The sequence below is a fragment of the Bremerella cremea genome (assembly GCF_003335505.1).
GTDB classification, from domain to species: Bacteria; Planctomycetota; Planctomycetia; order Pirellulales; family Pirellulaceae; genus Bremerella; species Bremerella cremea_A.
The window spans coordinates 1-48,785 of sequence record NZ_QPEX01000042.1; the positions used below are offsets into that span (position 1 = coordinate 1).

At 52.2% G+C, this 48,785-nt stretch carries 49 protein-coding genes and 1 pseudogene; 33 read left to right on the plus strand and 17 right to left on the minus strand.

Annotated elements, in window-relative coordinates; genetic code table 11:
* The coding region (locus DTL42_RS26415) for a hypothetical protein (protein WP_199590183.1) at positions 1 to 215 on the plus strand (215 nt) is incomplete at its 5' end.
* Positions 216 to 351: 136 nt separating this feature from the next.
* On the opposite strand, the gene DTL42_RS19255 is transcribed toward DTL42_RS26415, so the two are convergent.
* A complete protein-coding gene (locus tag DTL42_RS19255; protein ID WP_114371046.1) occupies positions 352 to 759 on the minus strand; it encodes a hypothetical protein in 408 nt (135 codons plus the stop codon).
* A gap of 400 nt (positions 760 to 1,159) precedes the next feature.
* Here DTL42_RS19255 and DTL42_RS19260 point away from each other — a divergent pair, with 400 nt between their 5' ends.
* The gene (locus tag DTL42_RS19260) at positions 1,160 to 1,837 is read left to right on the plus strand and encodes a ParA family protein (RefSeq protein ID WP_114371048.1); all 678 of its coding nucleotides are present in this window, start codon (positions 1,160 to 1,162) and stop codon (positions 1,835 to 1,837) included.
* On the plus strand, positions 1,834 to 2,175 hold the full coding sequence (locus DTL42_RS19265; protein ID WP_114371049.1) for a hypothetical protein: 342 nt from the start codon (positions 1,834 to 1,836) through the stop codon (positions 2,173 to 2,175). The genes DTL42_RS19260 and DTL42_RS19265 overlap by 4 nt, the downstream gene beginning before the upstream one ends.
* Before the next feature lie 141 nt (positions 2,176 to 2,316).
* Here DTL42_RS19265 and DTL42_RS19270 read toward each other — a convergent pair whose 3' ends face one another.
* Positions 2,317 to 3,495: a glycosyltransferase family 25 protein gene (locus tag DTL42_RS19270; RefSeq protein WP_158545471.1), complete on the minus strand. Its 1,179-nt coding sequence runs from the start codon at positions 3,493 to 3,495 to the stop codon at positions 2,317 to 2,319.
* A 591-nt stretch (positions 3,496 to 4,086) separates the two neighbouring features.
* On the opposite strand from DTL42_RS19270, the gene DTL42_RS19275 reads away from it, so the two are divergent.
* Genes DTL42_RS19275 through DTL42_RS19285 form a run of 3 tightly spaced genes read left to right on the plus strand, consistent with a single transcriptional unit; the run spans position 4,087 to position 12,265 of the window.
* Positions 4,087 to 11,328 (plus strand): RHS repeat-associated core domain-containing protein, encoded by a 7,242-nt coding sequence (locus tag DTL42_RS19275; RefSeq protein WP_114371054.1) that lies wholly within the window; start codon positions 4,087 to 4,089, stop codon positions 11,326 to 11,328.
* On the plus strand, positions 11,329 to 11,718 hold the full coding sequence (locus DTL42_RS19280; RefSeq protein WP_199590184.1) for an SMI1/KNR4 family protein: 390 nt from the start codon (positions 11,329 to 11,331) through the stop codon (positions 11,716 to 11,718). It abuts the gene before it with no gap.
* Positions 11,711 to 12,265, plus strand: coding sequence for an RNA 2'-phosphotransferase (locus tag DTL42_RS19285; protein ID WP_114371056.1), 555 nt, complete (start codon positions 11,711 to 11,713; stop codon positions 12,263 to 12,265). Before DTL42_RS19280 ends, DTL42_RS19285 begins: the two co-directional genes overlap by 8 nt.
* On the opposite strand, the gene DTL42_RS19290 is transcribed toward DTL42_RS19285, so the two are convergent.
* The gene (locus DTL42_RS19290; protein WP_114371058.1) at positions 12,262 to 12,531 is read right to left on the minus strand and encodes a hypothetical protein; all 270 of its coding nucleotides are present in this window, start codon (positions 12,529 to 12,531) and stop codon (positions 12,262 to 12,264) included. The two genes, DTL42_RS19285 and DTL42_RS19290, sit on opposite strands and share 4 nt — an antisense overlap.
* Positions 12,532 to 13,251: 720 nt before the next feature.
* On the opposite strand from DTL42_RS19290, the gene DTL42_RS19295 reads away from it, so the two are divergent.
* From DTL42_RS19295 to DTL42_RS19310, 4 genes are all read left to right on the plus strand, one after another.
* Positions 13,252 to 14,655: a restriction endonuclease fold toxin gene (locus DTL42_RS19295; RefSeq protein ID WP_114371143.1), complete on the plus strand. Its 1,404-nt coding sequence runs from the start codon at positions 13,252 to 13,254 to the stop codon at positions 14,653 to 14,655.
* A 13-nt stretch (positions 14,656 to 14,668) separates the two neighbouring features.
* Positions 14,669 to 15,064, plus strand: coding sequence for an Imm7 family immunity protein (locus DTL42_RS27220; protein WP_158545472.1), 396 nt, complete (start codon positions 14,669 to 14,671; stop codon positions 15,062 to 15,064).
* Positions 15,065 to 15,531: 467 nt separating this feature from the next.
* The gene (locus DTL42_RS19305; protein WP_114371062.1) at positions 15,532 to 16,218 is read left to right on the plus strand and encodes a hypothetical protein; all 687 of its coding nucleotides are present in this window, start codon (positions 15,532 to 15,534) and stop codon (positions 16,216 to 16,218) included.
* A 24-nt stretch (positions 16,219 to 16,242) separates the two neighbouring features.
* On the plus strand, positions 16,243 to 16,629 hold the full coding sequence (locus DTL42_RS19310) for a hypothetical protein (RefSeq protein ID WP_147274353.1): 387 nt from the start codon (positions 16,243 to 16,245) through the stop codon (positions 16,627 to 16,629).
* Between the two features lie 283 nt (positions 16,630 to 16,912).
* Here DTL42_RS19310 and DTL42_RS19315 read toward each other — a convergent pair whose 3' ends face one another.
* Both DTL42_RS19315 and trfA read right to left on the minus strand, forming a co-directional pair.
* Positions 16,913 to 18,097: a glycosyltransferase gene (locus DTL42_RS19315; protein ID WP_158545473.1), complete on the minus strand. Its 1,185-nt coding sequence runs from the start codon at positions 18,095 to 18,097 to the stop codon at positions 16,913 to 16,915.
* Between the two features lie 145 nt (positions 18,098 to 18,242).
* Positions 18,243 to 19,283, minus strand: coding sequence for a plasmid replication initiator TrfA (trfA, locus tag DTL42_RS19320; RefSeq protein ID WP_234824275.1), 1,041 nt, complete (start codon positions 19,281 to 19,283; stop codon positions 18,243 to 18,245).
* 597 nt (positions 19,284 to 19,880) lie between these two features.
* Between trfA and DTL42_RS19325 the strand changes: the two genes are divergently transcribed.
* Positions 19,881 to 20,093, plus strand: a complete 213-nt coding sequence (locus DTL42_RS19325; RefSeq protein ID WP_114371068.1) for a helix-turn-helix domain-containing protein — start codon at positions 19,881 to 19,883, stop codon at positions 20,091 to 20,093.
* On the opposite strand, the gene DTL42_RS19330 is transcribed toward DTL42_RS19325, so the two are convergent.
* Positions 20,090 to 21,100, minus strand: a complete 1,011-nt coding sequence (locus DTL42_RS19330; protein WP_114371070.1) for a tyrosine-type recombinase/integrase — start codon at positions 21,098 to 21,100, stop codon at positions 20,090 to 20,092. The two genes, DTL42_RS19325 and DTL42_RS19330, sit on opposite strands and share 4 nt — an antisense overlap.
* Before the next feature lie 304 nt (positions 21,101 to 21,404).
* On the opposite strand from DTL42_RS19330, the gene DTL42_RS19335 reads away from it, so the two are divergent.
* The gene (locus tag DTL42_RS19335; RefSeq protein WP_114371072.1) at positions 21,405 to 22,412 is read left to right on the plus strand and encodes a tyrosine-type recombinase/integrase; all 1,008 of its coding nucleotides are present in this window, start codon (positions 21,405 to 21,407) and stop codon (positions 22,410 to 22,412) included.
* On the opposite strand, the gene DTL42_RS27225 is transcribed toward DTL42_RS19335, so the two are convergent.
* The 4 genes from DTL42_RS27225 to DTL42_RS19355 all read right to left on the minus strand — a co-directional run bounded on the left by DTL42_RS27225 (position 22,366) and on the right by DTL42_RS19355 (position 24,913).
* Complete coding sequence (locus tag DTL42_RS27225; protein ID WP_114371074.1) at positions 22,366 to 22,761, minus strand: helix-turn-helix domain-containing protein; 396 nt, start codon at positions 22,759 to 22,761, stop codon at positions 22,366 to 22,368. The two genes, DTL42_RS19335 and DTL42_RS27225, sit on opposite strands and share 47 nt — an antisense overlap.
* Positions 22,762 to 22,810: 49 nt before the next feature.
* Positions 22,811 to 23,221 (minus strand): hypothetical protein, encoded by a 411-nt coding sequence (locus tag DTL42_RS19345; protein ID WP_114371076.1) that lies wholly within the window; start codon positions 23,219 to 23,221, stop codon positions 22,811 to 22,813.
* 166 nt (positions 23,222 to 23,387) lie between these two features.
* Positions 23,388 to 23,831, minus strand: coding sequence for a hypothetical protein (locus tag DTL42_RS19350; RefSeq protein WP_114371078.1), 444 nt, complete (start codon positions 23,829 to 23,831; stop codon positions 23,388 to 23,390).
* Between the two features lie 503 nt (positions 23,832 to 24,334).
* A complete protein-coding gene (locus tag DTL42_RS19355; RefSeq protein WP_114371080.1) occupies positions 24,335 to 24,913 on the minus strand; it encodes a recombinase family protein in 579 nt (192 codons plus the stop codon).
* A 119-nt stretch (positions 24,914 to 25,032) separates the two neighbouring features.
* On the opposite strand from DTL42_RS19355, the gene DTL42_RS19360 reads away from it, so the two are divergent.
* From DTL42_RS19360 to DTL42_RS19425, 13 genes are all read left to right on the plus strand, one after another.
* Complete coding sequence (locus DTL42_RS19360; protein WP_147274355.1) at positions 25,033 to 25,488, plus strand: hypothetical protein; 456 nt, start codon at positions 25,033 to 25,035, stop codon at positions 25,486 to 25,488.
* A gap of 412 nt (positions 25,489 to 25,900) precedes the next feature.
* The gene (locus DTL42_RS19365; RefSeq protein WP_114371084.1) at positions 25,901 to 26,170 is read left to right on the plus strand and encodes a hypothetical protein; all 270 of its coding nucleotides are present in this window, start codon (positions 25,901 to 25,903) and stop codon (positions 26,168 to 26,170) included.
* 103 nt (positions 26,171 to 26,273) lie between these two features.
* Entirely contained in the window at positions 26,274 to 27,965 is a 1,692-nt protein-coding gene (locus DTL42_RS19370; RefSeq protein ID WP_114371086.1) for a primase-helicase family protein, read from the plus strand.
* Positions 27,966 to 28,386: 421 nt separating this feature from the next.
* Entirely contained in the window at positions 28,387 to 28,623 is a 237-nt protein-coding gene (locus DTL42_RS19380; protein ID WP_114371090.1) for a hypothetical protein, read from the plus strand.
* Positions 28,623 to 29,261 (plus strand): hypothetical protein, encoded by a 639-nt coding sequence (locus DTL42_RS19385; protein WP_114371092.1) that lies wholly within the window; start codon positions 28,623 to 28,625, stop codon positions 29,259 to 29,261. Before DTL42_RS19380 ends, DTL42_RS19385 begins: the two co-directional genes overlap by 1 nt.
* The gene (locus DTL42_RS19390; RefSeq protein ID WP_114371094.1) at positions 29,261 to 30,088 is read left to right on the plus strand and encodes a hypothetical protein; all 828 of its coding nucleotides are present in this window, start codon (positions 29,261 to 29,263) and stop codon (positions 30,086 to 30,088) included. Before DTL42_RS19385 ends, DTL42_RS19390 begins: the two co-directional genes overlap by 1 nt.
* Positions 30,089 to 30,257: 169 nt before the next feature.
* On the plus strand, positions 30,258 to 30,566 hold the full coding sequence (locus tag DTL42_RS19395; protein ID WP_147274356.1) for a hypothetical protein: 309 nt from the start codon (positions 30,258 to 30,260) through the stop codon (positions 30,564 to 30,566).
* Positions 30,567 to 31,043: 477 nt separating this feature from the next.
* Positions 31,044 to 32,255, plus strand: coding sequence for an ABC-three component system protein (locus DTL42_RS19400; RefSeq protein ID WP_114371098.1), 1,212 nt, complete (start codon positions 31,044 to 31,046; stop codon positions 32,253 to 32,255).
* 11 nt (positions 32,256 to 32,266) lie between these two features.
* Positions 32,267 to 32,779, plus strand: coding sequence for a three component ABC system middle component (locus tag DTL42_RS27230; RefSeq protein ID WP_425305529.1), 513 nt, complete (start codon positions 32,267 to 32,269; stop codon positions 32,777 to 32,779).
* A 2-nt stretch (positions 32,780 to 32,781) separates the two neighbouring features.
* Positions 32,782 to 34,758, plus strand: a complete 1,977-nt coding sequence (locus DTL42_RS19410) for a DUF3732 domain-containing protein (RefSeq protein WP_114371103.1) — start codon at positions 32,782 to 32,784, stop codon at positions 34,756 to 34,758.
* 309 nt (positions 34,759 to 35,067) lie between these two features.
* Positions 35,068 to 35,430 carry a hypothetical protein gene (locus DTL42_RS19415; protein WP_147274357.1) on the plus strand — a complete coding sequence of 121 codons (363 nt, stop codon included), beginning with the start codon at positions 35,068 to 35,070 and terminating at the stop codon, positions 35,428 to 35,430.
* 191 nt (positions 35,431 to 35,621) lie between these two features.
* Positions 35,622 to 37,028, plus strand: coding sequence for a hypothetical protein (locus DTL42_RS19420; protein WP_147274358.1), 1,407 nt, complete (start codon positions 35,622 to 35,624; stop codon positions 37,026 to 37,028).
* Complete coding sequence (locus DTL42_RS19425) at positions 37,007 to 37,528, plus strand: hypothetical protein (RefSeq protein WP_114371109.1); 522 nt, start codon at positions 37,007 to 37,009, stop codon at positions 37,526 to 37,528. The genes DTL42_RS19420 and DTL42_RS19425 overlap by 22 nt, the downstream gene beginning before the upstream one ends.
* A gap of 16 nt (positions 37,529 to 37,544) precedes the next feature.
* Here DTL42_RS19425 and DTL42_RS19430 read toward each other — a convergent pair whose 3' ends face one another.
* The gene (locus tag DTL42_RS19430; RefSeq protein ID WP_114371111.1) at positions 37,545 to 38,108 is read right to left on the minus strand and encodes a sigma factor; all 564 of its coding nucleotides are present in this window, start codon (positions 38,106 to 38,108) and stop codon (positions 37,545 to 37,547) included.
* Positions 38,109 to 38,162: 54 nt separating this feature from the next.
* Here DTL42_RS19430 and DTL42_RS19435 point away from each other — a divergent pair, with 54 nt between their 5' ends.
* From DTL42_RS19435 to DTL42_RS19465, 7 genes are all read left to right on the plus strand, one after another.
* On the plus strand, positions 38,163 to 38,387 hold the full coding sequence (locus DTL42_RS19435; RefSeq protein WP_114371113.1) for a helix-turn-helix domain-containing protein: 225 nt from the start codon (positions 38,163 to 38,165) through the stop codon (positions 38,385 to 38,387).
* On the plus strand, positions 38,388 to 38,603 hold the full coding sequence (locus DTL42_RS19440; protein WP_114371115.1) for a hypothetical protein: 216 nt from the start codon (positions 38,388 to 38,390) through the stop codon (positions 38,601 to 38,603).
* A gap of 5 nt (positions 38,604 to 38,608) precedes the next feature.
* Positions 38,609 to 38,914 carry a hypothetical protein gene (locus DTL42_RS19445; RefSeq protein ID WP_114371117.1) on the plus strand — a complete coding sequence of 102 codons (306 nt, stop codon included), beginning with the start codon at positions 38,609 to 38,611 and terminating at the stop codon, positions 38,912 to 38,914.
* Positions 38,904 to 39,662 (plus strand): hypothetical protein, encoded by a 759-nt coding sequence (locus tag DTL42_RS19450; protein ID WP_114371119.1) that lies wholly within the window; start codon positions 38,904 to 38,906, stop codon positions 39,660 to 39,662. The genes DTL42_RS19445 and DTL42_RS19450 overlap by 11 nt, the downstream gene beginning before the upstream one ends.
* A gap of 207 nt (positions 39,663 to 39,869) precedes the next feature.
* A complete protein-coding gene (locus tag DTL42_RS19455) occupies positions 39,870 to 40,211 on the plus strand; it encodes a hypothetical protein (RefSeq protein WP_147274359.1) in 342 nt (113 codons plus the stop codon).
* Between the two features lie 161 nt (positions 40,212 to 40,372).
* The gene (locus DTL42_RS19460) at positions 40,373 to 40,774 is read left to right on the plus strand and encodes a phage tail fiber protein (protein WP_114371123.1); all 402 of its coding nucleotides are present in this window, start codon (positions 40,373 to 40,375) and stop codon (positions 40,772 to 40,774) included.
* A 60-nt stretch (positions 40,775 to 40,834) separates the two neighbouring features.
* Positions 40,835 to 42,703 (plus strand): phage tail fiber protein, encoded by a 1,869-nt coding sequence (locus DTL42_RS19465; RefSeq protein ID WP_147274360.1) that lies wholly within the window; start codon positions 40,835 to 40,837, stop codon positions 42,701 to 42,703.
* Positions 42,704 to 42,728: 25 nt separating this feature from the next.
* Here DTL42_RS19465 and DTL42_RS19470 read toward each other — a convergent pair whose 3' ends face one another.
* From DTL42_RS19470 to DTL42_RS19490, 6 genes and pseudogenes are all read right to left on the minus strand, one after another.
* Complete coding sequence (locus DTL42_RS19470) at positions 42,729 to 43,994, minus strand: TadE/TadG family type IV pilus assembly protein (protein WP_114371127.1); 1,266 nt, start codon at positions 43,992 to 43,994, stop codon at positions 42,729 to 42,731.
* Positions 43,991 to 44,749 (minus strand): hypothetical protein, encoded by a 759-nt coding sequence (locus DTL42_RS19475; protein WP_234824276.1) that lies wholly within the window; start codon positions 44,747 to 44,749, stop codon positions 43,991 to 43,993. Before DTL42_RS19475 ends, DTL42_RS19470 begins: the two co-directional genes overlap by 4 nt.
* A 27-nt stretch (positions 44,750 to 44,776) precedes the next feature.
* Positions 44,777 to 44,917, minus strand: a pseudogene (locus tag DTL42_RS27235) (TadE/TadG family type IV pilus assembly protein); the annotation flags it as partial.
* A gap of 177 nt (positions 44,918 to 45,094) precedes the next feature.
* Positions 45,095 to 45,649, minus strand: coding sequence for a hypothetical protein (locus DTL42_RS19480; protein ID WP_114371132.1), 555 nt, complete (start codon positions 45,647 to 45,649; stop codon positions 45,095 to 45,097).
* Positions 45,646 to 45,942: a hypothetical protein gene (locus tag DTL42_RS19485; protein WP_147274361.1), complete on the minus strand. Its 297-nt coding sequence runs from the start codon at positions 45,940 to 45,942 to the stop codon at positions 45,646 to 45,648. The genes DTL42_RS19480 and DTL42_RS19485 overlap by 4 nt, the downstream gene beginning before the upstream one ends.
* 228 nt (positions 45,943 to 46,170) lie before the next feature.
* Complete coding sequence (locus tag DTL42_RS19490; protein WP_114371136.1) at positions 46,171 to 46,938, minus strand: hypothetical protein; 768 nt, start codon at positions 46,936 to 46,938, stop codon at positions 46,171 to 46,173.
* A 384-nt stretch (positions 46,939 to 47,322) separates the two neighbouring features.
* Between DTL42_RS19490 and DTL42_RS19495 the strand changes: the two genes are divergently transcribed.
* On the plus strand, positions 47,323 to 47,613 hold the full coding sequence (locus DTL42_RS19495; protein ID WP_114371138.1) for a hypothetical protein: 291 nt from the start codon (positions 47,323 to 47,325) through the stop codon (positions 47,611 to 47,613).
* Positions 47,614 to 48,785: the final 1,172 nt, after the last annotated feature.

Sequence of the window (48,785 nt, forward strand, 5' to 3'; positions counted from 1 at the left end):
ATCTCGCCGAAGATGGCAGCCCGTTCTACAAGTTCACGATCGATACGTCCTATAAGGACTCCACGGGGAACTATCAGTCGACAAGCAGCTTCGGGCTCAGGGACGCTTTGTTAGTCGCCAAGATCGCTAACCTGGCCGATACGCGAATCCGCAAGCTTCAAGAAGTCGATCAGTCTACTTCTCGGATCAACGAGAATCACGAGGAAGAACTATAGGCTGTTACGACTAGGGCAGGCAGGAGTCAAATGGCTTCTGCCGGTTCCGAGTCTCCTAGCGTTTCTTAGGTTGGTCGCACGATATGAGATGAACAGCTCGTACAGGTGCTCACTTTTCAGTTTGAACGTCCGCTCTTTAGCGGTAATAACTAACTGAATAACTCCCGTAGGATTTCTCGTCCACCAAGAATCCATAGGCCTTCAAGAACAATTGAAATGACTCGTACAGTTCAGGAAAGGCATCTTCGCACGAATTACCCCTACTAAATTCGTCGACCACGATCCACCCTTCAGAATCGTCTCGCAACAGGCTTGTTCCGTTCCATCTAACTTCGAACTTGTAGCACCACTTATCGATAATCGAAATCAGCTCTTCTTCGGAGATTCCACCCGCTTTTCTCCACAATTCTGCAGCTTCCCTCGCAAGGGCGGATAACGCTCTGTTGACGATCATTTCATCGCCAAATTCGTCATCCTCCAATCCTTCCTTTTCTTGGACAAGTTGCAAAAACAACTGTTGTCTTTCATTCAACACATAGACCAAGGCTGCGAGCTCCTGTTTGAGATTGTTTCACGTCGAATCTGAATTGATACAGCAGTTTTCAGTAGGAGACCAGCTTCCGGTGAACTGGTAGATAAGTTTCCCCGGGAAAGTCAGGCGGCTGACTCCCCTACTGCGAGGCGTGATCAAACTCCCCTTCTATTGATACTATTTTTGGCAGGCGTTTCCTTGAAGGAGCTTCAAAGCTTTTTGGGCGGATAGATTCATGGCAGAAAGGGCAGCTTTCTAGCTGGCCAGCAATCTGGCAAGCTTGCTTACAAGACTGATTTCTCTCCATCTTTTCGAGTGGCCAACAGTCCGGACGGCATGGTGGCCCTGCAACAAACTACCCAGAAAACATTTCTGCTTGCCAGTCGGGAAGAATGGTGCTAATCAGGCTGGCATGACGATTATTGCTGTTGCCAACACAAAAGGAGGAGTCGGAAAATCGACCGCCGCCGTCCATATCGCTGCCTGGCTCCACGACCAGGGGCACAGCGTGCTATTAGCTGACTGCGATACGCAACACAGTTCCAGCGAATGGATTCGCGAAGCGTGCCCCGACGTAAAGACGGTAATCTTGGATAAGCCGGATGACATTCTCAACGAATTGCCTGCCCTGGCCCAGGAAACCGATTTTGTCGTAGCTGATGGACCTGGCAGCCAGACCGAAACGAGTAGGGCCTTGTTGTTGAGGGCCGATCTGGCGGTCGTCCCGTGCAAGGCAAGCATGCTAGAGATTCGAGCCTTGGCGAAAGCAACTGAAGTCCTGCGACAGGCTCAGGACATCCGAGGTGGTCTGCCTAAGGCGATTATTGTGCTCAGCATGGTCGGCAAAAAGTATCGTCTTACCCAAGACATGATCGAAGCGGCGGCGGCCTTGAATCTTCCGATGGCCAAGACGCCGCTTGTCCTGCGACAAATCTACGCTGATGCTCCCGGTCAAGGAGCACTTGTTTGGCAAATGGGAGCCCGTGCCCGTGAAGCCTCGATGGAGGCGAAACGCCTTTTCTCCGAGATTTTGCCTGAGGCCAAGGCAAAGAAAGTCAAAACCAAGCGAGAGGCAAGGAGGTCCGCATGAGCCCACGAAGATCTTTGGTGACCGGTCTTTCGGAAACACCCAATGTTACCGAACAGGAAAAGAAATTTGTGTTTGGTAGCGATGACGAATCGATGGAACCAATTACGGAATCAAAGTTGAACGCATTTGCCAAGATTGATAATTCGCAAAATACCGAGGAAGTCCTTCCGCAATATCGTGGCCGCGTGCCGTTGACAACGCGTTGTGATCCCAAGTTGGCGTCCGCCCTCAAAAGAGCTTCCCTGAAGCGACAACTCGAAGGCCTCGAAACTTGCCAGATCCAGGAGATCATTGAAGAAGCAGTTGAGACGTGGCTGAAAGAGCACGGATACTATTGATTTTTGTCCGAGTTAACCGATGAAATAGCCCTTTACCTTGCTTATCAACATTCATGCTCATCTCAGGCATCCCTGTCGAAAACTGACTGCTCGCCTAGCCCTCTTCTCTCGACTGGAGATTGCCAATACTTCTGGGCGACATCATTCTGTTTTCTTTACAAAGCTAATTGCTTCTTGCTGCTGCTCTGAACTGGGATTAAGTTTCAGAAACTTCACAATTTCACGGATGACGGTCTCTGGCTCACGCAGCAACTCGGTGAAGTCCACTCTGAGGCGTGAGGTATTTAATTCCTGCAAAGCCTGATCACGTTGGCTGAGCATTCGTGGAAGCACGTAATCGATCGCCTCAATCGGCCATCCCCAATATGCGTTCTGCAAAGACCGCTTTGACTCCTCGATAGGTCGATCCACGACAATGAATTTCGGGTTATCCCAAGCTTGGACTAGTTCCGGTACCAGCATGGAAAGAATAGGATGTTTGCCACCGAGGCAGCTGGAGCTCTCAGGTGCTTCTCGGCAGCGTTTGTTGGCCCACCAACGCAGCAAGGGTACGGATTCCTCACTACCAATATCTCTCGATAACCAGGGTTCTTTGAAGATGTTTCGGCAAACGTCCCCTAACAGATCGTCCTCAAAGAATCCGGTTGGATTGTTGACGTTCGCGGGTTTCAAGTGGGAGCCGAGCTCAACGCCCAAATGCTGCAGCACGCCAGTCACGCAGCTCGTTCCGCCACGGTAGAGTCCGAGCACGGCGACCATCGGAAGCGAGATCTCGCCGCAGGTAAGTTCTTCGGCTCCCCACCAGAGGTTTCGCTCCTCTTTTTTGCGGGTGATGCTGCTCAGCCCTTCGATTTGACCGACCAGCCACTTGCGTGGCACAAACATTCCGCTTGAGTTCCGCTTGTGCCATTCGCCGTAATGGTGATCGATATGATGCCCCTCTTTCCAATCACGAGCCTCGTTGAGGTGCTGGTAAAGGCTGCGGATTGTTTCCCTACCTTGGACAGCATAACAATGCGTGCGATTGACGTTGAATGGCTGATAGACCCACTCATTGATTTTGCGAGGGAGCCGTAAATGTTGCTGTAAGTGCTGGCCCCCCAGGTAAATCATCTTCCACTGCTCGGGAAGGTGATGAAAAAACGAGTGACACGACGCCTCAAACTCTTCCACAAGAAACGCGTCGTCTTCCATGATGAGAACACGTTCCACACCGCTTGTTAGGCAGGTTTCCAGGATCTGGACGTGACTGCGGTAGCATCCCCAGGCTCCCTCACCTGCTGTCCACCAGGAGGGAGGCGGAGCAAGTTGACCATTCACTGCCGGGAATCGAACGATCCTTCCGAAAGGCCAGCGATCTCGCATCCGTTCGCAAAAAGCCTCCCAGCGGTCTTCCCGTGAGGGCAGATTTACCACGAAAGTAACGGGAAATATCTCTTCCAGAGAAGCGTTTTGGAGTGTCATGATCAGCGACAAGATTCTCGAAAGTGCTTATTCGATAAATTTTGCAAATTGCCTGTAACTGTATGGGCCTATTACAAAGCTAACAGCTTTGTGTATCTCCAGGAAAGATGGCGTGATAAATGGGCTGAAGGTTGCTCTGCGTGTTCACCGCAGCCCAAGCGTTTCGGCAAATGCAATTCGATCCTTGTACATAACTCCTTCATTTAATTGGGGTTAAGGCAATGCAAAGGTCGGGTTATTCGGCGACCTGAGGAAAAATCAAGAAAAACATTTGCAACTGAAACGAAAAAAAACTTATAACATGCATCATCGTTGAATTCCCCCCAAAACGAGTCCGCACGTAGGAGTGGAGGCTTGGTTGGGGTGCCGCTACATATCTGCATTCGTGTGGTGGTTACTAGGGAATGGATCTCCTTTTCTTCTTACCTTGCAGTACCCGAGGATCGGATGTCGTACGACCGCTCGTTCTGGAATCAGCTGTTAACCGGTTTTCCTGCCGTTTCGCCCAAAAAGGATAAGAAGAAGCGTCGAAATCGAGGTGCACGCAAGGCACAGCTCGAGACATTAGAGCATCGCCAGCTTTTGGCTGCGGACGCCAGCTTAGTCTTTGGCTCTCCGTCGGTGGTTGAGGAGGAATCGGGATCCGAGGTCGAGTCGGATGCTAATTCAAGCGGCTCAATTCTGTCGCTCTATGAGGATATGGCTAATGACGAGGAGATGACTTCAAGCACGATCGAGCAACCAGAACATGGCAAGATCGAACCCTTGGTTTTGGAAGGAGAGTCTTCATACCTGTGGTCCATACTTGAGGGTGAGGGAAGTTCGAGCGGGGGCTCTAGTGGTGGATCGAGTAGCTACAGCGGTGGATCGAGTAGCTACAGCGGTGGATCGAGTAGCTACAGCGGTGGATCGAGTAGCTACAGCGGTGGATCAAGTAGCTACAGCGGTGGATCAAGTAGTTCGGGTGGTAGCTCCGGCGGTTCCGGTGGCAGTTCAGGCGGATTCTCTGCGGACCTGTTCGACAAATCATTGGACGATCAAGAAGGAAACGGGACTACCCTTTGCGGTTGCAATGGGGTCTCCGGCGGCCAATCGAAGATGAGCGCGGCTAAGACGTCGTACAACACGTCTGGAGACCTGGTCCTATCCTTCAAAGTCGAAGTTTCCGCGGGAAGTGGCGTCAGTGATTCGGTAAGCCTGGCTGTTGATTTTGGAAACGCGTCAACTCAGACCGACTCGAAGAGTTTCACCGGCTCCGAAACTCTTGTCTTTACTTTTACCTATGATCGGGATGACGTTTCATCAGACGATGTTGCCAGCTATAAGGCAACCCTATCGTCGTCGAATCTTGTCGGTGGACCTCAAACAAAATCGGGCCAAGTCTACCTTGGGGAACAAGGGGTAAGTCTAGACAATGTCGCCAATCTTTCGCTATACAGCGGCGGAGCCCAATTCTCCTATGGCGATGAGAACGCGTTTTTCCCCTCGGACTCCAGCGGTGGTTTCGAGCCCGCGCCGGGAAGTTTCGCTACGCTCACACCAGTCAGTGGTGGCTACGAGTTAGTAGACAGGGAAAACAACAAATACGAATTCGATACGAATGGAAATATAACCGCCTCATCCGATGCACAAGGGCGTGAAACCTCGTATGGCTACACGACTATCGGGTCAACGCCTCGCCTAACTTCCGTGGTTTCGCCCTTCGAGTCGATTACTTACGGCTATACGGGCGACTTGTTGACGAGCATTATCAGTTCGCTTGGAACGTCGATGACGCTGGGGTATACCAGCGGCAAGCTGACTTCTGTCACGTTGGAAGATCCGGATGGAGCTGATCCTCTTCCCGCTCCAGTAACGACCTATTCGTACAACGTCGATGATCGAATCTCGACGGTGACCCAGGCCGGGTTGGTTTCCACTTACACTTACGACACGTTGGGGTACGTCGATTCGATCGAATATTCTGATGGTTCTTCCATTGATATCGTTTCTCCGCAATACGCCGCGAATACAACAGGAGAGTACACCGAGACCATCACCGATTCTCAAGGGATCGCTACTTCGTACACCTACAACGAGTTGGGTTATCTTATCAAGGAAGTCGATGCTCTAGGAAACGTTACAACATACGAGCGGGACGAGAATGGACTTGTGGAAACGTTAACGCTTCCCGATCCGGACGGAGCCGGTCCTCTCACATCGCCTGTTTACGCATATACCTACGACAGTCGCGGGAATATGCTAACCGAGACACTGCCTGACAGTTCGGTGAGAACCTGGGTTTACCATGCAACGTGGAATGAGCCAACAAAATACACCGATGCGACCGGAGAGATCACGCTCTATACCTACGACGCGACCTATCAGTTGTTGCTGACCGAGACCTTGGTGGTTGGTAACATTGATGACGGCGTCAATATGGAGACAAACGACCTTACGACCACCTACACTTACACCGCTGCCCCGTCCATCTCTTCCGATCCACCTCAAGGATTGGTCGAAACGATCACCGACCCAGACGGAGTGGTAACGGAGTACGAATACGACCAGTACGGCAATACAACGGACGTTACTTTTGCCTCGGGAACCAGCGACGAAGCCACGAAGAGTTGGACTTATGATTCGTACGGTTACTTTCTGACAGAAACCGATGAGCGCGGCAATACAACGACCTACACCTACGACGACCTACATCGGGTTTTGACGATGACGTCACCAGATCCTGACGGGGCTGGTGGCGTTGCGGCAACGGTCACTACCTACACCTACAACTCGATGCTCAAGGTCAGTTCGGTTGACGTGAATGGTCGTACAACCACCTACGGTTATGACTCAAAGGGGCGACTCGACGAGATCACAGAAGAAGATCCAGATGGCGCAGGAGCCCTCACTTCACCCGAGACGTCGTACACGTACGATTCGTCGGGCAACGTGCTCACCGAAACGGATCCACTGGGGAACGTCACCACGTATGGTTATACCGACGGCCTGCTCACCAGTATCACCCTCCCCGATCCCGATGGCGCGGGTGGGCTGTCAGCTCCCGTCACCTCCTACACCTACAATGCAGTAGGACGCGTCCTTACGGAAACCGACCCGCTCAGTGGTGTTACCACCTACACTTACGACAATCTCGGGCGAGTCACCGGCGTCTCGCTGCCAGATCCTGATGGTGTAGGTTCTTTGACGTCGCTTTCCAGTTCCACGAGCTACGACGCATTCAGTCGTGTCACTAGCTATACTGATTTCGATGGTGTCACGACAACATACACCTACGACTCCGAAGGAAACCTGCTCACCGAAACGACTCCGTTAGGTACGACAACCTATACCTACGACGATCTTTATCAGCTAGTCGAAGTCGAAACGGAAGATCCCGACGGAGCTGGGCCTCTGGCTGCTTTGGTCACCACGTACACCTATACAGCCATGGGACAGGTTGCCTCGAAAACAACTTCGAAGGGGACGACGAGTTATACTTATGACCATCGAGGTCGTCTGAAAACGGTTACTGAGCCTGATCCAGATGGAGCTGGAGCGCAGACAGCTCCGGTTACAAGTTATACCTACGACGATGTCGGAAACTTGTTGACCACCACCGACCCACTGGGACATGTCACGACTTACGTCTACGACAATCTCAACAATCTTACCCAAGAAACTTTGCCCGATCCCGATGGTGCCGGAGCTTTAACCTCGCCTGTAACGACGTACGAATACAATGTGTTCGGAGAACTCGTCAGCGTCACCGATCCCAATGGAGGCGAGACGACCTATACCTATGATAATTTGGGCCGCCTGATCACTCTGACGGAACCAGATCCCGATGGTGGCGGGGCCCTCTCGGCTGCCGAGATTACCTACGTATACGACGCCGCTGGTCAACTTACCAGTGAGACGGACCAGCTGGGCAACACGACCACTTACACCTACGACAACTTGGGCAGGCTCATCACCGAAACCTTGCCCGATCCGGATGGTGCAGGTTCAGCGACCTCGCCTGTGTATAGCTACACCTATGACGCGGCGGGGAATTTGTTGACGGCTACTGATCCTCTTTCCCGCACCACCACCTATACCTACGACACCATGGGGCGGCTGCGAACAGAGACCCTCCCCGATCCGGATGGTGGTGGCTCACTCTCGGCGCCGGTTACCACCTACACCTATAACACCCGAGGGCAACTGGCGAGTGTCACCGACGCCGAATCTCAGACGGTGAGTTACACCTATAACTCAGCCGGGCTAACGGCGACCATGACCGATCCATTTGGCACCACGGTCTACATCTACGATGCCTTGGGCCGTCAGATTGCCATCTACGAGCCCGATTATGATGGCGCGGGATCCCAGTTGGCCCCGGTGACCTTGTTTGAGTACAACGACGACGGGGAACTAGCAGCCGTCATTACTCGGGATGGCAAGACCAGTTACGAGTATGACAACCTGGGAAGAATTATTTCGGTCACCGAAGCCGATCCAGACGATTCGGGGCTCGCTTCCGGTACCGGGCTTGGCTCGGGGACGGGAGTCACCGGCTCGGCCTCGGGCGGGGCAGAGATTGTTGTGACCGATGGCGTTGTTTCGGGCGTCGTCCTTACCGACGGTTCTTCCTCGGTGAGCTTCGGGGCAGTCGACATTGGTAAATACGCGATCCGAACATTCGAGATCGCAAATATCGGTGGCAGCGATCTATTGATTAGCTCGATCACCCTCCCAAGTGATTTCAAGATCATTTCTTATTCCGATGAGGAAGTAGCCCCAGGTGAGTCAACCACGATCACCGTGCGATTCGCTCCCACGTCGATCGCCTCCTATTCGGTCGCTTTGACAATCAATAACAATGATAGCGATGAGTCGTCATTTGAAATTCAGCTTACCGGTTCGGGGCAAGCGAGTTCCAACGGTAGCGAAGCAGCGGCTTCGACGAGCTACGTCTACAATTCAAACGGTCGGATCACGAGTGAAACTGATGCCCTGAGCAATACCACGAGCTATCTATACGACAATCTTGGTCGACTGACCAAGAAGACCGACGCGGAAGGTGGCGAGACGGAATATACCTACGATGCCAACGGCAATATGCTGACTCTGACCGATCCTGAGGAGAATGTCACAACCTGGACGTACGACTACCTGAATCAGGTTCTCACCGATACGAACCAACTGAGTGACGTTCGCAGCTACGAATATGATGCGGCTGGCAACCTGACAGAGTATACCGATCGCAACGGCCGGGTTACCGAGTACATTTACGATGATTTACAGCGCCGCACAGCCGAAAAGTGGATGGATGGAGCCACCGTCCTCCATACACTTTCCTACGCGTACGATGCCGCTTCTCAGTTGACCAGTGCGTCCGATTCCGCGGCCACCTACACGTTCACTTACGACAACTTAGGGCGCGTAACGAATACCGAACACGACCTGGCAGCCCTAGGTTTTGATGTCGATTTGGAGGAAGCGTACGATTCGCTCGGTCGTCGCACGGGCCTAACGGCAGTCGTGGATGGCGCCGATGACCTGGCGAATGAATATACCTACGACTACTGGAATCGTCTCACGCGAGTCACCCAAGGAGGCACGGGCGGATCCGGCGGAAGTGTTGTCGCGGAAAAACGGGTCGATTTTACGTACGATGCCGAAGACGATTATCAATTTGCATCGATTACCGCCTATGCCGATCTAGCTGGCTCGGAACTGGTTTATACGAGCGGCTATACCTACGATCGTGCCGATCGACTGACCGCATTGAGCTACCAAGATAGTAGCAGTTCAACGCTTGCTGGTTACACCTGGGGCTTCGACTCGGCAAACCGCTTGACCGATTTTACGGTGACCGGATATTCGGCCGAGAATGCCACGTACAGCTACGATGACACCAGTCAATTAACGGGAGCCGACCGCAACGGCACGTCCAACGATGAGTCGTACGCCTACGATAGTAATGGCAATCGTACGAGCTACACCATTGGGGACAACAACCAAATCACTTCCGACGGGACGTACAGTTACACGTACGACGACGAAGGGAACCGTCTTACCAAGACTAACATCTCGACGGGCGAAGTGATCGAGTACCAATGGGACTATCGCAACCGCTTGACCGGCATCACCACAAAGGATAGTGGCGGCTCAGTCACCCATGATGTTGACTACACATACGACATCTTCAATCACCGCATCGTGAAAACGATCGATGCCGATGGGGCTGGCAGTGGTACGGCCACCAAGGAGGTTTACATCTATGACGGACTTCGCGAAGAAATGGGCAACGCGGGGGATCACATTCTGTTCGCGTTTGATGAAAGTGATGACTTAATCGACCGCTTTCTGTATGGGGCCAGCGTTGACCAGATATTAGCCCAAGAGGAAGTCACCAGCACCAGTAGTGCAGGAGATGTTCTCTGGGCTTTGAGCGACAATTTAGGGAGTATCCGCGACGTTGCTTCTTATAACCCTGTCACCGATACAACGACAATTGTTAATCATCTCGCCTACGATGCGTTCGGCAACGTTACTTCGGAAAGTAACACCGCAATCGATCTACTTTTCGCTTACACGGGACGTGAACGCGACGAAGAAAGTGCGTTGCAGTACAACCGGGCAAGGTACTACGACACTGGGACAGGACAGTGGATTAGCCAAGATCCGTTGGGGTTTGATGCTGGGGATGAGAACCTGTATCGATATGTCGGCAACACCGTATTAGTATTTAGTGACCCCTCTGGCCTTGAGGAAAGAACGTGGGGAAGGTTCCTCTACGAAGAAGTAAATCCTTGGGGATTTGGCGAAACAAGAGGTAAACAGATTGGTGAAGGAATTGGCGCATGGGCCAACATTCCTAATGATATTCGCCGCTTTAAGAGTCGATTAAAATCGACGAATGATCTTAAACGTCGCGCAACTGCTAATATGGCTGACCCAAGATCTATCAATGTGAATTTTGATGGGCCCTTGATGGATGATTATCGCAAGAGCCGCAAGCAAATGATGGATCGCGGAAGAGATGATGTAAATAACGCAGTCAAGGAAGTGACAGAAGGAGCAATTGCAGCTGCTGAATTAACCGAAGCATGCCTAACCACGGCAATGGGAGGCCTCCCAGGTAGTAAGGGAAATGTTGTAAAGGAGGTAGCAACAGATGGTTTGGAAGCAGCGGCTGGAGCTCTTGGAAAAAAAGGAGCAAAACAAGTAACGGAGGAAGCGGCGGGCCAGGGAGCAAAGCAACTTGACAATGTCGCGAGTTCGGCTAAAAATGCCCCAACAACATTATCGAAATCGGCTGATGATATTCGCTTCTCTCAAAACTCGGTGTCGTTCAATAAGGTGGACCGAGTTACGGGCAAACCGTTCACTTACAACGACCTTGTCGAGAGTATGCGAACGAAGGGATGGCAAGGTGATCCAGTCGATGTTGTTCGCATGCCAGACGGTCGTTTGACAAGCATGGACAACACCCGTATTCGTGCGGCACGTGAAGCCGGAATTGAAGTGAAGATGCAGGAAAGAGCATTCGATGCTCCTCTGACGCTAGCCGAAGTAGAGAGATTCTCACATTCTGGTAACGTGCCTTCGACGTGGGGAGAAGCGATCCAAATACGCATTGGTCGTCAGTCTGGCGGATTTGGTAGTAAGACCCCCTATGGCAGCAACACGCTGCCACGCCCAACTGGAATGCCGGAGTAAATGATGCCTGAATTCTATTTGTTTGATGACTACCCACGTTTCATAGGATTCCGGTTCCCAGCGAGCTATCTGCAGTTGGTGCGAGATGGATTACCTGACATTGAACCATGGGGATGGCTCGCACCTTACAAGAGGAACTCGATTTTTTGGGCGGACACGTTGAAGGAGCAATTCCCGAATCGTGAACTTGTACCCTTTGCCAAAGACGGAGGATCGGATGATGTGGCATGCTTCGATGGTGCCGACACATCAGGTGACCCGAGAGTGCTTTACATCCACAGTTTTTGCTCTCCGGGTTTTGAGAGTCGAGGGGTAGCAAAAAACTTCACTGAGTGGCTAGAGCAAATCGAGAAGATAGCGAAGGAGTTTAAGGCGACAGAGAATGAATAGCACAGTTGATTTGAGCAAAGCGGTTTCCCACGCCCTTCGCCACGAGCCGTGGCTCTATGAATTGGAACTGGATAGTGAAGGATGGACGCCGGTTGAGTCGCTTCTTTCTGCCTTGAGAAAAGAGCGTTCAGAATGGAGCGAGTTATGTGCGGCTGATCTCGCTCACATGATCGCAGCCTCATCGAAGCGTCGTCACGAGATGGAGAACAACAGGATTCGTGCCATCTATGGACACTCCGTCGCTGGCAAGTTGAAGAAGACGCCAGCCACCCCACCCGACGTGTTGTTCCACGGAACCAGCCCCAACGTGCTTCCACAAATTCTGTCGGCAGGACTAATGCCAATGAAGCGGCAATACGTCCACCTTTCGACCGATGAAGCTACGGCCCTCGAAGTTGGCAGACGAAAGAGCAAGGCACCGGTGATTCTCCGAGTGCTGGCAAAGGAAGCCACAGCGAACGATGTCCGTTTCTATGAAGGCAATGAAAAGGTCTGGCTGGCCGATTCAGTTCCACCAGAGTTCATTGAATTTGAGTCGGCAGGCTAAGTCGGACGCTTCTGCATCACAATCTTGGCAGGCTGTGCCGGTTTGAATGGCTGGAGCTTGGCTGGTTGAGCAGGCTTCCACGGCTTGAACACCGGCACGCCTGACGGCGGCGGCTTGGGCTTCTTGCTCAAGCTCTTGTTCACCGCTGAATCCCGTGGCAACGGATTCATTTTCGACAGCCCGATCACGGCATTCTTGTCGTTGAGCCAAAGCCCTTCGCATTGCCGCCGCTCTCGCTCTGCCAGCCATTCGTGAAACGTCTTCATGCTGGTATCTACGCACCGGCGGGCTCTTTCCCATGCGTGCGTGAGCCGTCGGGTGCCCCGGGCATCTTGCCCGGGTTTGGATGCCGTTTCGCTTTTCTGAAGTTCACGGTTGCTCGAGGCAAACTGGCCACGAAGTCCAGAGCAGCAGAAACCCGCCTGACTCTGCCGCTGCTAAATTGCCTAGTTGGGCATCTCCCTGCTTCCCAAAACACGGGCCAGAGGCACCGTGGCACACCGGGAGGTTTCATTAGCAGCCAGTGCCACCCGGCCGGTATACCGCTTATTGGAACTGGCAAAGACTTATACGAGGCCTACAGTGGCGGTCGTTTGATCGACGACCAGGAACTCTCTACCGAAGAGCGAATCACACGTGGCCTATTCGCGGCCGCTGACGTCGGCTTAGGAGCAAAAGCGTCAGGCCTAGCAGGAGAAGTCTTGGATGCCGCCAGATCAGCGAAAAACGCGAGGAGAGGCCTTAAACAGGGTAGCAACGCGAGAAGAGCAGGTAACTCTTTGCGTACTTCCAAGAACCCAACCAAGAGTTCTCGTGGACTTTCAAAGACTTCAGATCAGGTCGGTTCTCAGTCTCGCAAGAATCCTTGTCCCAGCGACCGGACATGTTTTGTGGCAGGCACCCCAGTTCTGCTTCATACAATTGAAAATTCCAATGCAGAGTTTGTTAGCCTAGAATCTTCAGAATCGGATTACGGTTCTTTAGCGATGGCTGGCTTCGTCACGTTTGTTGGTTATGCTGGCTGGCGAATGCAGCGGCGAAAACGAAATCGACAATGGCAACCTTTCTCACTACGGTGGGAACGAGAAGAGTCCAACGATAAGAAACTGAAGCCGAAGAAACTTGTGATGGAAAAACTCAACGACACAAACGAGCTGCCCTCTGTCGGAGTCTCGTGTGTAGCGACCTCTGCTAATCACGCGAAAGCGTTGGCTTCCGAGCCGCCCGTTCCACCGCTTCGTAGCGTGGGTGGTGAATTTTGGGGTTGGATCTGGTTGGCCCTCTGCTTATCGGTCGCCTCCGTCTTTGCTTATACGGGGCTCCAGCCATCTTCCAGTGGTTTACCAACGGCGGTCGCTTCCTCGAATACGGAGCCAACTTCGACATCGTCGACCATCGCAATTGAAAAGATTCGCGTAGGGAATCGAATTGCAGGGGCGTTCACCTCCGCAGAAATGGTGGGGCAAACCGAAGTCAATCCTGCCACCTGGAAACTGCTGCGATTGCGTTCCGAGATGCACTGGGAAGACGGTACGCTGGATGTCGTCAACGTCGAAACTTTGCAGTCCCCGGAATGGATCGAAACGTTCCAGGCTCAAGTCGGCAGCAACGTTCCCATACCGCTCGATCTGGTGGAAATGGGGCTACCGGAAGACTTGATGGCTACGGTTCGTGAGATCGAACCTTGCCCGCCCATTACCAAGGGGCCTGGTCGGGTAGTGCTGACTACCGTCGATCATTTGAATAACGACGTCCACGAACTGACGCTCGTCACACCAGAAGGCGTGACGGAATCGGTTCGCCCGACCGGCTTTCACAAAGTCTACCGAGCTACCGATGATCGCTGGGTTTCCGTATGTGAACTTCGCGAAGGGGATGAACTGCAAGGCCCCAATGGCCCGCTATGGGTGCAATCCCTCACTAAAGTTCCGGGTGTCCACCGCGTCTACAACATGACCGTGGAAGGGGAGCATGTTTATCGTGTTTCAACTCTTGGGGCTTTGGTGCATAATACTTGTCCTCCGGGAGATGGAGCAGATGTCCCAAACGATGGACTCGGCAAGCTCGTCAAGGTTGATAGTCCCGACCCTGCGGCCGATGCGCTGGCCAAACGATTGGGAGGTGAGTCACGAGTAAAGTTTTCTAACGGCCCAGACAATGAGTTCGATGCCGTCAGTGATCTCTATGTTGCTCAATCGAAGCCAGCGAACTTCGTGATAAACAAGAAGTTTCGAGATCAGGCAAAAGCAACTTTTGAGACGGCCATTCAGAGTGGGCGAAAACCGTACTTTCACTTTGAAGGTCCTCCGCACCGAGATGTCTTGCGGAAGCTCGAAGAGTATGGCAAACGGTACGGAGTTGATCCTGTCATCGACATTACACCCCTTTGAATTGAGCAAGACCATGTACGAGTACCATCTTTGGATTGAACTCAGCGAATCAACGGAAGAATCTGATTGTGGGCAGCTTGACTCAAAGGTCGAATCGCTGAGAGCAATTGTACGTGACAAGTTAAACTGCAAGCCCAATGACTGCATTGTCCATGTGAACTACTCCAAGGTCTTTCAGTGTTCAGGAGGTGCTAATCATCGAGGAACGGATCACGATAAGTTGTTAGACGTGCTGCAACGTTTGGTTGAACTTCTTCCGGGGAGTCATGGTCTCGTATATTGGTCAGATGATGAATGCACCGGAAATGCTGTCTTTGATGGGTACAAGGTACTCGTAGTGGCAAGGGGCGAAGTACACGAGAGGTTAGACCCGTTTCTCTCCCCAAGAAAACCAGTTGTCGAAGACTGAATAGTTGATTTGATCTTTCGATCGATCTTCGCAGGCTGTGCCGGTTTGAACGGTTGCAGCTTGGCCGGTTGAGCAGGCTTCCACGGCTTGCGGTGTTGTCTCTTGTCGGGCGGCACGCCTGACGGCGGCGGCTTGGGCTTTTTGCTCAAGCCCTTGTTGACCGCTGAATCCTCGGCAACGGGTTCATCTTCGATAGCCCAATGACGGCGTTTTTGTCATTGAGCCACAAGCCTTCGCATTGCCGCCGCCAGGTGCCCCGGGCATCTTGCCCGGGTTTGGATGCCGTTTCGCTTCTCGGAAGTCCACGACTGCTAGAGGCAAACTGGCCACGGACTGCATAGCAGCAGAAACCAGTCTGACTCTGACGCTGCTTAATTACCTAGTTGGGCATCTCCCTGCTTCCCAGACACGGGCCAGAGGCACCGTGGCACACCGGGAGGTTTCCTTAGCAGCCAGTGCCACCCGGCGTGACGGAATCGGTTCGCCCGACCGGCTTTCACAAAGTCTACCGAGCTACCGACGATCGCTGGGTTTCCGTATGTGAACTTCGCAAAGGGGACCAGCTGCAAGGCCCCGATGGTCCGCTATGGGTACAATCCCTAACGAAAGTTCCCGGAGTCCACCGTGTCTACAACATGACCGTGGAAGGGGAACACGTTTACCGTGTTTCGACTCTCGGGGCTTTGGTTCACAATAATACCTGCAAGCCGGGGGATGGCACAGATGCCCCAAACGGCGTGGATTTTGACGCTGGACGAGTTCCCGGTCCGAATCCCAACAACCTTCGGCAACGGGCCGTCGATACTCCGACGAAAGGTGAAGGGGGCGTGTACTTGAAACCGGAATCGGGGCGAACGAAGACTGGATCAACAAACGATTTCCAGAAACGTTACGGAAAGTCACCTCAAGATGGGATTGAAGTCGAGATTCCTCAAACGAAGACAGGTCCACCCCGGGGAGTGGATGATAGCGCATATCCCTGGAATGCTCGTGCGCAGCGGAGGTTTGACGAAGAATACATAGATCGCATGCAACCTCCCAATGTGAGGTATCGCGATCCCAATAACCCGGTGTCGCCGGTAACACAAGAGAAGTGGGAGAAGTTTCGCCACATCTTTGGCTACGGCGATCTTCCCGCTGACTTTGGATACTGATCGGAAATCACAGGTAGGATGAAAATGAGAGATGCTCTAAAGAGATTGCTTAATCTCCTTGACGAGATTGGAAACGAACATGAAGAATTGTTCGACTCAGATGTTCGGCAGAATATAAGAAACGCCATCATGGAAGGATTTGTTCGTCACCGATTGAAATACGAGATTCCGCAAGATTTCGGAATGTTCTCTGAGGATGGCAATACGGCCGTTCGTAATGCCATTTCAGAATATGTTGCGACTGGGAACAAGAAAGCTGACGAATTGGAAATCAGAACATTTCATGATCGACTGAATGTCATGCAGGACGACTCCGTATGCAGCGTCAATGGGAATGACTATGAGGAGTTCCTTGGGCATTCAAGGGGTGAGTTCTTTGATGAAGTTGGCAATGTAATTCGCACGCAGTGAACTACCGTAGCATCACGATCTTCGCAGGCTGTACCGGTTGGACAGGCTTCCACGGCTTGCGGTGTTGACTCTTCGCGGGCGGCACGCCTAACGGCGGCGGCTTGGGTTTCTTGCTCAAGCTTCAAAAAGGATATCCAATGTTCCTGATAAATATTTGTGCCTAAATCAGGCGTGTCGAAACCGTTTTCACGTCTAACCGGGCCTGCCCCTGTTCTTCGCTAACTCGATCAGAGATCGGATTGTTATCTATCGCCAATTTCTTTTCATTAACACACTGGCTCAATTACGCATGATTCCAGACATTTTCAAACTCATGCAGTGTCGACTCCATCGACCATCGTTTCGATTGAGAAACACACCGGCTTGAGACATCTGAATCGACATCATCCCAAAGCTGTTCAATTGCCTCAATCCAAGGAGCAATTTCCTCATCCTTCAGCATTACTGATGTTGAATTCATCAATCGAGTAGTCAGATCAACGAGCCTGCCTGAGTCGCCGACCACCTCGGGTAAAGCCCCGCAATTGCTTGCCACAACGGGTATTCCATTTATCATCGCCTCGGCGGCCACACGACCGAACGTCTCCTGCACCACGGATGGAACTAACATCACTTTCGTAACTCGTAAGTAATCGCGGGGGTCGGGCGTATTCGCCATACGGAAGAGGTTGTGGGAAGATAGCCGAACACCAGCCTGAGCCAACAGGTGTCCCTTGGCTCGCCCCTCAACAACCAGCAAAGGAATATCTGGCCGTTTTCGCTGCAACACTTCCGCGATCTTGGCAAAAATAAAAAGCCCTTTGGCTGGCTGTGGATTGACGAAGGTGAGATATTTGGGCTCACGCTTATCGCTGCAAAGATAACGCTCTGGCGGAATCAAGGGGTACAAAGGAACTCCCTCAATTCCCAATGTTCTTCGGCACCATTCGGCATGAAAGTTCGATTGAACAATCGTGCAATCCACCTTCTCGAACATCTTACCATTGGTGTAAGCGCAGTTGCACAGAAAGAAGACCGTTTTGGCTCCGTGCTGGTGAGCAATGTCCATCATTGGCTGAAACATCCAGAAGCCACCATACGTAATCACCATGTCTGGCTTCCAGTTCGCTACCAGATCACGGTACGAACTAAGCCAAGCCTCCCCAACGGCGTGATTTGGGTCTGCCTGGGGATGTTTCGGAATCCAAATCCCTCCTTCGATTCCTCCCGTTCGAAACATGCATAATCGAAAGCCTTCACCTTGATGCGACGCACGATACGTTTTGAACGGAATCCCTTGTTCTCGGAGCAACTCTTCATTGGTCTTCGCCCCCTCGAAGTCGAGTCGAGGGCCACAGAGCACACGAACCTCCGTATCACGACTTGCCAAAGCTTCCATCAAATCCCTAAGAGAAATCGCCGCCCCACTAGAAGTGTCGACGTAGGAATGATAGAGGGCGACCAGGATACGTTTCTTGGTGCGAGTCATGCCAGTCATTATTGCCAAAGTGAGGACTTTTCAATTTGTTTGAGCAATTCATTGTAGCGATTGGAATCACCAACTTGAACGCAAGGCCGAAGGCATTTTCAACCTCCTATGTTTCAATTCCCCTTACCCGGTCTTCCTCGCCGTTTCAGAGAGATCCACGCTTTTCAACAACCTTCCGGCAAAACCCCACAAAGGCCGCATCGGGATATTGCGGCGGCTCGGTGATCCACCCTCGCCATTCTTGCTCCAAGAGATAAACATCCCAGCCCGGAGCGGCTTGTTTTGCAATTACATAGGTTTCGGGTTTCAGTGGCGGAATGACGATCTCCTCTCCATTTGAGATCGAATCAGGCACTGTCCCCCGATTCGCAAAGATGACCATGTCCCCTTCCAGGGAAATTAAGTAGTCAGGCATGTGATTGAATTTTCGGTCCTCGTCCACAATGGCCTTGATCAGGCGTCTAAACTCCTTCAACGTAGAACTGGAACCACATTTGAGCTGCAGTTTCTCCAGTGAAATTCGCCACTGGCTTTGTCGACCGCAATGCTTGCGGGCGATTTCATACGCCCGACGTTCGAGTGGTTTTCGCAGGCGAAAGTAATTCCGACTGAGCGTGAGAACTTCCTTGTGTTCAATCGCGGCGTAGACCCAATCGGAGAGTTTAATTTCGACGTCCTGCATTCTGCCGTCGCGGGTTTCCCGCACGATCTTGGCACGTTCGATCAACCCAAACGTTTCAAATTCTTCTTGGCCGCCCGCTAGGATGTTGGTGCTGATCCGCGTTCCCGATAGACGTTCTAGGGCAGCCTTGAGGCCCAAGTAGGCTTGCCCGTTCGTCATGCGATTCGTTGCCTTAAGTAAGTCATGAGCTTTGAAGCGAACTACCTGCGAGATCGGCTTCCCTTCGTTCCATGATGCCATCAGTTGCGAGATGCAGTAGATGAGAATGTCGCGATCGTGAACCGTCGCTAGACCATCGGCGGACGGCTTGATTTCAAGATAGTTGCACCCGTTTTCGTAACGGCGAACCCGGTGATCGGGTTTTGTGGAGAGCGAAAACACGGGATGCTCCATGCTGGCCATGTCACCGCGAGGGGAAGCGTCAAATATGTCGCAGACGAAGAAGTCCGGCGTCGGATGGCGGTCAGGAAGAAGAGGAGAACGGAGATCGGCGGAAGAATTCACAAGCGTCCTGGGTTCGATATTTCACACACCTTTTCCAACTATCGATGTTTCACCCACCCGTCAAGATGTTTCGATATTCTGCCCACTAATCTTCGACGGTTTACCCACCGCGTTTCGATATTTCACCCACCGGGCGTTCTTAAAACGGGCCGAACTTCAAGGGCTTGCGAGATGCTATCCACAGCGTAACACTTATTTCTAACTCTATTTAACACACCAGGGACCTGTGGATAACTCGCTGGTGCCTGGGCGTGGGACACACGCTCGACCAGATTCATGCCCCATAATTACCATCCGCGATTTGAGTTCGTTCCGTAATTGGCTTGGCAGGGGATTCTTTGCCTGGAAACATCGTCATCTCAAAACGCCTGTTTCTGCACGCGGAGAGACTGAACTCCCGAAATTGGCTGGGACACCACCTCCACAGGTGAGTTGATACTTCCTGAGGCAAATCTCGCCGATTTAGAGCCATTTTGTATCCAGGTAAGGATTCCAATCAACACCATTCATCACAAATCGTTTCCGAATCAGGGCGACTCCCTCGTCTTATCCCTGGGTGACGACAATTGAGTCCTTGGATGTGAGTGGAGTAACGGTATGGTCAGTGTGAAAGAATTGGCAAACGTTCTGGGCGTGAGTTCCAAAACAGTCTACGCGATGGTCGAAGAAGATCGCATTCCGTGCTATCGCATCGGCTGCGGTCGTGGGACACTACGATTTGATGTCGAGGAAGTAAAGCGATCGCTGAAGCGGCAGACACCAACCAAGTTGGAATCGCTCCAGCGAACGCCTCGCAAACACCTTCTCTAGGCCGTTTTCCGAACTCGCTCCGCCTGCTTCTTGAGGAACTGCTGATTCTTCGAGAGGTGGGCGTAGTTCTTAGCAAGGGTGCTAACGTCTGCATGCCCCATAAGCAGCGAAAGGGTCACGGAGTCTACGCCATCGATCAGTCCTTGAGTGGCATAGCTGTGACGGATGGCGTACGCGAAGACCCGTTTGCCAAGTTTCTTCTTGAGACGCGTGAAGCGGCAATTGATCGCGTCTTTGGTCCAGGGCCTACCGTTCGTATTCCGCATGATCGGCCCCTCGGGGAAACGTTTTGCCCAGCGGCGGCAAATCTCCAGGGCTTTCGGTGTCAGGTAGATGACACGCTCGTGCCGCTCTCCCTTGGCTTCCGAAGGGGGAAAGACGATCAAACCTGCCTCTAGATCGAGATGCCGAGCTTCGGCTCGCCGGGCTTCCAGTGGTCGGCAGCCAGTTTCCCAGAGCAGCGTAAGGTAGTCCTTAAACGGCTCGTCTTTCACATGAGCCAGCATCCCTTGCCATTCATCCGTCGAAAGAACCGTTTCGCGACGAAGCCTACGTGGCTTGTTGGGCACCTGCGAGACGGGATTCACGGCTAGGAAATTCTTACCAACGGCCCAATTGAAACAACGTATGACCGACGTAATGGCGTCATTGCGGCTGGTCGAGTTCCATGTTTTTTCCTGTTCCACCCACTCGGATAGATCAGAACCTCGAACGGCCGAGATCTTGGTGCGTTTGCCGATGAACTTGGCAAAGCTCGATAGATGCCTTTGATTCTTGTCGTAGGTCCCAGGCTTGCGGTTCTCCTGAACCCAATCCAGGAACCGCTCGAAGAGCATTTCAATTGTGGCGGTCTCGCGAAGCGGTTGATTATCCGCCATGATCTTATGGTACCGCGTCCAGGCTTCTTTCTTATCTCGCCCGAGACTAATCTGCCTGGTGCCCAGTTGAAGATACCAGGCGTTTTTTGATTTACGGAAGAACGGTTTCGGTTCACGGTTTTGGGACATGGCTTTCACCTCAATTGGAGTCGAAAGCCACAGCGTAACCTGGTTTCTCTGCCCTTAAGTCTGCCCTTTTTCGATCGGTGCAAACCAAGGTAATTGTAGGGAAAGGAGTTATGACAAATTCTCGCCCACGTTCGCAATGCAGAGGTCGTGAGTTCAATCCTCATCAGCTCCACTTTCTCTAACTCGCTTATTTGCAAAGAGATGCGAATATTGTCTAGCGACCGCTTTTTGAAAACTCTGACATTGATATTAGAGATTTGTCAGTACGCCCGGAGTTACCTCGCACTTTTTGGAGGTACTCTCAATGGCAAAGCGGAAACCACGGCCGTGGCTCCACAAACAATCTGGTAACTGGAAAGTCCAGATACACGGCAAACAGATCAATCTCGGACCTGATGAAGATGAGGCCTGGGACAAGTACAACACCATGACGAAAGTGGGCACGCAGAATGCGGACCTCACTTGTCATGATGTGTTCAATAGATACTTGGCATTCTGCGAAGCGAAACGCGCGCCAGCTACGTTCTCTTTGGCGCAGCGACATCTTAAACGTGCCGCAAAGTTTCTTGGCAAGTTTCAACGTGTTGCCGAACTCACCCCGGAACATATGGATGCGTGGGTGAAGCATGATTACAAAGACAACAGCACCACCTACGCCAGTGATGCAATTGGTCACGTCATCGCGGCAATCAATCATTGCCGCTTGCCGAACCCTTTAGCCAAGATGGAAAAACCTAGCAGGCAGGTGCGAGAGTTCTACTTGCAGCCTGAGGAATGGCCACTGCTGGTCGACGCTCTTTCTGATGACTTGTTCCGGGATTATGTCGTCTTCGGACTCCATACCGGGGCACGACCGCAAGAGATACGACTCATGGAACCAAGACACTACCAACCTGAAAATGACCGAATTGTCTTCCCAAAGAAGGAGGCGAAGGGCAAGAAGCGGACACGATTCATCTACCTAGACGAAGTGGCCAAAGAAATCGTGGAACGCAACCTACCTGCGCACGGCCCTATCCTACTCAACCGAAACGGCCTCGCCTGGAACAAGGACAATGTGAATTGTCGGTTCCGTCGCTTGAAGGTGAAACTCAGCATGCCCGAACTTGTCGCCTATACCCTTCGCCACTCATTCGCGGTTTGGAAGATCATGGAAGGAATTGAGATTCCACTCGTTGCGGCCCTCATGGGGCACGTCGATAGTCGCATGGTTGAACAGCGCTATGGGCATGTCCAGGCAAACGCCGAGCACATGAAGAAGGTCATTAAGACAGGTAGTCCTTTGCAACAACGGATTGACCCTGCCGCTTGAAGTCTTCAAGGTCAGCCTTGTTGATTCTGATCGTGCCCCGCCCTTCGCCGATTCTCAAATGGCGAAGGGCTTTTGATTCGCAGGCGGCATAAATTGTCTTCGGGCTGACATTGAGATATGCAGCCGCTTGCTTCACGGTGAGCGGCCCACACGTGGACACGGACTTCGCCTGCCCTGACTGAATGTATGCCAAGCACACGTAGAGCGTGTTCCGGACAAATGCAGGTGAGACGCCGTCTGTGGGAATCTGGCATGCCCTTACCGCATCGGGCAAGCCTTCCATTGCCGCCACGTTCTGCCTCACAGATGACGGACCGCAAGTCATCGGCCGTTGTTTCGTTGAACTCATTCAGGTCGTCGAGTTCTGCTAGTTGCTGCTTGATCCATTGTTTCATCGTCTACACCTTTTCCGCTTCACGCTGGTTGACCAGTTCCCAGACTTCACGCTGGGCGTCTTCACCGGCTTCGGCAATGCGTTCATTCCATTCGTCGTCAGTGACGCGACCCTGAATCAGATTTTCCCCCTGGATGTCCAGGAAGGTTTCGTGGTCGATGAGGTCGGCAAACTCACCTGCGAGCATATCTCCAAAGGTTAGGTTGATTCGGCCATCTATCCCGCACTGTTCACCGGTTAATTGTTCGTACCAGTGATCTTTGTAGCAGTGTTGATTCCAGTTGGATTCTTGCCGATCGACCTGGGAGAGGTTTCCCAGGTCATCCGCGACATAGTCGAAATTACGCGCGTCGTGTTCGGCTTTGTACTTAGCAAGTATGGCGTCGATTTCTTTGATTGTTTCAGCTTCTAGCATGTTCGTTCCTTGTTTAGTTGATTCCACCACCACCGGGCAGCCCCGGCCACCTGGAGAGTTGACCGGGGCTGCATCCTCTGTATTCGGGAGATGCGTTTGGCAAGTCGATTTTCCGAAAGCAGCCCCGGTCCCAGACGACACGACCGGGGCCGCCTCTCACTTGGCTCTAACTGCCTGTGATTTCAAAAGTCTTCTGTGCAAGGATGACACGGGCCACGTCAACGAAATCCACGTTACTGAGCCGAAAATCTTGTTGGTCAAACGGGTATCCATGTTCGCTTACGTCCTCAATGAATTCGATTCCCATTCCATCATTCAGGGCCGAACTTGTGAAGTCGACGGTCAATATCAGGTCAAGTTCCTCCGCTAAGAGGATCGCAGTTTGTCCAACGACTGCCGATTCAATGCTGTCATCCTTTCGTAATCCCGAGACAATATCTTCAACAACTTCCTCAATGAACTCGTCTCCAAATTCAAGGTCAAAACTTCGCTGGGCGTATTCCCACCCAATGTTTAGTAGTGAATCCAGGTGGTCACAATTCCGCAGGTACCATTCTGCGACGTGGATTGATTCCTGGGTGCATTCAGCATCAACAGTGCGAACTGACATTCGAGTGTCTCCAAGTGAGTGAGTTGATTCATGGCAAAGCCTTTTTTGCCCTGTTTGACGGGCGTAATACGTTGGCAATCGCCGCTTGGTAAGTCGATTCCCAGAATTCCTAGGATTGACCTGGGCCCCCTTGTCGCCCGTAATACGGCCGCCAACCCGCCTTGGTAACCCATCCCCAGAAAAGTTTTTTCCGGTGACCCGGTCACGGCAAAATGCCGTTTCACGCGAGAAAAGATATATGCCGATAGCATGTAGCTAGTGTCTAGATAGATACATACCCAACGCCATGCGTTTGCCAATGCCAGACATACCGACTAGATTACGTGAAAGAGGCAATCGCCTAGACAAAGTCTGGGACCGCAACGCCACCGGCAGAACGCAACCTAGGACGCTAACGCGGTGTCCTAGTTCCGACCAGCACAACCATAGCCGAAAGGGCTGCGTATTGTGCTGGTTGGGCCGGTTGTACGGGTGGTAGGTTTTGACCCTCCCCTATCGATTGTTCAGCCCGCCCGCTTCCCGTATCGCCACACGGTTTGACGGCTGACTTCGAGATGCTGAGCAATCTCGGCATCGGACCATCCACGGCCGCGAAGCTCTGCAACCTTGGCAGGGCTTGCCTTCGTTGCCCCTGGCTTCCGACCTTTGTAGACGCCTTTCTGCTTGGCTGCCTCGATACCAGCCGCCTGACGCTCTCTGCGTGTCTCTTGCTCCATCTCAGCCACGCCAAGCAGCACGGCCGCCATCATCTTACCCACGGTGCCTGTAAGGTCGATTTGCTGGGTCACGCTGACGACCCTAATACCTTTGTCCGTCCATTGACAGAGCACGTCCAGGCCGTCTCTAAGCTTGCGTGAAAGACGATCAAGACGCCAAACGACCACGGACCCGATACGCCCCGCGAAGATGTCGGCTTGAAGCTTCTCAAAGCCTGGACGGTCCAGGTTATCACCGGTCTGCTTGTCGGTATACCACTCGACATCGGTGATTCCGTTTCCTTTTAGCCATCGCTGAATCTCACGACTTTGGCCAGCTTCGTTCTGTCCGACTGTCGACACCCGAACGTAAACAGCCGTCTTCATGGTGCGTGCCTCTCAGTGAAGGTGTTTCACTTTGAGTATACCCTAGACACCACGGCTAGCAAGCTACTTTCTGACACTATTCCTAAGGACTTAGGGCCGAATTTCACAAGAGACCCTAAATGAAACACTCCATGGCCAAGAAGCGAAAACGAACAGAATACTTTCGCGAGTACCGACGAAAGAACCGCGAACGCCTACTCGCGCAGAAGGCCGCCAAGAGGCGAGATGCAAGACTCTGGCAGGCTAAACGCACTGGCGACCATTGTCTCTACGTGGGCCGTCAGGGACTCGCCTGGGGGCGTTCCGAGGCTGTTCCAGAAGGTGCCCAAATTTTGCTAAGTGGCCTGCCGTGGTTGGACGCTCAAGCGATTGTGGTTCACGTTGCAGGCAAGCGAGGCAGAGCGGTTGAACGAGTCTCACCGGACGGCAGCAAGATTCAATTCGTCTCGATCAAGTCAGCCGAGAAAGAAACCGGCATCGGGAGGGGAACTATCGGCCGAAGGCTTCGAGACGGTCGTGTGGATAACCAGGGCTGCATCTGGCGTGGTGCGCCACCACACCCCAACGACATCTAACCGCGCAAGGCGTTGGTGTGGGGCGATTCAGGCGAAGTAATGGTTCCGGGGGATTGAAAATCCAAACCCTCACTCGCAAGTCAGGCTCTGCAAAAGCTTTAGATATTTAAAGAGGGTTTGGGGGTTTAGAAGAGAGTTCAGTTTCAAATCTTCTATCTAACTTAAGAGAACATATCTTGGCGAAGAGTGCTTTCAAAACCCTCAAACCCTCATCAAGAACGCAACCGGTGAGCCTTCAACCACTTGCGAGTGAGGGTTTCGTTTTCCAATCCCTCCTACTGATAAATAAACTTCTGATCCTGAACGGACCTTGGATTTTGGCGGATAGTAAGGGTAGAGAAAGCCATTTCCGACATCCTCCGGAGCGTCCGTCACGGCTCCAAGATGTCTCCCCAACCAACGAGGTCATTCCGTGACGATCATCGAATTCTTAGCAGCCTGCTACCACCCCAACCCAATCGGGCAAGTCAAAATCAAAGACGCCCATCTCGCGTACCTTGCGACGCTGCCGGAACGAGAGCGAAGACTTTGCCCTCGCTGGAAGTTTGCTGACGAGGTCTCACGCCATCTACCTGTCGGACGCGACTCTGACAAGGTTCTTTCCATTGGCGGTATCTCTAGCCAGCCGCCTAACGCTTGGACTGTCACCGAAGACGGTCGTCTACGCCTGCAACAAACCTAAAACATGATCGGGACTGATCCCCCGCTCTGGGCTTCGCGCGGTTAAGTCGGTTCCCGCGCGGAGCCTTGTTTATTCTTTCAGCCAACCGACAACGAACTGACCCATGAAAAACCCACCTCAAACCCTGGGCGAAGTGGTCCAGAAATTCTCCCACATTGAAGTCACAGAAGACATTTCGCTCGATACCCCTGTCAGCGTGGAAGACGGACGCATCTATTGCATTGCCTACCCAGGTGATTGTTGGCGTCGATCGCAAGAACGATTCTTCGCGCCGGTCTCCGTCGACCTTCATTGTGCCTCAATTGTCGAGCGACTAAAGCAAACGTCAACTGGAAACGCATACCAGGGGGATGTCGAAGCGATTGAATCTACGATTCGACGCCTCGGTTACTCTTTTGACATCGAAGCTGTCCTTCGCTCTCGAAAGCTCGAACTCTTCGAGTGCAAGCACCGCATCTTTGTTCGTTGCCGTCGCCATGAAGACGATGGAAAACTTGCGTGGTCATCACCCCACCCCGAAAAGCATTGGGAGAAGTTTGTCTGTCCCGTACCGTATCAGCCACCTCTTACAATTAGTACCAGCACGCTCGAAGACATTGTTCGAGTCGTGGAGTTCGGTGAGAAGTCGGTACCCATGGTCAAAACAACACGGCCCTCGGGTGATCACTGGTCATACCAAACTACCGGCAACGCCACCCGAGTCCTTATGCACGCACTACACTGCCGTCGAACGGATGCAGAATCGCTTTATGGTGGGCTCATAACTCGCCCTTGGGAGGCCGTCTGCCAACCTTTCGGCCCTGAGTACCCTGGGGGGAGAAAATGGAACCTTAACGCCATCAATTGGGCGTTTGACCTAGAGCGATGCGAAGACTGGAAGGCCGAATGTGAGTACTGGCATGCTGTACTCTCCCACATCGGAGCGGACCTGGAACCACATTGTCGAGAACACGGATTTGAAAACGGTTGTAACTACGTGTTTTTCCTCCTGGCGTCAATCGTCCAGCAACCATTTGAGCCAACACCCTACCTGTTCCTCTCCGGACCTGAAAACTCCGGTAAGAGCACGCTCCACGAGGGATTCGAGTTGCTGGTCAATCGTGGTGTCGTGAAAGCGGACCGGGCACTTACTAGTCAGTCCGACTTCAACGGTGAGGTTGCCGACGCCCTGCTTTGCGTCGTCGAGGAGACGGACGTTGCACGTGTGCGTGGCGCGTACAACAAGATAAAAGAACTCGTCACCGCAAGGCGTATCTCGATTCGCAAAATGCGAACCGACTCTTATATGGTGGACAACATGACGCACTGGATTCAGTGCGCCAATGAAAGTCACGCTTGCCCGATGTTCGCATCTTCGACGCGAATTCAACCCATCTACGTGCCACGGCCACAACAAGACGTTCCAAAACAGCAACTAATGAAACACCTCAAGCAGGAGGGGCCCAAGTTCGCCTACGCCCTGGCAAATGCTACACTCCCTAAACAAAACGGGCGACTTGCCTTACCCATTATTGACACGCCGACACGCCAAAGGCTGATCGATATCAACCGCCCGGAGTGGGTCACGGCCATTCCGTATCTACTTGAAGACAACGACGAGTGGACCGGCACCGCGAACGACTTCGAAAAAGAAATGATCGAGAAGCATCTTACGCACGAACTGCCCCGTACCATGCGAAAGATCAAGTCGGGCCTTGCGTCCAACTCTGACTTTTTGGGGGCCCACTTCATCGATTTTGAGATTCACAAACACGGCAATCATGCCCAACGCCTGACGCTTCGCCGAACGATATAAGACCGTACTCCCGCCAGTGAGAGAGGCAGCGGGAGGTAGCCAGCGGCAAGGCAACGCCCAGGCCTTCCCCTGGCATCTTACAACCTGGCACCGGTGACGGATGGTGCCACCCCGGCGATTCTAAGCGTCGGGAATTTTATGAGCGCGGCAGCCGGGCGAAATATGGCTGTCGTTAGGGCGAGCGGTAACCGGTGGTGCCGCTCGCCCCTTCTTTCTCCCCTCAGGAGGTCCCAATGGACCAAAACTTCTTGACCCATGCGCAAGCAGCACGAGTGCTTCGCGACTACCCAGACGTTGCCAATCGTTGCGTCGTGCTGAGCTTCCTCCGCCATTGTCAGTCGGACCCCGAAGCACATTCTGTCGTGAGTCAGCTACGGCGTAATTGTCCGCAACTCTTCACTCCCCAACAAAGGAAAATCAATTGAATATCTATCGCACTGTCATCGATCACATGATGATCGAACCATTCTCCGCCCACGGTGAGAACGCTTGGCTTCTCAGCGTGCTCCAACTAGGGGGCCATCTCAACGTGACCGGCACCGGCAACCCCTTCAAGGCCGTTGTGTCCGATCTTCGCGACCGCAACATTGCCCCTTGTGCTGTTGCAAGGGTTGCCCAATTGCTCAACACGGCATCCGAACAATGGGAGAGCCACTAATGACTACACCCGATCCACGATGGTTCCATCCTGACGGACGCCTCAAGACATCCGATGAGCGAGACGCATACCGCCAATCCGTTGAGCTTGCTAAGCGTCACGCGAAGCTTGCAGCTGAAGATGCGAAGGCCGAAGCCACGGAACCGCAAAGCCCGTTCGCCAACCAACTCAAGCTCCTGAAAAGCTCGCTGCTCTCCGCTCTCAACAAGGGTGAACGCGCAGGCATTCGCCGACGTATCGGCATGCTGGAAGCTGAGCAAGCCAAGTGGGAAGGCGAACAGGAGGACGCGAAATGGCAGCAAGAGTTCGACGCAAGTCCCACCGCTAAGCTCGCTGTCGATAGCCTAGAAGTTGTTCGCAGAAGTGGCAGCGTGATCTACCCAACCCTTACGGAAGATCAACTGAATGAACTCAACAGCCTCTATGAGATGCGCCACCAGTTCCCCAGTGCGGAGTCATTCGGTCGACACTATTTCGACTGCCTCCGGGTGATTGAAGAACAGGAAGCCACGGCTGCAAACAAGGCCGCCACCGATGCCCGCATCGAATCGGAACGCCTACAGGCTGAACAGGCAAGGCAACAGACGCGAGCACTGGAAGCCGAGCAACGCAAGTCCCAACTCCCAGAGGTGACCTAATGGACCTCACGAAGGAAGCCGAAACGGTTTGGCTCCACGAACCCGCGCGGCATTGGGTGTGGTGCCGTGAGCGTTTTCTCGATGAGGCCGTTGAACCATCTCAAACGATGTTCCCAGGCTGTCAGGTCGTCGCCTTCACGAAGAGCTTCGAGAGTGTGATAACGCACTGGCAACCGCTTGGAGAGAGTTACATAGGCCTGGATCGGCCAAAGATCGTTCGCGTTTTCTACCGTGACGTGATGGGCGATGTTGAAGGCCTTTCCCAGGATGCCCCACCCGAATCCGTCCGCCCCGTGCTCAACATTCGGCTGCATTCGCTACACCCAAGCCGCCACCGTGAAAAGACGGTGCCCGGCTTGGACGTGGTCGAATCGTCGCAACACTGGCACAACGTCTTTCGCGACTACTGGGTGGCCCATAATCTTATCGAAGCTGGCCCTGATCCAACCCCGGCGAAGGGTCGTCAACTCGACTACACGACCTCAAAGGAAATCGGCATCACGTGGCTATCGCCAGAGTTCAGAAAAGCCCGGTGGCTTCTCGAATCGGTAATGGGGAGACCTAAGGTCGAGGTCACCCCTGACTATCTCAATCATCACCGTTTGCGGATCGTCGCTTATGGCGTGAGCGCGCCCGGCCATTGCCCCGGCAACTGTCGAGTGTGGGCCGTCCCCATCGGCTCCGATCCGTTCGGCGTTCCCGAATGGCGACCGGGGTGGCATTGCGTGCGGCCTCCCATCGCAGGGCAGGCCAGCAAACCGCCACGCCGATTCAATTGGCCGACATCTCGCAAGGTGAAGACCCAGTTACGTGATGCCGTGCAATGAACGACGACAAAGAACAACTACGCAAGGAGCTTCACAACGCCATCGTTGAGTACGCATGGCGACGAATTGATGAGGTTCGACGCGAGGAAATCATGAGAGAGGCCCAATGAACTACCAACTACCGCAGAGGCTCCAGGAGGCCGTCTCACGGCACTCCCAGGTTCAAGACGTGTCGAGCCTCGAATCGGAGATGGCAGTCGCCAGGGCCCTGCTAGAGCAGGTTTCGGATAGTCCCTCCCTGGCAACCAGCCTGCTCCAAACCATCACCCGTCTGAGTCGCGAAATCGAACTGTCGATGCTACGCCGAAAGCAACTCATCCACCGCGATGAGATGCTCCAACTGACTCAGCAACTGGTTGGGCTGTTCGTCCACGAGTTCCAAGGCACCCCTGGGTGGGAAGACAAGATTGAACGGGTCTCCACCACGTTCGTGGGCATGCTCGCAGCCCCACGCGACGAAAACGGTAGTTTTGCCTAAGTGGAAGAGGCGAACTAGACTTGCGATAGACAGTTTCGGCGTTTTTCGAGTCAAAGTCTATGTGGACCTTCCTAATCTCAACTCTGATCATTGGCGTCTTTCTAAACGTCGTTCTTACGATCTACCTGATGGTCAGACCATCTCGCAAACGATCAGAAGAGAGCAACGACGTAGAGGTTTCGTATTGGGTTCTATTCCCCTGGGCAATCTGGCCTTGGAAGTGAATGGAAAAAGGAAAGGCTGCTCCTAGCCGGGGCGGCCCTTTTTCCTTACATGCACCGTGTAATCTCACCCAAAATGGCTTTCTGATCCGGTATCGCTCTCGAAAACCGTACGGACTTGCATCGTCAACACCGTCCTATTTGGCGTCAAGTCACCCCCCTGCAATTTACTTAACCTTAACCATCAGTTAAGTTAAATGTTTTTCCTTACAACAGCAATGGAGTGCTCCCAGTTGGAAAACAATTCAGCAGGTAAATGAACGCCACGACCACGCCATCCTTGCTCCCCGAAGACCACTCCGCCGACAATTCAATACTTGGATTCAAGTACCAAATTCGCTTTGCGCTCTATGAATTGCTACGCGCTTTGCGCAATTCGAATAACTCCGACGTTGCCATCGACATTGAGTGCATCGACGACATTGACATTCACAGCCAAGGCACACTAACCAAACTTATCCAGACTAAACGAACAGCAACAGTCCTAACGAATTCTAGCGCGCCGCTCTGGAAGACGATCCGAATATGGAGCGAAGCTATTTCAGCCGGGACAATTGATGTCACATCCGAGGTAACGTTTGATCTCGTATCTACCTCACCTAGTCCCGATGAAACAAGCATAGTTGGCCTTCTACAAGCAGCTGATGCCGACGAGTCTCGCGCGAAAGCCTTATCCCAGATGGTCGCTTTGGCAGAGAAGAAAAAGGGTCAAAAAACACTCGGGCGATGCTATCAAGCGTTTCTTTCGCTTTCCGACCACCAACGCAAGTACCTGATTGAGAGAATCTCGGTCATAACCAACGCAATGACTTTTGATGAATTGGACGCAGCAATTTGCAGACTCAACGTGCACGGTCCATCCGATAAACCCAAGCCGTTTGCACAAGTATTGTTTCGGCATTGGGAGATGCTTGTCGAATCGTATTTAAGAGAAAAAAAGTCAACACAAATTAGTTGGGATGCCCTTCAGGAAGTCTTACATGAAATTGCCTTGCAGTTCCAAGATGATAATTTGCCCACGGATTTCGAAGGAATGTTGAACGCTGCAATCCCCATAGAAATTGATGAGGGTCGCACATTTATTAGACAAATGCACGCGATCGATGCGACATTAGAACAGTGTAAGCAGGCGCAACGTGACTGGCTGAAGGCTGAACAACTAATGAGCTATTGGCAGCGACATCTGTTGATTCGCCCGGATGAGGCAATTTCGCATGAAAAGAGGCTGATCGAAGAATGCGAAATTCTACACCAAGATATCTCCATGGGTGGCGCGGGTACGGCAATAGAAAACGGGCGACAGGTTTTTCGTTGGGCGATCGTAACTGCGCCACACCTCGAAGCGATGAGAATACGCCACAAATGCGGTGAACCGTCTGTCGTTCGAGGTCGTTTTCATATGCTGGCGGATCACCCAAAGCTTGGCTGGCATCCGGACTGGAAGTCGATATTCGCTCCTCCCACATAGCACAGAAACCAATGCTAGACCCTTGGGATTCACGCCCCTCCGACACACGTTCACTATTCAATCCCGCTTTTTGTGGAGCGTTGATTGCAACGTCCGTAAAAGCGTATCAGAAAACAGTATCGGATCAGCAGGGCATGCCTCTGCTGAAATCACATCTCATATTGCCGCTACTCTTGCATTCCGAGACTAGACGAACCTTTCCAGCCACCACGAAAACTTCATTAACGAGGTGGTTGGAAAACAACCCACAGGTTCGTGTTGGTTTAGCTGGCCGAATTCTGGGGTGCCGACCATTCACCTTAGAAGCGATCCGTTTTGCAATCGCGGGTCAAATCCTTCAATTAAACGAGCAGGCGCATCTCATCCATGTACGTGGACGTCCTCGTGGTCTCGAAGGACTTCTAAAACAAACAACCTCCAATGAAGTGCAGCATTGCTTTAAGTTTTCAAAAGACTTAGGTCGCTGGTTCGCGCGTGTTCCCGATACGACATTTCTCTACTATCAATTTCGAGTTCTCCCGTAACCATGCAGATTAAATACATCGTACTCTACGACTATCAAAATAGACGACGAGAACTGGAGTTCAATGTTAATGGCGTCAGCATAGTTGCTGGCGACTCCGCAACCGGAAAGTCTTCCCTGATTGAAATAATTGACTATTGCATGGGAGCGGGTGAGTGCCGAGTCCCGGATGGCGTGATCCGTGAAACGGTTGAGTGGTATGCGTTGAAACTTATTTCCAAGAACAATGGTGAAATGTTCGTTGCGCGTCGAACACCGAACCCCGGTCGCCAAACCTCGGAAGCATTTCTTATTAGAGTAGGTAATTCGGTAGCAATTCCCGATGGCTCTGAACTCGCCCCGACACACAATCTAAAGTCAGCGATTAATGCGATTTCATTTTTCCTCGGAATGCGTCCGAACGTCACCGAGTCCGAAACTGGTGACCGAAAGGGTTATGACATAACAATTCGTCACGCTATTAAGTTTTGTCTTCAATACCAAGATGAAATCGCAAGCAAGCGAACACTTTTCCATCAACAGGGCGAGAGCTTCAAGGCAAGATCGATTTATGATTCTTTGCCTTATTTGCTCGGTCTCCAAGAAGATGATTATCTGGATCGATTAGCGAGATTGAAACAGGCGAAAAAGGAACTGGCCTACGCACAACGTCGGCTTGACGAATACAAAGCTCTCGCAGCAACCGGATTCGATTCTGCCGCAGCACTGATAGTCGAAGCCAAACACGTCGGTATTTTGAGCGGCCAGAGTCCTCCGCCATCGACAACAGAAGAACTTCTGAAATTGCTAGACTCAGCGACTAAATGGTCTCCGGATGCAATTAATTCAGTTATTGCATCCGATGACCAAATCACGGAATCTCAGCAAAAGTTAATGCAGCTTGAACAGCGCCGCCACGAACTAAAGTCTCAACTCCTCGCCGTAGAGAACGCCAATCGTCTTGTAGATTCAACGGCTATTGAATGGAACGAACAGTCGTCCAGGCTTTCCTTCATCGAACTGTATGGAGCACGAAGAGCAGATGGCCGAAAATGTCCACTTTGTGAGCAGGACATCGCGAAGGAAACAGAAGCACTTCCAAAAGTAGAATCGGTTTTGGAGCAGATGCTCGAAACAAATCTACAGCTCACGAATCTTCAACTCTACAGTCCAGATTTAACGGAATACCAGAACAATTTGCGTTCTTCGATCGTCGACATGGACGCCCAAATAACGGGTACTCGTCAAACAATTCGACGACTTCAGCTAGAGAGAGATGATGTCACGGCAACATACGATTTGACAGTTCGCCAGGCGATCGTGGCCGGTAAGATACTTCAGTATCTCGATGCAATGCGTGATCGCTTGGGAGAGGGAAATTCACTAAGTAGTGCAGTTGTGGAAGCAGAAGCTCGGGTAAAGGAACTGGAGGATGGTATTCGAGCCTCGGATATCAGAAATCAGTTGATCCGGATTTCGAACGAACTTCAAGGAACGATGACTCGTAGTGCAATTGATCTAAGTCTTGAGTTTGCACCACATCCATTTCGAATCGATTTCGAGAATTTGACGGTCGAGGTCAACAGGAATGGGGACGCATTACCTCTTTATCGGATGGGAAGTGGCAAGAACTGGTTGGGGTGCCACTTGATCGCCCATTTCGCACTGCATGCCTATTTCATCGCAAACAATCGGACTGTTCCTCGATTTTTGGTTCTTGATCAACCAACGCAAGTCTTCTACCCGCCTGATAAAGTGGATGCAGTGAATGGTGAAATTGAATTCATCCACTCGGAAAGCGAAAGTGAAGATCGTGATATTGTTCAGCGAATGTTCAATTGGATATTTCAGCAGACAGCCATTCTGAACGATGTGGGCAACTTCCAGGTAATCATCACTGACCACGCCGAACTTCGGACTGGGGAGTTTGAACAGGCGCAAATTGACCTACCACGCTGGAGACCAGGAGGCAACAGCTTGATTCCCAACGCTTGGACTTAGTAGAACGTGTCAGCCCTAACAACGACCACCCGAAAACATCGTTTCGGAGCGGTCGAAATCGTGTCAGACTTTTGTCAGTAAACACCTGGAAATGGTCTAATTTTGGGGTAAATTAGAGAAAGTTCATCGCGGCGTAAGTCGTGTAATCACGGTAACTTCCGGGAAATACGAGAAGCCCGCTGGTCAGTTCGCAATGCAGAGGTCGTGAGTTCAATCCTCATCAGCTCCACTTTCCATCCTCTTTAATGGCAAGCACTTACGGCAATATAGAGATTGCCGGATTTTGAACGGTTCAAGCTGAACTGATCTGTGAACGGATTTCTGCCGTTCAACGCCGTTCAAGAAGTTCTGCTTGAGAGAACGAAATGGGGTTCTTTCCGAAACCTCTGGATGTCCTGCCGCACCCAGGAGGAGATTGCCGAGGCTGTTGGGGTTACGCAGCAAGGCGTCGACAAGATACTTAAATCGTTACAACGAAACGAAGATCTTCGTTTCGTTGTAGAGCCCGGCCAGCACTCCGAGATCGAAAACGACGAGAAGCGTCTCAATACCATCGCCGAGGAGAACCAGGCACTCGCCAACCATCAGACGGACTCAAGTCGGAATTTCATACTCAGGTATAAAACCCGCGATTGTCACCGGTTAACCGGTGAATGGTTTTTGACCGGCTAGGTATCGGTTGACCGATATTTATTTAGTACTGATCAAGGAAAGTATCTTTTGGTCAGTCGCGGTCGGAAGAACCGACCACATCACAAGGAGATTCAAATCGGTCGCTTGAGCGACCAAATTAGCCGTCATGGGCAGCGCATGAAAAATGCCGCCCCTGTTAGCAGCAGATGACGGCACGAAGAAGGATGGTCATGATAAGTCTACGCGCCGGCGAAAATGCGCCGACAGTGACGGATTTCCTCCGTCACGTGCTCCCATCTAACGGTCACGCAGTCTTGGCATTTCGCTGGAGAAACCGTCCCCGGGAATGGAGTAGCAAGTCCTACGATCTGGCGATGGAACGGGATCTCATTCTGCTTCAGATGCAGCTGGATACTCTTGAGAAATTAGCAAAGAGTTCACGGCGAAACGCATCGCAGGAATTCGATCTGCAGGTCTATTTTGAAATCGCTACCCAGATGCAGCCGGTGAAGTCACCGAGACGAGGCTCAGGGAAAACAACGGCATCGGTGGCATGCCTTGCGCTGGACATTGACTGCTATCCAAAGAAGCCGGCCTACCCGCCTCGTGCAGCGGCTCTCAGGATTCTGGAAGAACTGTTGCCGCCATCGATCGTTGTCGACTCCGGAAGCGGCATTCATGCCTACTGGCTCCTTGACGAACCAATCTTGTTTGCATCGCAGAACGACCGCGATGCCTACCGAGACTTGCTAAGTCTGTGGGAAGACGCCGTCGCTCTAAAACTTTCCCAAGCAGGCTATCAGATGGATGTGGGGCAGAGCCGCGTCTCACGGCTGCTGAGACTGCCTGGAACCTGGAACACCGGAGGGCACGCACCGGTATTGATCACAGGGGGGACCTGGGAATCGCATAATCCGCAAACTTTCCGCGACATCGCCAGTCGGAATGATATTACCCAGACGGTACAGAAGTCAGACGAGATTTCTCTCGATACTGAATTGCACACAATGGGTATAGGTTTGGAGGGGAGGGTGAAATTAAATAGCGGTTTTTTCGAAACACCGGCTCTACAGCACACTCCTTCCGAAGCAGTGCAGAACATTCATGACGTCTTTGACCGTTACGTTCCGATCGGAAAAGGAGAACGTCATAGCTGCTTAAAACAGATCGTTTGCTTTTTGAAGAGTGACGAAGTCTTTCGGACCAAGCCAGTAGATTATTTCAAATCTGAATTCGACGGTTGGTACGAGAAAGCCCGTGATCGGATTACAACAAGAAGCTACGAAGCTAACTGGAAGGACTTCCGCGAACTATGGAGAGACATAAAGTACGGCTACGCCGGTACGAACGGCAAGAAACCATTGAGCGAGCACTTCCGAAATTGTTCCGGTGAAGGCCGGGAATTGCTGCGCGCCGTTGTCATCTCGATTTCTGCAGATTCGGAAGGTGAAGCTTTTCCTTTGGATGGCCGATCACTTGCAAAATTCTTTCCGCAAAGTCACCGTACGATTGCATATTGGCTGCGCGATCTGGTAGAAGAAGGTCTTCTGGAGATTGTCACTCCTGGTCTACGCGGAAGAGCGGCGGAATACCGATTACTAAGGCACAAATATAGATGGATGAGCTTGCCAAGCTGATTACAACTCCTGCTTGGTGGATTTCCACCGTTATTATCGCATTTCTCGTGAACATCGCGGCGGCATACGCGAAACCGCTCATCGACAATTTAGTTGCAACTTGGTCGACCAAGCGTCGGGAACGGCTTGAGGAAGAGAAGAAACGCGAAGATGCAGTCGTATTGTACTTGATCGACAATCCGATTCGTCTGATAGACGTTCGTACGGACGCGACTTACACGACGTTAAGAATGATACTCTCACTGACACTCGCCGTGCTGCTGGCGTCTTTCTTGCGATTCCTACAGAAGTACTTGCAGCTTTATTACTTTATCGATGGAACTGTAGCAGGCATTTACTTTGTTTGCATGGTAGATGCTCTTCGCCACTTTCGCCGATTCAGAGGGCTTCGGCGAATCATTGATGAGTACACGCGTTCTGTGCATACGTACGACAACATGCCAGTAGATGTTTTGAAGAGAATCAAAGAAGAGGAAAGAGAAGCGGAACAAAAGCACTGAGAATTCGACCGGTGATTTAGAAACCATCCGCGTACTCCTCGTCGCCGGCATCTGCCGGTTCATCTCCAATCCTCCGGCACTCCCAGACGGATTCTTCGATCGCATGTGCCGGCGTAGCCAGCTCGGTCAGAGTAACGGCCTGCATGACCTGCCGGTATCTCTTCTCATCGACCGGCACCTGCCTGCTAAACAGGTTCTCGCTGTTGACTTCCTCAAGAGTCGGCCAAGTACCATTTTCCTCTCGCCATTTACGCATGATGAGGACCTGCAGCATCGTCTTACGTGGAATGGCGGCATCGTGATTGTGTTCCTTTGCGAACAGCTTGTGCATTTGGTTCCTCGCGACAACACCGAAGTACGTTGAGAACTTCCTGCCGTTGTCAGGATCGAACCCTCGCGCTGCCAGGGCAAGTGCAACGAAACACTCGCTGATGATCTCTTCGCAGTCGATGCGAGGATATTTTCTCGCGAACTTCTTCGCCATGTGAAGAGCTAGTGGGAGGTTCTGGCTGCAAAGATCGTCGTCATCTGCGACCGCGAGGGCGTCGGCTATTTCTCGGCCAAGGGTGTCAATGAACATGGAGCGTACACTTCTGATAGACCCAGTTACACAACGTCAAATGCCGGTAAAGCAATGACACGCCAAGAGTCTATTTCCCAGCCAATTCCGATGACCGAGCCGCAGTGGCATTCGCTTACGGATGCTGCCTCGATCGTGGGTGTGACTCGCCAGACGTTGGGTAAGTACGTTCAGACCGGTCAGCTGCAAGCTGCAAAGCAGCCGAACGGAAAATGGCGGGTTAATCAGAAAGCGATCGAAGAGTTTTCAGCTTGGTATTTCGGTCAAGGAGAGACGTAGATGGATATCGTTATCGCATTTGGCAGCGAGCCACCTGCCAACCAGAAGCATCGTCTGACGGTGAAAACGTCGGACGCAGAGAAGATTTTCGAGACTGACGCCTCGACTTTGGCGGCGACACTTCCGCCGAATCCGATCAGCTTGCACATTTCCAGCGGGTACCAGCTTCCGGAAGTCGATCGTGACGCTTGGCGCTCGCAGCAGGCGGGAGATTAACGGCCATGCACGCGTCAAAAGTCGATATCACAATGGCCAGAGTGTGCCGCGCCTTACGCAGCACCCTCGACGCGCCGTTTCCGATGATAGCGGCATGGACTGGCATCAACCAAAAGACTGTCGAGTACCAAGTTCGCTATCGTCAGAACGTTCCGGTCGACAATGCAGAGACCTCTCGCGCTTTGCTGTTGTGGTGGTTCTCGCAGCGTTTACCAGCTGCGACGGAGCCGCCCCCGCAGGCACACACGCAGCTGATTCGGGACTTCGATCGATTGCTTCAGAAAGCAAAGGAATTGCATAATGACTCTTGAAGAACTTGAGAACACAGTGGACGCATTGAAGGAACGTTCTGAGGCCGGCGAAGATGTTGCGTCTGAGTTGCTGGAAGCCGAACGCAAATTGCTCGACGCTTTGCGAGAAAGCCGGAAACAACCGGCAGATCCCGCCCCTGAACCAGACGATGACGACGGCTACAGCGATGAACATGTTCGGAAGTGCAACGCACTTTTTTCCGAAGGTTGCCGTCGCCTTGGAGTCGATTTGAATACCGCCAAGTCGTTCTTCGTCGGTAGAAAGATTACCGATTTAATCACGTCGAATTTCGGCAGCTTGGGCTGGCACGATGGCCAGTCGATCTTGCGAGGTCTGGAATCGGAACTCCCTGCAGAATTGGCCGGCAGTCTCGACGCTCCGCTGATGGACCGATCACCAGCCGGACAGAAGAAAGCCGAAATCGCGAAGCTGGAGAAACAACTGTCGGAAGCCGAAAGAAACGTTCATGCCAACGGGCGGTCCAATGCTTCGTTGGCAATCGCCAACCGGATTCGCCGGCAACTACGTGAAGCTCAATCCGAGCTTGAGACGATGCAACCGGCAGCGAAAACCCCCACGAAACGCGAACCGCGTCCGGCCGAAATCGCGAAATTGCGAAGCTTGGAATTGGGTTGTGAGAAACTCCGAAAAGCCGCAGCGAAGAATCCTCGGAACAATGCAGCGCTGGCGAGTTACAGCAAAGCACGACGCGAACTCACTAACTACCGTCAAGAAATTTATTCATAACGCATTCGGGTGCATCCGTTGGTGATGGCCGTCGTGGTCGTCGCCATCTCTGACGGAGCATTCCGTCCGAAGGACGAGGTGCTGAGCGGTTCTGGTTCGCCATAGCTGGAGCCGTTCAGCTTCCTTTTTAAGAAAGTTGAACGGATGAAAATCATTGTAGATTTCGAGGGATCTCCATCCACTGCAAACGCACGGTGGAAGGCCACTGTGACCGAATTTGGAGGACGGATCACCTCCAAAGAAAGCAACGGCGAACCGGTGGAGTTCGAGATCCCGCTAGGTCGTTTCGATCTCGACGTTCGCGAGATCTACGTGCCGCTTCCATCAGGTCGATCGGAAGTGGCTATGCGGAATCTGGCAGCGCCTGCGCCGAAAATCCAGCCGTACATCCCGCCACCATCCAAGCCTCGCGAAAAGGAACGACCGGCAATTTCTGGCATTCAGTTGGAGGAAATGAGCATGCGGAATCTTTCCCAACAGGAACGGGACGAAATCCGAAAGAAGCAAGACTTCGCCAAAATCAAGAGCCGACCTTTTACCGGCCAATAACGAACCAGTTGTCTCGGCTGGAGTTGTTTGATGAGCCACTGCCGGCTTCGCGCCGGCAGTGGTTTTTATACCAGCCACGCCAGAACCAAGGGCGCGGGCCGCTGCCGGGTATTGCTGACGCTTGGTAGCGGCCTTTTTATTCACCATCAGGAGCAGTCACTATGACCGCATTCTCAGATTACTTGGAAGCAGCTCTGCTTGGGGTTACGTTGCTGGGATCTTCGTACACTCCCGGCGAAACCATCTACCTAGCACTCGCGACGTCGGTCACGACGGATGGTGCTGTTTTCACGGAAGTTCCGTCTGGAACGGCTTATGCTCGTCAGCGGGTACAGTTCGGATCTCCCACAAACGACGGCACCAAAAAGAAGGTGTCGAACAGTGGCGCGGTGACGTATTCGGAAGCGACAACGCCTTGGGGCGGTATTACTCATATCGGTCTTTACGACTCGCCGACCGGTGGAAACCAGCTGTACTACGGCGCGTTGACATCAACGCGAACGATCGAAACCGGTGATACCTTCCAGGTTCCGGATGCGAACCTTTCTGTATCGTTGGACTAAGTCGATGCCGGCACGCGACGTGCTAAACATGGTGCGGGACTTTAATGAAGGAGTAACAGAGTGGCATCGCCAGTTCATGTAGTCACAGCAACGGACACAACCGCCTCTGACACTTCCCATGTTGTTTCCATACCGGCATCAGCGGAAGAAGGCGATTTGCTTCTCTTCGTGGGTGAATTGAGCAATCAGCTGTATACTACGTCACCACCTGCCGGATGGAATCTCGTCAACGCTGGGCCGCTTCTTACAGCCTCTATCTGTATTTGCTGGCGTGTCGTAGCCGCTGATGAACCATCCACGCACACCTTTTCATCAACCGGAGCAGCCAATTTTACCTATGCTGTCAGCGTTTTTTCCGGAGTGGATTCCATCGCTCCGATCGAGCAATCGGGGCTGTCCTACATCGGCAATAATACGTACCACCCTACCCCTGACTTAACTTCCTACATCGACGATTCTTTGCCGATTCGGCTCGCCCTGAACCTCGACAGTACAGCCGGGCACACCCCAGACGCAGGTATGACGCTGATTGGGGAGGTAACGAGCACAGTCGGTCGCGACGCTGGCATCCGAATTTACCAGGATGACTCATCGATCGATGCCAGCGAGTCAACAGGAACGCGAGGTTTCACGCCGAGCAGCACCTCCGGCAGGATTACAGGCACGATTATTCTCGCGCCGCCCCGAGACGATGCTCCCTCAAGCTTAACAGTTGCCGCCGTTTCCGAACTGAGTAGCGGAAACAGCGGCACGGTTTCAGTAGCGGCACCCAGCGGAACTACGACAGGTTCTCTGTTACTGGCCATGATTGAATGGGATTCCTACGCAGGATCGATTACTCCTGTCAGTGATTGGGAAGAACTCGTCTTAGACATTTCAGATTCAAATCGTGACTTCTGGGTCGGATACCGAATTGTTGAAGGAGGCGATCCCGATCCGTACACATGGAATTTTGGCACTGTTCGTCGGCATGCTGCGGTGATTCTCCGACTTGAAGGCTTTGTAGATTCACCGTCGATCATTGCCTCAGCCGGCAGTTTCTATTCGTCTGGAAGTGTATATTCATTTCTCACACCGACGATCGAGGCTACATCACCTCCTTATGGTTTCGTGTATTTTGCACTGTTCGCATCTGACGCGATGGGATACATCTCTCCACCGGAATCGGGCGAATTGGTTGCCTATGCAGAACAACCTGGCAATGATGCTTCCATTAACGCATTCCTGGGAAAAATTGCTCAGCGAGCCTCCGGTACCACTCCCGCTCGAAATATCAGCGTCAGGTCCTCAACGGATGCACTGGCAGTGACAGTTGCCGTGCAGATTCTGGCTGCGGCAATCAATGGTTCAGCCGAACTAACAGCCACCTCCACCATCGTCGTCGATGCGATCGTAATTCCAGAGATCTCATCGCACCTAACGGCGACGGCCTCAGCATCCGCAACAGCCTCGGTCTCTGGTGCTCCTGTCGACGGCCAGGCCGATCTGGAAGGTGAAGGATTCGTTACCGCAGAAGGATCGATCACGACCTTCTTGGGTTCCGGATTCAGTCCGTATCTCAGCGAAAAGATGCTGGAGATGACTTTCCGGGGAATCCCATTCACACCGGTGACAACGGTCTACCTCGCCTTCTGCACTTCAGATGAGAGTTCGATCACTGAGCTTCCGGCAGTTAACGGCTATAGCCGACAGGTCGTCTCTTTCGGAGCCCCAGAAAACAGCGGCACCAAAACGCAGGTTACCAACGTCAACTCGCTCACGTTCGGCCCGGCAACAACAGCATGGCCGGACATAACACACTACCAGCTGCGCGACGCACCTACCGGCGGAAACCTCTTGTACCAGTTTCCGATCAGTCCTTGGCGAGACAATATCGACGGAGATGTGTTCTCGTTCGACCCCAACGGTTTGAGAGTTCAGCTCGATTGATTTTGATGCATCGCTTCTTGTCAAACTACTCTGTACTGCGAACGAGGGCAGGGGCGCGTAGTGCGAATCCTTGATTCGCGAGATCGAAGTTTCGTTGAAAGACAAGTGAGGCGTTTGTGCTGGTGAGTTGATCCGCAGCCGAATCACGAAAGGCGAGTGTAGCCGACGCGTTCTGCTTCGCTATCGGTTGGGGGAACGCCCGTTGGAAGCTCACTTGGCTACCAGTCACTTGGATGCTGCTAACGAATCCGAATCCTACGACGAGTCGCTCTCCCAGCACATCATCAGTGAGAACGACGTAACCTCCGTTGTTGCCGTCGCCAATTAGAGAAGCGTTTGCATCATCTGCGTACTGAGATCGGCCAATTGAGGTGGAAGTTGGTTCGTTGAAAACTTGGACTTGGGAAGAATAGTTACTGTCGCCGCGCTGTAGATTATTCCCAGGCGTTGTCTGCCATAGTGTTGCGTCTATCTGCACGTTAAATAGCCCGGTCACCCCTAACGCGTCATCTCGGACGCCGACTGTTCGCGCCGGGGTTGCGTTGGCAATGGCAGTAGCTCGGACGTAGGTACCTCGCTCAATCCGGCTCCAAAAATCGGAGGAACCAGCAGATAGCAGTCCGCGACCGAAGATGAATGGCACTGGTGGTCCGCTTGTGCCCGCATCAGGATCGTCAAATGATTCCTCTCCGATACGACGCATCCGCACCAGCACTGAGTTTCCAGACAGGTTGGGAGTGAAATCATCCCTGGCATAATTGTTCCCAGTGCCATCGTCCCCTTCCTCGTGGTCCTTGCTTGGAGCACTCTCAATCTCATTGAAGGTCCCTGGGACAATGTCTCCTGTAGGGTCGTTGTTAGGATTCAATGCCAGGTCTGGCTTATACACGCCGACAGCCGATCGACCAGCCGGAACTAGATCATAAGAATCGTCGGGGAGGTAATACTTTGCCGAAGCGTGGAAGTCGCCTGAAATCTGATAGCCATCGTAGTAGGGTACGTCTGGCCCCGCGCCGAGGTTCAAGGTGTCGATCGTTGTCGAGCCAAAGTCATCATCGAACACAGCTCGAACGAACCGGCGAGCGTTCTCACGACCGTCTCCCATGCCATCGCCATTGCTGTCGACATCGTATAACACCTCTTTTGCAGCCGTGTTCACGGCTGTCTGAAGTTGTCGGCGCGTAAGCTGAGCCAAACCAATGTCGATCACCAGGGTGCCCAACCCGAAGACGATCAGGAAGAAGAAAACAAAATAGATGAGTGTGTTGCCTCGGCGATTGCGTTTGTTCATTGGGCAAACACCTCACGTCTGTATATGGCCTGCACGGAGATGATCTTTCGATATGGTCGTACCCCAAACTCGCGGACGTTCTCGTAGGGTAGTGCCCCCTGCGTTCCCAGACCAAATTTGCCGCTATGAATGTTTGGCTGATTCGCGACATAGTCGTTATCTGAGACGACCAATGAGTATCGCCCGCTGTCCTCTTCTGTCAGAGCCGAGTCATCCGCAATAATCGGGTTGCCAATGTTACCTCGATGGGGAGGTGTTCCAGATGACTCACCGAACCCACTCATTGAGGCGCTCTGGTAGGGGTAGTTGATACGAAGGGCGACGACGCCGGGCTCAAAATTCGGCGGAAGACTCGAAGCGGGTACGTTGAGGGCGATATTGAAAGGACCAATTCCCAAATCTGGCACGCGCATTTCCTCAACCGGAGCAACCCAACTTACCGTATCATCGCTGTGGACGACTGGGATCAGGATAGTCTGTTCGTTGTTTTCATTGGTAACGATCGCACCGGGATAGCGATAGACTCCATTGACGTTATCAAAGATGTAAACCGTCGCGAGTAATCGGTTGATCAGCGGCAAATTCTGATCGGCAAATTGGGAAAAGGACAAGCCACCGAGTTGCTCGGGTTCAATGACTAGCCACTCTTCATCGTAAATCTTGTTCTTGAACATTTGATCGTTCACGACAGAGTCTGGTGCAGGCGTCGTCTCAATCTGCCCCAAGCCAAGATCGCCAGCCGGTGGAAACGGCATCCGAGCGATCTCTTGTGCTCCAACATCAACCGCCTGTTGGAGCGTATTTCCAATCCAAATGATCGAGCCGAACGTGAGAATCGCTGCCAGAAGCAAATATGAAACGAGCGAAACGAGTGCGAACTCTAAAAGAGCAGAGCCACGGCGAATTGATCGTCGACTGAACATTGCGCACGAACCACGGGTTGGAAGATTGGAATATGCTGGATCTTGGACCTACCACTTTCTAGGTATTAGCATATATCAATCGTATTCGGGCTGCAATTGACAGCGTCAAACGGTGAACGAGAAGGAACAAGCTACGCGACGTGCGAAACGTGGTGCCGGGCTTTAGGGGTATCCAACCTAAGCGGCATCCTGTTTCCGCTCGTCATGCTCACGATACGCTCGTCGAAGCTCTTGTTGGAATCGTCGCTTAACATAATCGTGGATTGCATCTTCGGACGCCTCAATCGTTTTAGAACTCCAGCCGCAACAGTCGCAGTGAAATCTAGATTGGTAACTTGCTGCGTACTGGGAGACATTGTAGGAGCGAATCTGCATGTCACATTCCGGACAAAAGGAAGCCGGTTCAGTCGCATACAAACTAGACGAATAGTTCCACATCCAGTTAACGCCATAAATAGTGAGCGGCGTTGGCTCTTCAACTTCATCTCTTTTGGAGCGGAGGTATTCGCGAAGTACGAGAACTGCACCGAACAGCACGACGAGCATTGTTCCAACCAGCAAGACGAGAAGCCAGTTCCAGATAGGTGTCGTTCTGGCGAACCAACCGAAGAATGCTCCGAAAAACCAAAAAATGGAGCCCCAGCCATTTGGAATCAGATATACGACCAGGCTCGTGATTGCGATGCCAGCCAGGGTCGAGATTACACTAGTGAATATCTGACTTGACTTCACGACTCAGTCTCCTCCACGAAGTCACTGAATCCGTCGTCGTACGAATCACTAGACTTTCGTAGTTGATCGATCTGTTTTTCCCAAAAGAGCTTCCGATCTTCCTCTTTCAACCTACTGAGTCCCAGACTTGAATACTCGGCATCCAGGTACTTCTGGAATTCAGACACAGGTCCTGGAGCGTTCATGAACTGCATGTAGTAGAGTGCGACCAGTCGGTATCGCGAGTGCTTTTTGACGATGTCTCTAACGATATCCTTAAGTGTCTGGTATCCCAGATTGAGCGATGATCGCATTTCGCCTTCGAAGCTTGGTGCGTAGAAGCAGCCATTAAGAATGAGCTGATTTCTATAGTCTTCTAATATGTGTTCTACCTTCTGAAATCTGCGTTCCGTCAACTGATACATTTGCTCAACCTCCGAATGTCAGGCATAGTGAACGAACTTTCACCTTACCGGAACGCATTGTGTCACTTTTGACAAGTGCCAAATTCCAATTTTCGCACTCATCCACGCAGACGGACCTCAGCAAGAGCCCGGCCAGTTTCGAGGAGCGGGAAAAGGCATCGGTGATCGATAGACTGTCCTGCTGTGCATAGAGTCTTCGCTTGGCGGAGGCGGGAGGTGCAACACTCCTTCAAAGGCACCCCCGGTTCCATCCAGGCAAGCTTGGATGTACTCCACGCTGTGCGGCCAGCCAGCCTTAGTCGTCTCAAAGAGATCTTCCCCTAACCAATCGAGCCATTTATCCTCATCCTTCGTGATAGGGGTGGAGTTGGCTGCAGCGGTCATGTTTGGCCACTGAGCGAAGCCATTGTTGCTTGCCTCTTTGGGGATATACTCCACGATCAAGTCGTACCCTTGGAACGGGCATGAGATGTCACCATTATCTGGACTAACGAAGAGGCCAAAAAGCTTGATGTACTCGAGCATATTCCAGTCGATACACTGTGGACCGACCTGTTCTTCATGACGGTCAATCACGAAGAAAAAAGCACGATTCGCCGGCTGAAGCTTCCTGATTGCCAGCTCTGCTGCTTTATCTCCACATCCCTGTAGTTCTTGAATGAGTTTCTCTATTGGTCCTGGTCGAGTGGAGTCCAGGAACACGACTCGTTTGTTTGGACCAACGTTTTTCGATCTCCGTGCTTCGATATAAAAGCACTCACGTGCATCAACTGGTGGTGGAGCATATGCATCGAATTCCGCTTGGCAGTGCCGTGGGTCGAACCCTGGAATGATACGCAGGACGTTCTTGCCTGGCTTCCATGCGTACCACTTAACGCTGTCCATCGTCGTACTCCGTATATAGGAAAACACCTGCACTCATCGTCTCAAGCAGATGTACTCGAAAAGTCCTGCACTCTTTCTCTAACGCGGACGCACGGTGAGAAAAAATCGGCAACTGCCGGTCTGCCCCGGTTCCGAACTAGCGATTGCGAATCTTTCAGAAAATACTATTTGCCGTTCATGTATCTTCTGACAGATCTTCTAATAAATACCTACGGTAGTTATTGTGAGTACCGAAAAACATTCTGAAATAATATTGTCACACAGTACAGAATCTGTAGGATATGACAACAGCCGATTCAGCGTGAATCGGAACCAAAAGAAGTGGGACGGCGATGCTACCAACATCCCGTCCCGTGGCAACCAGCTTGTAAGGAGCTAGTCACAATGTTCAGTTTAACTCAAAACGGCGCAAGTCAACCCAGCAAGCGAACTGTAACCCAGTCCCCAGTATTCGGACTGACCCTATCGTCAGACCCTGTTGAAGCTTCCCTGGAGTTCTCTGGAGACATCTGGAGAAGAGCCAAGCGTCTTACCGGCAGTGAGGAGTCAGCGCAAGAACTGATAGCCGATACTCTTCTAGCTCTGTATGACAGTTTAGATAGTGAATACAAAGATGAAGTTCTTACCGGCATAGCTGCGTGTGACGCAATCGATTTGCGCGAAGGGACGAAATAGAACCGTTCCGAACATTCAATACGGCAATTTCCGAAAGCTCTGGAATCAACCAGAGCTTTCTTTATGCGCGTCTGAAAACGATTCCGCGTAGCTGATCAATCCCGAGATATAAGACGTCCTCCCGGGAGGACAAACCAGCCTACAAGCTCCCTCAGTACCAGTCGTATAAGACTCCTCTACCGCCTGGCCGGAAAGCTTCAGAGTCTCAAGCGTACGTAGCGAACAATGCCTCAGAGAATTCTATCTCTGACCAGGGTTGCTTAAGGAGTAGCGGAGTATACCGGCATAAGCCAGCAGCAGAACGGAATGAGCTATTGTCTCACTCGGAGCGTTTCAACCAGCCGCGCCCCCTTCCGGCATAGCTCCGACTACGCAAACGCCCCGCAACGTTTCGGTATCACTCCGCCAGCCCGTTTTGAACAGCCACCGAACGTTCGGAACAACTCATGCCGGTTGTCTCTAGAAACCAAGTGTCCACCTGTTGAGTTCAGAAAACACAAGTTTTCTGCCGGTTTTCGCCGGTTGTCTACCGAGTTCTGACGCGTAGCATCGAATGACGAACGTTTTCGCTGAAATGCCGGTATTTCTAGGCTCAAACTGAATCCGGGGAATCTGCCGGGGGGTGCGGTGATGGGGTCAAAGGCACGATATCGCCGGAATTTTCCGGACCCTTCAGGCATTGACATCCCCGTTCCGAACTAGCCGTTTTGCCTCCGGAAAATCAGCTGAATCGCTTCCGAAGAATCGGAAATTTCCCACCAGGAAAATCGGTACCCCCTCGCATAACACGACGTTCCGAACGTTCTGTAATGCCGTTCCTAAACCGCTGTGAGATGGTTCTAAAGTCACCGAATTGAGACGCCATACGGCTATTGTTTTACTAAGGAGAATCCCAGTGAATGCAATACACCAAATTGACCCGTCACGAATCCTTTCGAGTTCCGAATTAGCCGGTTTGATCGCAGAGCTTCAACGCCGGTCAAAACGGTCTATCAGCAGCGAACAGAACCTAGTCATACTCCGGCTCGCAGCATGCTGCGGACTCAGGTAGTGTCCGTCAAGTTGCGCACAATTGATTTTCAGCCTGACTCTGGAATCTTTTTTGCCGCGCGCGGCAAAAAAGATTTTCACGTTAAAGTTTCCCCTGCCTCCTTCGGTTCACTCAGCCGGTC

What these genes read in the sequence shown, in the direction of transcription:
- DTL42_RS19260 (WP_114371048.1), top strand. Translation starts at nt 1,160, where the DNA reads ATGACGATTATTGCTGTTGCCAACACAAAAGGAGGAGTCGGAAAATCG.
- DTL42_RS19265 (WP_114371049.1), top strand. Translation starts at nt 1,834, where the DNA reads ATGAGCCCACGAAGATCTTTGGTGACCGGTCTTTCGGAAACACCCAAT.
- DTL42_RS19275 (WP_114371054.1), top strand. Translation starts at nt 4,087, where the DNA reads ATGTCGTACGACCGCTCGTTCTGGAATCAGCTGTTAACCGGTTTTCCT.
- DTL42_RS19280 (WP_199590184.1), top strand. Translation starts at nt 11,329, where the DNA reads ATGATGCCTGAATTCTATTTGTTTGATGACTACCCACGTTTCATAGGA.
- DTL42_RS19285 (WP_114371056.1), top strand. Translation starts at nt 11,711, where the DNA reads ATGAATAGCACAGTTGATTTGAGCAAAGCGGTTTCCCACGCCCTTCGC.
- DTL42_RS19290 (WP_114371058.1), bottom strand. Translation starts at nt 12,531, where the DNA reads ATGAAGACGTTTCACGAATGGCTGGCAGAGCGAGAGCGGCGGCAATGC.
- DTL42_RS19295 (WP_114371143.1), top strand. Translation starts at nt 13,252, where the DNA reads ATGGCTGGCTTCGTCACGTTTGTTGGTTATGCTGGCTGGCGAATGCAG.
- DTL42_RS27220 (WP_158545472.1), top strand. Translation starts at nt 14,669, where the DNA reads ATGTACGAGTACCATCTTTGGATTGAACTCAGCGAATCAACGGAAGAA.
- DTL42_RS19310 (WP_147274353.1), top strand. Translation starts at nt 16,243, where the DNA reads ATGAGAGATGCTCTAAAGAGATTGCTTAATCTCCTTGACGAGATTGGA.
- DTL42_RS19315 (WP_158545473.1), bottom strand. Translation starts at nt 18,097, where the DNA reads ATGACTCGCACCAAGAAACGTATCCTGGTCGCCCTCTATCATTCCTAC.
- DTL42_RS19325 (WP_114371068.1), top strand. Translation starts at nt 19,881, where the DNA reads ATGGTCAGTGTGAAAGAATTGGCAAACGTTCTGGGCGTGAGTTCCAAA.
- DTL42_RS19330 (WP_114371070.1), bottom strand. Translation starts at nt 21,100, where the DNA reads ATGTCCCAAAACCGTGAACCGAAACCGTTCTTCCGTAAATCAAAAAAC.
- DTL42_RS19335 (WP_114371072.1), top strand. Translation starts at nt 21,405, where the DNA reads ATGGCAAAGCGGAAACCACGGCCGTGGCTCCACAAACAATCTGGTAAC.
- DTL42_RS27225 (WP_114371074.1), bottom strand. Translation starts at nt 22,761, where the DNA reads ATGAGTTCAACGAAACAACGGCCGATGACTTGCGGTCCGTCATCTGTG.
- DTL42_RS19345 (WP_114371076.1), bottom strand. Translation starts at nt 23,221, where the DNA reads ATGCTAGAAGCTGAAACAATCAAAGAAATCGACGCCATACTTGCTAAG.
- DTL42_RS19350 (WP_114371078.1), bottom strand. Translation starts at nt 23,831, where the DNA reads ATGTCAGTTCGCACTGTTGATGCTGAATGCACCCAGGAATCAATCCAC.
- DTL42_RS19355 (WP_114371080.1), bottom strand. Translation starts at nt 24,913, where the DNA reads ATGAAGACGGCTGTTTACGTTCGGGTGTCGACAGTCGGACAGAACGAA.
- DTL42_RS19360 (WP_147274355.1), top strand. Translation starts at nt 25,033, where the DNA reads ATGAAACACTCCATGGCCAAGAAGCGAAAACGAACAGAATACTTTCGC.
- DTL42_RS19370 (WP_114371086.1), top strand. Translation starts at nt 26,274, where the DNA reads ATGAAAAACCCACCTCAAACCCTGGGCGAAGTGGTCCAGAAATTCTCC.
- DTL42_RS19385 (WP_114371092.1), top strand. Translation starts at nt 28,623, where the DNA reads ATGACTACACCCGATCCACGATGGTTCCATCCTGACGGACGCCTCAAG.
- DTL42_RS19390 (WP_114371094.1), top strand. Translation starts at nt 29,261, where the DNA reads ATGGACCTCACGAAGGAAGCCGAAACGGTTTGGCTCCACGAACCCGCG.
- DTL42_RS19400 (WP_114371098.1), top strand. Translation starts at nt 31,044, where the DNA reads ATGAACGCCACGACCACGCCATCCTTGCTCCCCGAAGACCACTCCGCC.
- DTL42_RS27230 (WP_425305529.1), top strand. Translation starts at nt 32,267, where the DNA reads ATGCTAGACCCTTGGGATTCACGCCCCTCCGACACACGTTCACTATTC.
- DTL42_RS19410 (WP_114371103.1), top strand. Translation starts at nt 32,782, where the DNA reads ATGCAGATTAAATACATCGTACTCTACGACTATCAAAATAGACGACGA.
- DTL42_RS19420 (WP_147274358.1), top strand. Translation starts at nt 35,622, where the DNA reads ATGATAAGTCTACGCGCCGGCGAAAATGCGCCGACAGTGACGGATTTC.
- DTL42_RS19425 (WP_114371109.1), top strand. Translation starts at nt 37,007, where the DNA reads ATGGATGAGCTTGCCAAGCTGATTACAACTCCTGCTTGGTGGATTTCC.
- DTL42_RS19430 (WP_114371111.1), bottom strand. Translation starts at nt 38,108, where the DNA reads ATGTTCATTGACACCCTTGGCCGAGAAATAGCCGACGCCCTCGCGGTC.
- DTL42_RS19435 (WP_114371113.1), top strand. Translation starts at nt 38,163, where the DNA reads ATGACACGCCAAGAGTCTATTTCCCAGCCAATTCCGATGACCGAGCCG.
- DTL42_RS19440 (WP_114371115.1), top strand. Translation starts at nt 38,388, where the DNA reads ATGGATATCGTTATCGCATTTGGCAGCGAGCCACCTGCCAACCAGAAG.
- DTL42_RS19445 (WP_114371117.1), top strand. Translation starts at nt 38,609, where the DNA reads ATGCACGCGTCAAAAGTCGATATCACAATGGCCAGAGTGTGCCGCGCC.
- DTL42_RS19450 (WP_114371119.1), top strand. Translation starts at nt 38,904, where the DNA reads ATGACTCTTGAAGAACTTGAGAACACAGTGGACGCATTGAAGGAACGT.
- DTL42_RS19460 (WP_114371123.1), top strand. Translation starts at nt 40,373, where the DNA reads ATGACCGCATTCTCAGATTACTTGGAAGCAGCTCTGCTTGGGGTTACG.
- DTL42_RS19470 (WP_114371127.1), bottom strand. Translation starts at nt 43,994, where the DNA reads ATGAACAAACGCAATCGCCGAGGCAACACACTCATCTATTTTGTTTTC.
- DTL42_RS19475 (WP_234824276.1), bottom strand. Translation starts at nt 44,749, where the DNA reads ATGCCGTTTCCACCGGCTGGCGATCTTGGCTTGGGGCAGATTGAGACG.
- DTL42_RS19485 (WP_147274361.1), bottom strand. Translation starts at nt 45,942, where the DNA reads ATGCGATCATCGCTCAATCTGGGATACCAGACACTTAAGGATATCGTT.
- DTL42_RS19490 (WP_114371136.1), bottom strand. Translation starts at nt 46,938, where the DNA reads ATGGACAGCGTTAAGTGGTACGCATGGAAGCCAGGCAAGAACGTCCTG.
- DTL42_RS19495 (WP_114371138.1), top strand. Translation starts at nt 47,323, where the DNA reads ATGTTCAGTTTAACTCAAAACGGCGCAAGTCAACCCAGCAAGCGAACT.